Origin of the sequence: Calothrix sp. NIES-2098 (assembly GCF_963875125.1) — a bacterium.
Taxonomy (GTDB): Bacteria; Cyanobacteriota; Cyanobacteriia; order Cyanobacteriales; family Nostocaceae; genus Aulosira.
This window is the reverse complement of record NZ_CAWNKJ010000001.1, coordinates 7865286-7922956: the sequence shown is the minus strand read 5'-3', so window position 1 is coordinate 7922956 and position 57671 is coordinate 7865286. Positions and strand designations below refer to the sequence as shown.

Here is a 57671-nt window from a genome sequence, read left to right as displayed (position 1 = left end):
AAATGAACTTCAATTAGAAGGAATTATTTACACTTATAAAACTGGTGAATCAATTCCAGACGGACAGAAAGGTTTTGATTTAAACGAAGCTACAATTAGTCGCGCCTGCAAACAAAGTGAAGTTTCTTTCGCCACGAGAGTCAAAGATAAAATTAGTGCTTTGTGGGAGAACATAGAGAAAGCTCCTTACAAAACTCTATTTAATAGATCAGTCAATGGCTCTGATCTTTGGAAATTAGTTCAAATATTGAGAATAGTAGATCATAAATTGTCAGAAGAGCAAAAACAAAGAGATGGAAGAGAAAGATTATTTGCAATTCATAGTAATCGTCTCGTCTTACACTTAGTTTACAAAGCTTTACCAAATAGTATCTTTAACATATCATCTGATTTAACCGCAGTACAAATTAATGAAATTCAAGCTCTAACTTCAAAGTTTTTAGAAAGAATTATTAGTGAAACTAGCAACCTATACCCTAACTCTTATCCAGCTAATACCTTTAGAAATGTAACAAAATGCCAAGAAATTGTAGCAAAGATTTTAAGTTGAAGTAAGTTTTAAAAGTCTCAAAACTTTTTATAAAACTTTCACCTAATATTTACGCCTGTAACGTTGCTACGGAATCGTACCATTTCCTCACTTGCATTAAAATGTAGTGCTATTTCTGTCTGTGTCATTTGACGCTGAACAGCCCAAAGTAAACCCCGCCGAGGAATCTGAAGACAACTACCTAAATAAGTAGCTTCATCTTCATCGCTCTGTCGGCGCAAAGGAAGCCCAGTATTTGGATCGAAGCGGACAATTTTATGTCTTAATAACAGGTGTCCAAACTCATGCATCAGGTTCGACTCACGCCGCGCGGGTGTATGGCGTGGATTATGGACAATCCAGAGTGGGCTTTGATTAATAATTCCTGCTGACCATTGGTCGTTATCGAGCAATACCTCTACTACACAAGGATCTAAGTTGGGAATTTCTTCAGGTGTCAAAATTTTGGCATTTAGTTGAACCGCCAGCATATCTGCTGGTAATGGGTCAAATGCCCGTAAGTTTAATAAACTACGTTGCTCAGTGGCAATCCCTTCACACTTTTGCCTAAAATCAGTTGGTAGTGTCTCTGTTAGTGCCATATTCTTGCAATCTGGCTTTTAATTGTCGCTTTGTTGAGCATTATCCCGATACGCTGCTTTGACTAATTCTGCCAGTGCATTGGCTACTGCTGGATCGAGTTTTTTCGATGCTCGCAATTGAATTTCTATTGTGTCTAATGTATTTAAGCCGGAGGAAGCTTCGGATTCTTCTGTTTTCTTAAATAGTTCAGATGGTAACACTTGTAGCCAATTGCAAAGTAGTAAAAAGGTTTCCATATCAGGCATTTTGCCATTTTCTACCCGTGAGAGTGTAGCAGAACTAATATTACCTATTTCTTTAGCTGTATCTCGCAAACCCTTGCTCCCTCGCTTCGTTTTCACCATTGCGCCTAATAAAGCTGTGTCTAAGTTGTATCCCATCGGTTTTTGTTTCTTTTATGAAACGCTTTGCTTTATTGTATCACTAAGCTATAGTTATTATGTATTCTTTGTATATATACGATTAACAGTGTTTCATTTAAGATACGAAATCCATCCAAAGCCGATTTTATACAAAGGAGGTACTCCTTGGATAATAGCGAAATCATCTTATTTGATTTCTTGGTTGTTGGGTTAGCAGAGTTTTTCCGCCTAGATACTCAATATCAAATCCCTAAATACCCGTACCCTGATTTTTTACAGCGTGCCTGCAACACTCTGGCATTGAAGATGACAGGTATTCCTTATCCACGTACTTTAGAAGGTCTTTTTACTCTTTTAGAAAAACCCTTGCAAACATGGTATCCATTGGATATACCGAAAGAGTTTGACTCAGAATATGGCTTTATATACGATAAAGCTCTAAGTGAAGAAGCAAGTCAATATTTCTACGAACAGTTGGTAAAACGAGGGCAACTGCCTGAGTTTGCTTCTGTGAAAATACAGCAAATTGCGCTGGAAAACTTTCTATTTCAGAGGTTGCTGGAGAAACTGCAAGCAGCCAATGAAAAGGATGCTGAACGCGCTCTGCAAGAATATGTTTTGCTGCGGCGATTCTTAATTGAGAATCCTTATACTACTTTAGAGAGCCTACGCAAGACCTTTTCTAAGACACGTTACATATCTATTAATGATGTTGGCGAACTATACGAAGACTGTAAGGAAAATGAATCTTATTGGTGCTGCGATCGCTGCGGCCCTTTAATTAAAAAACATGGGCATTTAGGTGGCATTAAGCCTAGCGTCTGCAACGACCATCGGAAAAACTTGTCCCATGTCCGGCGTATTTATTGGAAGCAAGGTCTGCGTCGTTTGAGATTTGGTATTCATTGGCGTGTCTGTTTGCCTGGAATCCCAGAAATACGTCTGTTCGAGGCTTTAAAAAAGCTGCATCAACAACAGCCAGAATATCTTTGTGAAGTTCAACTTTGGCCTGGTATTGACCGTTACGACTTGCAACTACGTTTTGGTGACGGTTATGTGTGGGCTGTAGATGTCAAAGACTACCGAAATCCTTATGATTTGGCTTTGCAACTGAAGCCGATATTTGGTGAAGGCGATTTGCACTACGACGAAAGTTTTTATGTTATTCCTAACCGTCGCTTACATCAACGCCAAGATTACATTGAGATCTTGCGTGAAGAAGCAACAGGATTGCCAAAAAGCACCCATCTTTTCAGCGATACGGCTTTTGAAGAACGAGTCAGCACCAAGATAATGCACCTGAGTAAAGGGAAATAGCATTATGAGTCAAATGACATTATTTGAGACTCCTGTTATTTTTACAGAACGTATCAAAGAATTGAAAGATAACTCTGAGCTAAATCGAGAGCAAGCCCAATTATTACTTCAGGTAGAACTTGGCTTTGCCTTGATAGAGTGTTTAGGAATCGATGATGAACCAGTCACAGCAGTTTGGGCAATACTCAGTGGTATGCCTTTGCGACATCCACGTTTACAAAACTTAGATGAAAGTCAGAGGCGTGCAGTTGCTAACGCTCGGCAAATTATCCCATTTTCTGCACGTTTCGCCTGGTTGAACGCATTACGTTTTTATATCCGCAATATTCCGCAAAACTGGCGTAATTATGATTTTAATATCCAGGATTTAGATTCTCAGATTATTCATGCGGCGAAATGTCTGCGCCATCAAGTCCACCAAAATTTATATGAAAACTGTCTGAGTGCTGATTTGGAGTTTCGCCAACGCAGGGCTGAACCAGTAAAGGCAGGAGTTCCCTACCAATTCCAGGCGAAGACGGAAAAAGAAACAGTCACAATGCAAGTACAGTTCACACCAGAACATTTAAGTCCTGCACGACAACAACCTTGGTTTCCTACACCAGGCGATCGCAACCCTTTTTCAGTGCGAATTTCAGATTTAGAGCCAGATGCAGAGTTTCTCGATCGCCGCGAACAGTTACTAGCACGCCGATATGGATGGCATGAAACACAAAAGGGACATTGGGTAAGCCGCTTTCGCAAAATCAACTTTCACAAAATTCAGGAAGACGGGACGCTGAGTGAGCCAAATACACAACCACTGGAGTTAGATGGTTTTGTACATATTGCGGGACAGGTTGCTTCTGGAAAGTCTACGAAGTCAACTTTGCTTGCTGTTAATGTTGTGCGAAATCACCCCGATCGCCGCATCACTTTGGTTGTCAGTGATGTACAGTCAGCAATTCGGTTAGCAAATCAAATTAATTGGTGGTTCTGTAACGATCCAGAAAACGATGAGCCAGTTGCAGTACCGTTATTAGGACGCACTAAACGAGACGCACACCTGAAAAGCTTCTATGCCTCGAAAGACTTTCAGGAACACTGGCAACGCGGACAACCACATTGGGGCGATCGCTTTTTGGGAACAGCTTGTGCTTTGCAAGGACTCCTACAAGCTAGCGACATCTTCGACCGTTTGCATGGTAAGCCACTCATACCTGGAAATGAGCCATGTCACGCTTTGAAAAAAGCACCAGAAAGCGAAAGCCAGCGTAAAAAACAAAACAATAACCCTGGCATATCCTACTTATGTCCGTTTTTTGCTACTTGCCCATCACAGCAAGTCTATCGTGATATGCCAAATGCCCGTGTTTGGATTACAACTCCAGGCGCAATGGCAATGGCTGGTTTACCACGTCATCTAGAATTACGTCCCATCAAGATAGGGGAACTCGTTTATCTACATTCCGATATTGTTGTGTTTGATGAAATAGACACAGTTATTAAGTGGTTTGATGACGTATATGCTGAAGAAGTTTTACTGACCAATGGTGGTGTTTTTGATGACATTGGGGTACAAACTGAAGATTACATGAGATTCAACCGTGTCACCCCACCATTGATGCAGCGATGGACAACCGCAGAACGTCATGTACAAAGTGTAGTTACAGCAACTTTAACCCTATTAGATAAGCGTTTAGGACACGAGTTTTTACGTAAATGGATAGAACGTGGCTACTTTACACCTAATTCTCTCCTATATAAATTTGCTCGTCGTCTAGCTGGACTTGAAGAATTAGATCATCCTGATGTCACTGAGCAAGAAATTAAAGCTAATAATAGACGCGTACAGCAGATAATGCGATATTTTGACGCATTAGTTGATGATGACCCTTTACTTGGACAACCTCGACCAAATTCTAAAGTTCAGAGACTAGCACTTTTGATTCAACAGATTAATAGTATTGGTGAAAGTGCCACTGATGATAGTATTTATCGTGCTTGCAAAGCCTGGATAGTTGATTTTTTCCCCAAAACAGGAAAAAGGTTAGCAAGACTGCGAGAACAACTAGAAAAACGTCAAAACAATTCACAGCAGACAGCCAAGAAAAAACGGCGAAAGTCCTCAAAACAGGAGGAAGAATTAGATCCAGTAGACACGCTGGAAACCCTAGCTTATCGTTTACAGTTTGCCCTAACCATCACCCTTTTAGATCGGCACACCCGCATTGTTTTTTATGAATGGCATCATCGACCACCCACTTTAGATGACGAGCCTCCGCATCGTCGTATGCCAACAGCAATGTTAAATATTTTACCTCTACCGCCAACAGGAAGGCAGTTTGGTACTTACTATTCCCGCAAGGATGACAATCACAACCAATCTGAGAATAGCAGCGAAAATGCTTTATCTATATTTGCCTATACCAACATTGGTCGTTACTATGTTTTGAACTTTCATCGCTTGCTGACAGACTTGGATGGTCAACGCGGCCCCAACGTCTTGGCACTATCAGGAACATCTTATCTAAGAGATTCCACTCAGTTTCATGTGGGCAATCCACAAGGTATTTTAATGCCGGAGGCGAGTGCCACAGAAGCAATAGCCCAAAGCCGCTTCAAGTTTTTACCTCAATCGAACCGCAAAGATGAACCTATCCGTATTTCTGGGACACCAGAACGCCAAAAGATGGGAATGTTCAAAGAAATGGCACAAGCATTAGTTGGTAACAACGGTAGTGGCGATTTAGGACAGGAGCTTGAGGAATTGAAACAGCTTGGCCAAAGTAATCCAGATTTTTGGGAGGATAGGGAACGCATACTATTACTCGTCAACTCCTACGATCAGGCGCGATGGGTAGCAGAGGAAATCCGTCAATGTTGTTGGGGTATGCGCGAGCAAGTCTACCATTTACAGCGCGATCGCACAGAAACTTTGACTGAGGATGACATCAACTATCAATCAAGGATGGAAGTTGGTGCGCTTAACCGTGCTGACATCGAAACTTTTGCACTGACTGGCGGTAAAATCCTCGCTGCACCAATAAGTGCAATGGGGCGCGGATTCAACATTTTGAATGCCAATGGTAAAGCGGCTTTCGGTGCGGTTTACTTTCTCACCCGTCCCTATCCTCATCCTCATGATACTCAAGCCATCGCTCAAGAAATCAACCGTCGTGCTTTGGATTGGGTAGAAGATGCGAATTTCGTGGCTTGGGAAAAAGACGGAATTTTAGGGCGTGCGGAAGCTGTGCGCCAATTGGCTGCACGTTACTGGCGATCGGTAGAACATCGTTCTTACTACAAAACACTTTATAAAATTGAAGAATTACGCGCTTTTCCGCGTCAAGATTTAGCTGCGACTACCGCTGGCATAATCATTCAAGCCGTAGGTCGCCTTTTACGTGGAGGTGTTCCTTTTCACGCTTACTTTGTTGATGCTGCTTGGGCACCAAACTATGCCAAAGAGCAACAGCTTGATACACCACGTACCAGCCTATTAGCAGCAATCATCGATTTGCTTTGTGATTATGTTAATGAAGATGTGATAAGTCAAGCTTTATACCAATCAATAGCAGATGTTTTGGTTGATATTGATGGGTTTAACTGGGAAATAGACGCAAGAGATAGATAAAGACTATGACGAGCAGAAATAAACCAACAAATATTTTGCTACCTGCACGTATGAGTTTGGTAAAAGACGCCTTTGCCAACCTAGAGATTGCTGTGCTTTCATTTCCTTTTGTTCAGGTGGTAGCAGACTTCCGCCGTGATATGGAACGAGTACTCTCTCGTGGTAATAAAAAAATAGAGGTTCCGCCACCATATCGACAGTTAAATAATGCTCTACTTGCCTGTGCATCTACACTGACACACGGCTTTGAGTATGTTGGTTACGATCAAGAAAGTAATTCTTCCTTATATCAGGCGTTAGCTGTAGGAACGCCAGAGAACCCATTGAAAACTCCCACACCCCAGCAGATACATGAATTAGTGAGAATTTGGGCGCAGGAGTGGACGAAGAAATATCGTGAAAAAGGTAAACCGGATGAAGTGAATAGCGTGTGCGATCGCTTTCTCGAAAGAATGGGTGTCATACCACCTGATTGGGATTGGCAACGGATTAAACCGGAAACACTTGTGCGCGATATCAACGCAGAGAGAGGATTAGGATTTCAAGCTATTCCTAGTCTTTTAGCAACAATGTTACATGGTAAAAAGTGCATTATTAACTCTGGAAAAAGACAACAGGAAATTCAATGGCGCAAAGTACAGGGAGGTGGTTCGGGTAGAGTAGGACTTTACGTAGTTAGTAAGCCATTTAAGGCGAATTATACAGATAATTATGGTAAGGAAAAAGAAGGTTATTTTGCTTACCGTCTAGACTTTAATGTTGAAACCCAAGCAGGAAGATTCAATGATAATGGCAATCTAGAACCGTGGATTTTCTTACATTTGAGTTGTCAAAGATACCCCCATGAACCACTTTTAGAAGCTAATTATGGACGTGATATCTCTGTTCTCATGGGTATGAATAAGGCACGTTTATCTGATTATGAGGTGGATTCAACTTTAGTACGTCTTGTTATTGAGAACAATGGCAAAGAAGAAGAAAATTTGTGGAGGTTACAACTACCAGAACTACTTGCTGCCTTTAAAGCACGCGCTCTAGAACAGCCTGAAAATATTCTGAATAATCCCGCAGTACTTGGGAGTTTAGATAACTCAAATAACTGGGGTGAAAGGGACGAATATTATATAGTTCATACTGAAGGTTATAAGTATGAGCATGAAAAACATAAACGAGGACATAGTATAAAAACTGGCTTTAGTTTTTTGGAACGGGGCGATATTATTGCACGGGTATTAGAACTACTCAACGGCGTTTTAATCCCAGATAATCCGATGCAATCTGATATTCCTGCACCATCTGGGATAAAAGCACCACTAGCAATGCGGGATTATGAATTTATTTCTAAAACGCGCAAAAAACGCCAACCTTATCAACAAATTGCTACTGATGCTATTTACCGAGCATTGCAGGGTAAAGCAATGCACATTTTTCTGATTTATCGAGAAAAGGACACTTGTGAAGTAGTTTATCAGCAATTACGCGATGTATTTCTTCTGAATGAAAATGAAGATTTTCCACAAGATATAACAGTTTCAAAAATTTTGATTGATGATGCAACGCTTTTACAGCCACTTAATACAGGTGGATTTTTGCCTAAAGCTCGTAGCAAATTCGATGAGGAAATACGCAAGCAGCATCAAGCAAAGCGAGAAGCATGGCGAACTTTTCTCCAAAAAAACGTTATTCCAAAGATAAATTTTGAGACTAATCCCCACTGTTTAGCGATTATCGAAATTAGCCGTATCAAAACAAAGGGAGTTCTTCCCCAACAAAATATTAAAGGAGCTATTCGTGAAGCTTGTGTCAGAGAGGGAATTAGCTCCCAAATGATACAGACAGTTACAGCAAAATTAAGTGACACAGAAGACGATGAGGATAAATCACCATCCTACAGCAAACAAACAAAAGGACGAGTGATGAATGCTGTACTGGATGGAACCTTACGTCAAATTGGGGTGCTATACGGACTACCATCTCAACTCTATGAACAAGCAAATATACCAAAAGAAATTGCCCAAGAATTAGATGTAATTGCTTTTTGTCGTCGCAAAACTAACCAATATCAAGGTGATATTCACTATGTGCTTGCAGTTCGTTTGTGTGCAACGGGTGCGGTAGATGTAATGCTTCCTGATGCTGATGATTGGATTCCTTACTCACAGGCGGGGATTACTGTGGGAAAGATTTTTGCTGAAGCACGTCGCGATCGCCAAGAAAATAAAAAACGCATTCAAAGTAAAATCAAGTTAAGCGGTACAGAATTAGTACAGTTTGCTGCACGCATAGTAACCAAACATTTAGACAGGCCAACCGTTGTTTTAATTGAAGCTGAAGGATGGCGTAACGAACGTGGCGAAGATAATGATGGCTCAGTCTGGTTTCAGTTGAAAAATGAGTACCTACTGGCAAAACGCAACGTTCTAGACTTTCACCATGTTCCTGGTCACACTTGCGAGTACAGCCGTGAGAGTAACCAACTAGAGAACTTGCTAGCAGTAATGAGGATTCGCACTGATAAAGAAACACCACAGTACATCACCAATCGAGAAACTTGGAACAAAGATTGTCCAGCACGAGATTTTCAACATTTGAGCGGTTTTTACGATAACTCAGTACTAGAACTACTGCATTACTTTTCTGTGGGAAAACTCCCAAAAACACAGAAGGCGCAAGATGAAAAGCCAATACCCGAACTTTATAAACTCGGTTATCAAGAGGATAAATTCGGTGCTAACTTTCCATTCAAACATCAACAGCTAGTGGAAATTGTACCGTTCTTTGTACGCCCAGATTTTCAACCAGAAGAAGCTTTAAAAGCACTATGTCGTGTTCCTCACTATTTAAGATGCTCACCAGCTTGGTCTATGGGAAATATCGTTTCGCCATACCCAATGCACTTAGGCCAGGAAGTCATAGAGGATCACTTATGCATACTTGGTGTAAATTTATAAGTAATATGAATTTCACCTTATTTTCTACTCAGCAAACATCTGCACTGCATAAATGCGACCATCCACCCCGGTTGCAATTCCATAACCAAATTTGGTGTATTCAGCAGCGAGGAGGTTTTCTCGATGTCCGTTACTGTACATCCAACCGCGTTGGAATTTTTCGGCTTCGCCGTAAGTTAAACCGAAACCTTGCACATGGCCTTGAAGAATGTTTTCGCCAACGCCAATCCGGCGACTACCACCGACTGCAAGATAGCGATCGCGGGGACGTTTACCTTCGGGAGTAATATGATCGAAATAATGGCGCGCCAGCATATCTTCTGCATGACGTTGAGCTGCTAGGGAAAGTAAAGGATCTGCGCGCAAAGCTGACAAATTATTTAAATTGCGATCGCGATTTACTAGTTCTAGGGCAAAATTTCTCAGTTCTGGTAGAGAACGCAACTGCTGTGCATTCCAAATTGTCGCTTTTGGTTTGCCTATTTTCCAGTCTGCACCGCCATCTCCATTATCCAGACCAGCTGAAAAAACTTTCTTGGGAGAAAGTTCGCTAATAAAATAGTGAATATCAAGAGGGTGTCCGCGTAAAGCTTGGTTAACAAAATGAAAAGTCGGTTGAGAAACTAAAAGCGCCGTAAATAAGAGAACGTATCTCCACCAAATATTAACTTTGCTCTTTGTCTTCATTGTCGTTATCCAAGCTTTGAGGATGCACAAACTTTGACTGCATTCTCCCAGAAAAGAGTGTGACAGTTAATCTCTGCGATCGCAATTTCTCAGTAACTTTATATTTTTTACTAAACTAGGGTAATGTATATGGCGTAACTTCTATTACCACCTGAAATTTAGGTGAGTGCAGCAAAACTGAAATTCTCCGAAATATTTGCTCTGATTGCTGTAAATAACTTTATTCTGGCAATTAATGATTGCTAGCACCTATCTAAGATAAATAGAATACTAGCTTTATGGCCATAGATTTGCTAAATTTCTTTCAAGCTACTGACCCCAGCCGCACTTTGTTTATCAGTAATGCGGTAGATGCAAAGTATTATATAGACTTTTCTGAGGTGCGGGGCGGCGATATTATTAACAAGCTTAAGCAGAAGATTACATTTTTCAAGCCGAATGAGCCTACCTGTACTTTATTTACTGGTCATATTGGGTGTGGAAAATCGACAGAACTATTACGGTTACAAGCAGAACTGGAAAATATCGGCTTTCAAGTAGTGTATTTTGAGTCTAGTGAAGACTTGGAAATGACCGATGTTGATATTGCTGATGTGCTATTAGCGATCGCGCGGCGTGTGAGTCAAAGCCTGGATAAAATTACTCTGGCGGAAACCAGCAAACTTAATGAATTGCTGCAAGGTGCGTGGAAGGTCTTAAACTCTGAGGTGACGGGAGTTAAGCTTAAAGTTCCCAATCTTGGCGATGTCGGTTACTCGGCGGAAAAAGAGAAAGTTTCCTTAGCCTTTGGAATTGGCGAAATTACCACCAAAACCAGGAACGACCCCAACCTCCGGGAAAAACTCAATCAATATTTAGGGCCGCAGAAAACCCAATTACTCGAAGCCATTAACCGCGAACTCTTAGAACCTGCGATCGCTAAACTCAAGCAGCAAGGTAAGAAAGGTTTAGTGGTAATTGTCGATAACCTCGACCGCATCGATAACCGCGTCAAATCTTGGGGTCGTCCGCAACAAGAATATCTGTTTGTGGATCAGGGGGAGTTTCTGACCAAGCTAAATTGTCATTTAGTTTATACAATGCCCCTATCGCTGAAATTTTCCAATGATTATGGCACCTTAACCCAGCGATTCCCCGAAGACCCGAAAGTTTTGCCGATGGTTCCGGTACAGTGGCCTGATGGTCAAGTTCACGAACAGGGGATGACACTCTTGCAGCAGATGGTTTTAGCAAGAGCCTTTCCTGACGTACCAGCGGCAGAACGCCTCGATCGTATTACAGAAATATTTGACAGTGCTAACACCTTAGACCGCTTATGTTACATGAGTGGTGGTCATGTGCGCGACTTGTTGCGGTTGCTGAACACCTTGATTATGGAAGAAATGACTCTTCCTCTTTCCTGCGACACCTTAGAACAAGTAATTCGCGCGCGGCGCAATGAAATGACTATGCCAATTTCTGATGATGAGTGGCAATTATTACGTCACGTCAAGCAAAGAAAGAAAGTCAGCGATGACCAAGGCTATCAAAAACTGATTCGCAGTCGCTTTGTCTTTGAATATCGCGATCGCGGCGAGTCGTGGTTTGATGTTAACCCCATTTTGACCGAAGCCAGAGAATTAAACAGCTAATTGTGACTGAGCATATCTCAGATCCCCGACTTCTTGTAGACACCCGAAGAGTGGCTTCCCGGAAGGTAGAAGTTGGGGATCTAAATCCACCTTTCTCCGTTCCGATTTATGAGTGAACAGCAGATAAATAACGATCGCTCTTTGCAACAATTAGCTTGGGCAATTCAAGCTTCTGTCGGACAGTTTAAGCTGATTTTGGCAAAGTGTAATTATCTGCAACAGCGCGATCGCTTAATTGCCAGATTACAGGAAATCTCTGCTGTCAAGATTAGCGTTTTAGTACTCAAACCATCACAAAGGACACTTTACACCGCCATTCGTGAGGAATGTGGGGATGATATCCAAGCTTTAACGATCCTGGGGTTAGAAAAATTGCAAGATTTGCCCCAAATGTTGATTGCTGCTAATCAGGTGCGGGAGGAGTTTCGTAAAAATCTCCCCTTCCCGATTGTGTTGTGGGTTAACGATGAAATTCACACACAAATGATGCAATTAGCACCGGATTTAGAGAGTTGGGCAACCACCAAAAAATTTGCGATTACTATTAATGAATTAACTAATTTTCTTCAACAGACAGCATCACAATTATTTGACAATATTTTAAATATCAATTTAGAACTTATTGCAGAAATTCAATCAGCTTGGCAAGAATTACAAGTCTGGACACAAGATTTAACACCTGAGTTAAAAGCGAACTGTGATTTTGTCTTAGGCTTAGTTGCATATATCAATAAAAATCTTGATGCGGCGATTGAGCATTACAATCAAAGCTGGGATTATTGGCAGACAAATAATGATTTTGAGCGTCAAGGAAAAATACTTACACAAATTACTATTTGCTATTACGAAAAAGCGAGAGCAGATGACAGAAATCACCCCTATGTTAGAAATCATGAGGCGGTGGATGCAGCGTTTGATAGTATAGCCGCAACCTTTAGAGTGTCGGCGGTGAATCAGGAAACAATTACCAATTATCTTCAGCAAACTATTGCCGCATTTCAAGCCGCCCAACGCCCCGATTTAATTGCCAATTCTCTAGATCAATTCGGCATTATTCTGAGGTATTTAGAAGATTGGCAACAACTCAAAACTTTAGCTCAACAGGCTTTAATTGTTCATGAAGCCGAGAATAATACTCTAAAAATATCTCAGGATTATAGCTTTTTAGCAGAAACAGAATTAGCACAGCAGCACTGGCAACCAGCCCAAAAATTAGCCGAAACAGCATTAAAATTCTTATCTACGACTCATCAGCCCGTACCACTGGAATTATCGCCGATAAATGTCATCGCTCATCAGCAAAAGTTATTATTAATCATCGCCCAAGCACAAGATAATTTAGCACAATGTCAAGCGGCAATTAATAATTTAGAACAAGCTAGAAAATTAAGTATTACAGACAACGACCCTCAGCTTTACTTGAGTATTCTCGCTAATTTACACAGCATATATTTTGAGCAAAAGCAATATCTTAAAGCATTTGATGCCAAACTAGAAGCCCGTTCCATCGAGCAGCAATTTGGTTTGCGGGCGTTTATTGGTGCAGGGAGATTACAAGCGACAAAACAGTTAGATACCCAAGTTTTAGCAGCGTTACAAATTGATAATCAAGATAATATTGCCCCAGAAATCGCCGCATCTGGCCGTCAATTGGATGTAGAACGGGTAATAGAACGCATCGGTCGCCCGGATTATAAATTAATCGTCATTCATGGGCAATCGGGTGTAGGTAAAAGTTCCTTAGTTAATGCGGGACTGATTCCGGCTTTGAAACGGAAAGCGATTGGTGTGCAAGATAATTTAGTCGTTGCTATTCGCGTGTATACCAACTGGGTGGAAGAGTTGGGGCGAGTGTTGCAGGACAGGGAGGACAAGGGAGACAAGGAGAGAAGTCGGAGCGCCGGCTTCCGGCGATCTGAACTTCGGAGGGACAAGGGGGAGTTAAGACGTAGAAATTCGGGTTCTGAAGGCGATAATTCTGGTTTTTTACCTGACAGTTCGAGTTCTGAAGGCGAAAGTTCGAGTTCGGAACACGACACTCCGAGCTTTTTACTCGACAATCCAAGTTCGGAACACGACAATCCAAGCTTTTTACTCGACACTCCGAGTTCGGAACACGACAATCCAAGCTTTTTACTCGACAATCCGAGTTCGGAACATGACAATCCAAGCTTTTTACCCGAAACTCCGAGTTCGGAACATGACAATCCAAGCTTTTTACCCGAAACTCCGAGTTCCGAACCTCAAACTTCCCCTTCTCCCCTGTCTTCCCGAAGTTCTGATCGGAGGTTTCCTCCGTTCAGACTTCTCTCCTTGTCTCCCTTGTCCCCCTTGTCCCCCTCACCACCCGTCCTTCTCGCTCAACTGCGAAACAACGAACAACGCAACCTGCGAACTGTACTAATTTTCGACCAATTTGAAGAATTTTTCTTCGTTTACCCAGAACCAAAACAAAGACGGCAGTTTTTTGAGTTCCTGGGAGAATGTCTTAATATCCTCTCTGTAAAAGTGATTTTGTCACTGCGGGTAGATTACTTGCATTATTTGCTGGAATGCAATCGCCTTGCGAGTCTGAAGATTATTGGCAATGATATTCTCAGCAATAATGTGCTTTATGAGTTGGGGAATTTTTCGCCCGATGATGCTAAGGCAATTATTCAGCGCTTAACCCAGAATACTAGCTTTTATTTAGAACCTGCGTTAATTGATAAGCTAGTTCAAGATTTAGCTGGGGAAGTGGGAGAAGTACGCCCGATTGAATTGCAGGTGATAGGGGCGCAATTGCAAACCGAGAATATTACAACTTTGGCGAAGTATCAAGAATTAGGGGGTAACGCTAAAGAAGAATTAGTGAAGCGCTACTTAGCAGAGGTGGTTGATGACTGCGGTGTAGAGAATCAACAAGCGGCGGAATTGTTGCTGTATTTGCTCACTGATGAAAAAGGGACTCGCCCCCTGAAGACTCGTACTGAACTAGAACGGGATTTACAAGCATTAGTGGCAGATGTCGCCGCAGATAGCAATAAATTAGATTTGATCTTAGAGATTTTTGTCAAATCTGGCTTAGTTGTTTTATTACCAGAAAACCCCGCAGACCGTTATCAATTGGTGCATGATTATTTAGCCGCCTTTATCCGCCAGCAACAGGAACCGAAGTTAAAGCAGGTAATGGCTGAACTGGAAGAAGAAAGAAAACAAAGAAAAATCAGTGAAGATAAGCTCCTCATTTTTGAACAACGGCAACAGGCTAACCAAACACTTTCTATTGCTCAAGCAAGAGCAAAACAAGAAGCTTTACCTCGCAAAATTTTTCCTGATTGGAAAGAAATATTTGGAGCCATAACATTTATCTGCATAATTATAATCTTGCGCTCTTTAGGGTTATTACAGTTGTTAGAATTGGCAGGTTTGGATCAATTGTTTCTTTTACGTCCAAAAGAGCCTGTTGATGAGCGTATTGTTATAGTTGAGATTAATGAACCAGACATCACCAAATTGAAGCAGTGGCCGATCAATGATGAAATACTTTCTAATGTCTTAATTAAGATCAAGCAGCAAAAACCTATAGCAATAGGTCTTGATATTTATCGAGACTTACCTTTGGATCCCGGCCATCAAAAATTAGTAAAAGTATTTGAGACTACGCCCAACTTGATTGGGGTACAAAAGGTATCTGAAAGTTCTAATAGTTTTTCTGTTGGTTCGCCTCCCGAACTCAGGAAAAGAAATCAAGTAGGAGCGAATGATTTTCCCTTAGATAAAGATGCCAAAATCCGTCGAGCATTGCTATACGCAGGTTTGAAAGATGGTAGCAATCTTGAAAGCTTTGGGCTGAAATTAGCATTATTGTATTTGCAACCTCAAGGAATTACTGAAAAACCCGCAGCAAATAATCCCAACTATTTGCAGTTGGGTAAAGGTATTTTTCCTTATTTTGAAACTAATGATGGTGGTTACGTGGGGGCAAATGCGGGTAGTTACCAAATACTCTTAAACTACCGAGGGACAATTAATCGTTTCCCAGTAGTATCTATAAATGATGTGTTAGAGAATCGGATTTCACAAAACTTGATGCGAGGAAAGATTGTTTTAATTGGTGCTACATCTGAAAGTTTGAACGATCTTTTTTGGACACCTTATAGCAGTAAGATATTTGGTACGCCAGAACGTATGCCTGGTGTCGCAATTCATGCGAATTTGATTAGTCAAATTTTGAGTTCGGCTTTGGAGGGTCGTCCACAAATCAAAACTTTATCTGAACCGATAGAGTGGTTGTGGATTTTAGTTTGGTCAATAGTATGGTCAATAGTAGGGTCAACACTAGTTGTTACTTCGTTGTATTGGCAACAAAAATATAGTAGATTGCCTTTAATTCTTTTAATCGCTAATAATACTAGTAGTATCGTCATTGTAGGTGGCTGTGGCTGTTTGCTGGGAGGAAGTTACCTAGCTTTTCTTTCTGGTTGGTGGTTACGATTCGTACCTTCAATTCTTTCGCTAGTGGGTTCTGTAATTATCACAGCAATTATTAATAAAATACTAACCAAGAATAGATTAGAAAAATTTCAATTTCCCCGTACTCTTGAGTTAATTTTTGAGATTTGTTCTACAAATCCTGTTGTCGGTTGTTTATCAATTGAGTACTTGATTACTGCAACTCAAAAGCCAGAAATTACTACTCAATCTCTAAGTAGTATCGCTGTAAGCGCTTTGGCCAGTTGCAAAAATCCAGATGAAATAGCACCTATGGTGTTATTTACCTGTGACAAAGCAGTTACTCAAGCACCAAATAATTGCAAAATTCGTGATAGTCGTGGTATCGCTAGGGCGCTAACAGGCGATTACCAAGGGGCAATTTTAGATTTTGAAGCCTACATCGCCCAGACTAAAGATAAAGATAGCAGAGCTAGACGGCAACGCTGGGTAAAAGACCTCAAAGCAGATAAAAATCCTTTCACAGATGATGAACTGAAACGCTTGCGGAATCAGTAATATTAATTTGTAATTTGTATTGGACTTTACTTATTTGTCGATTGCGTATTAAGTTAAGAATATCCTCGCAAAGGTTTGAGTACATGGGTGCTGAGGGAGATATAAAACGCGATCGCGTTGCTGTATTTCAGCCTGAATTTTTAGAAGACTTGGAATATTGGGTTGACAAAGACCGAAAAACGGCACTGCGTATACTCAAAATGGTCAAGGAAATTCTCCGAGAACCATTTGAAGGCATCGGCAAGCCTGAGCCGCTAAAATATGAGTATTCTGGGTGTTGGTCGCGTCGTATCAATCAAGAACATCGACTTGTATATTTAGTGAGCGATGACCGCATTGACTTTCTAAAAGCTCGCTATCATTACGAATAAAAAACCTCTTTGAGTTAAATAATTATGCCAGTCAAAGTTACATCTGCTGAAGCGAATGGAAATTTAGAGAAACTTTGCAGTCAAGTTTTAGAGACAGGTGAAGCTGTAATTATTAGCCAAGCAGATGGTAAAAATGTTGTCTTAATTGCTGAAGCAGAATTAAATAGTTTATTAGAAACTCTGTATTTACTTCGCTCACCTGCAAATTCCGCACGTTTATTAACTGCTCTCCAACGTGCAAAAGCCGGAATAATTGAGCCACAAAATGTTGATGAACTATACGATCGCTTTGGTTTAAATCAAGATGATACAGACAGCGATATTGCTGCTGCGAGTTAACTGACATCTTGCACTTTTCTAATAAGGGTAAGGTGGGCAGTGCCCAACCCACTTAAGCGTTTGCGGAATCAGTAATATTAATTTGTCATTTGTCATTAAGATTTAAGATTATCTCTTGTAAACATTATTTGATTTGGAATAAATCTATATTTTTTACCCAACTGAGTTAATGTATATGCTGTAACTTCAATTACACAAGAATTGACTGTAAATATGCAGATCGAGAAAATCCTGGTAGCATCTTCCCTAGCCATCGCCAGCTTTGCAATCCCTAACGCCGTTAGTGCCCAAAATCGCGGAACTCCCGGCCAGTTTGATTTTTATGTACTCACATTATCCTGGTCTCCAGATTATTGTGCGACAAATGGCGATCGCGATCGCCAGCAATGCAAATCTGGTAAGAAACTCGGTTTTGTATTACATGGTCTGTGGCCTCAGTACCAAAGTGGCTATCCAGCTAACTGTTCTACAGAAAAATTACCCAAACAATTAAAACAGCAGTTTGCAGGTTTGTACCCCAGCGATAAACTTTTTGACCATGAGTGGGAAAAACATGGTACTTGTTCTGGTAAAACTCCTCAAGAATATTTGGCATTATCTAAACAGTTCAAAGATTCTGTCGCTATTCCTACAGCTTATAATCGCCCCCAAAAACCATTCCGCACCACAATTAAAGACCTAAGAAATACATTTGTCAGTTCTAATAATCAATTCGTTGCTGATGGCATAGCACCTTACTGTTCTGGTTCGGGAAGGTTTTTGCAAGAAGTCTTCTTTTGCTACTCTAAAGATGGCAAACCAGGCGCTTGTAGCGAAGAGATTCTGAAAAGGTCTCAAAAAAGCTGCGGACAACCAAATTTTTTGGTGAGAAATGTTAGATAGTTAATAGTCAAAAGTCAAGAGTCCAGCATTTCTTGACTCTTGACTGATTATGGTATGCTCCAGTGTGAAGGTTAACTATTAGCATTAGCCATGAACCCTGAAGCAGTTTATCGCAGCATTCTCACGCCTTTAACTTTTATTCAACGCAATGCTAAAGTCTATAATCATAAACTGGCGATTATATATAATCAAAAACGCTTCACTTACGGCGAATTTGCAGATAGGATAAATTGTCTAGCCTCAGCGCTGCGTAATGCTGGACTTGAAAAAGGCGATCGCGTCGCTTTTTTTTGTTTCAATACTCCACCAATGCTAGAAGCCCATTTTGCAGTTCCTTTGGCTGGTGGCGTTCTCGTATCTATTAATACCCGATTAGCTCCTCAAGAAGTCGCTTATATATTAAATGATTGCGGTGCTAAATTTCTCTTTGTTGATACAGAGTTAGCAAATATTATTCGACCTATTCAAAATAGCTTAGAAACTGTCAAACATATAATAAATATCAAAGATATAGAAGAATTTGAGCCTCTAGAGGGAGAGGATTATGAAGCATTTCTCCAAACTGGTAATCCTACTCCTTTAAATTGGGTAATTACAGATGAGATGGAGACAATTTCGATTAATTACACTAGCGGCACTTCCGGTAAACCCAAAGGTGTAATGTACTCTCATCGAGGTGCATATCTTAACTCTTTAGGAGAAATAATTGAAACCACATTAACGCCTGATTCCATTTATCTCTGGACTTTGCCCATGTTTCACTGCAATGGTTGGTGTTTTACTTGGGCGGTAACTGCTATTGGCGGTACTCATATTTGTTTGCGTAAGTTTAATCCTGCTAATGTTTGGCAGTTAATTCAACAACAGGGAGTAACTCACTTAAACGCTGCACCTGTGATTTTAATTTCTCTGCTTCACCATCGAGACTGTCCGCAATTATTAGAAAAACCGCTAACTATCACTACAGCAGGCGCACCACCTTCGCCAACATTGATTGCAAAAATTACCGAAATTGGCGCAAAAATCATTCATGTTTATGGTTTGACGGAAGTTTATGGCCCTTACACAGTTTGCGAATATCAATCAGATTGGGATGATTTAATAGTTGCAGAAAAAGCAAAACTCATGGCACGTCAAGGCGTACCTTATATAGGTGCAGATGGTTTGCGAGTGGTAGATCGAGAGATGAATGATGTCCCGGCGGATGGACAAACAATGGGCGAGGTGGTGATGCGAGGAAATATGGTGATGACTGGCTATTATAACGACCCGGAAGTTACCGAAAAGGCATTTAGAGGCGGATGGTTTTATAGCGGCGATTTAGCAGTAATGCACCCGGACGGCTATATTGAAGTGCGCGATCGCATGAAGGATATCATCATTACTAGCGGGGAAAATGTCTCCAGTATCGAAGTGGAACAATGTCTTTACCGCCATGAAGCCGTGTTAGAGTGCGCTGTTATTGCTGTACCTAATCCTAAGCGTGGTGAAGTACCTAAGGCGTTTGTCACCCTAAAAGAGGGAGTACAAGTTACAGAACAAGAATTAATTCAATTTTGTCGTCATCAAATTGCAGCTTTTAAATGTCCGACTACGATTGAATTTACTAATTTGCCCAAAACTAGCACGGGTAAAATTCAAAAATATCTCTTACGCGAGAAAGAATGGATAGGTTATGAAAAGAAAATTTTCGGTGGTTAGTTTTGATAGCTCAAAATTAGTTTGTATGGTGGGCAATGCCCACCATACATATTATTCTCTGTGTTTTAGATAATCACAAAACCGCAAAGACACCAAGAAGAATTAAGCTATCGTCACATCTTTCGATAGATAAACATCTTGAATAGCGTGGAACAGTTTCACGCCTTCCTCAAACGGACGCTGAAACGCTTTGCGCCCAGAAATTAATCCTGTACCGCCAGCACGTTTATTAATTACAGCTGTGCGCACTGCTTCTGCAAAATCATTTTTACCAGAAGCACCACCAGAGTTAATTAATCCTGCACGTCCACAGTAGCAATTGAGTACTTGATAACGAGTTAAATCAATTGGGTGATCTGTTGTTAACTCTGTGTAAACTAGCTCATGGGTTTTACCATAAGACTTACCAGTGGCTTTAGCGACAGCGCCGTAACCATTATTATTTTCTGGTAACTTCTGTTTAATAATGTCAGCTTCAATTGTGACACCCAAATGATTTGCTTGTCCAGTGAGATCGGCTGCAAGATGATAGTCTTTATCTTGTTTAAAGGAGTTGTTCCGCAGATAGCACCAGAGAATAGTTGCTAACCCTAGTTCATGGGCATATTTAAAAGCTTGGCTAATTTCCTGAATTTGTCTGGTAGATTGTTCTGAACCAAAGTAAATTGTCGCGCCTACTGCGGCTGCACCTAAATTCCAAGCTTGTTCGACATCTGCAAACAATACTTGGTCAAATTGATTGGGGAAAGTCAACAATTCGTTATGATTTAATTTGACGATAAAAGGAATTTTGTGGGCATATTTCCGCGAAATACTACCCAATACCCCCAACGTTGTAGCAACAGCATTGCAACCTCCAGCTATTGCTAACCGCACTATATTTTCTGGGTCAAAATAAATCGGATTAGGAGCAAAAGATGCGCCTGCTGAATGCTCAATACCTTGGTCTACTGGGAGAATTGAGAGATAGCCTGTATATGCCAGACGACCAGTAGAATAAAGTTGTTGGAGATTCCGCAAGACTTGAGGATTGCGATCGCTGTTCAGCCAAACTCGATCTATAAAGTCTGGCCCTGGTAAATGTAGTAAATCTTGAGAAACTTTGGCTTTGTATGTCAGCAGGTCTTCTGCTTCATTACCTAAGAAAGACTCGATAGAACTACCTGCTAAGAGTGTTGCAGTCATGGTTTTTACCTCAAAAATTGAGTAAATGACCTTGTTTTTAAGATAACACTCTTACTATTTATAACTTAATTGGAATTCCGTCGTTAGCTTGCGTAAATCTTATTGGAATTATAAAAAATATTGTATTAGCTCAAAGGTATATATGCTCAACTTTTGCTAATAAGGTAATAACTAATGTGTTTCAAGAACTAAAAGCACATAAAATCACCCTATCTTATTAAAATAAATAAAATTTTTCCAGGCAATATATCTTTGGATATAAATTGTAATGATTCACAGAGATTCGCGGGCAATCTTTTTAATGATTTATTTAGATTTAAGCAAAACTTCTACTCAGAACTTTAGCCCTAAATTTTCCAGTGCTACAGTCGTGACTACGAACTTATTGATTCTTCAGAACTGAAGATATGCAGATTAACAACGATCGCACTTTGCAACAGCTAGCTTGGGCGATAGAAGCTTCTGTTGGGCAGTTTAAGCTAATTTTGGCACGGTGCAACTATACTAACTTGCGCGATCGCCTCATCGACCAATTGAAAGCAATCTGTCGGGTAGAAATCAGTATCCTGGCTGTACAGCAAAACAACAAAACGCTTTACAGCGCCATCCGCGAGGAGTTTGGCGAACAGCTACCAGCTTGCTTGATGGTTGTTGGCTTAGACTTAGTGCAAGATTTACCGCAGATGCTAACTTCCGCCAATCAGGTGCGAGAAGAATTTCGCAAGCATTTTCCTTTTCCCTTGGTGTTGTGGATTAACGATGACGTTCACAAGCAACTAATGCAAATTGCGCCAGATTTAGAGAGTTGGGCGATTACGAGAAGCTTTGCTATATCCAAACAAGATTTAGTAACTTTCTTACAACAAACTGCGGATAACTGGTTTAGTAATCGTCTGACATTAAATTTATCGGCTTATCTGCAATTAGAAGCTGAACTCAAAGCCGCCCAAAGAGATTTGCTTGGTGATGAACAATTTAATAGTTTAGAAATTCAGGCTGATATCGCATCATTGCTTGGGTTAATCGCACAAGTTAATCGTCAAATAGATTCTGCTATAGAGCATTATCAAACAGCGCTAGCACTTTGGCAGCAAGCTAAAAATTTAGAACGGCAAGTCAAAATTCTTGGTAATCTAGCTTTGTGTTATTACCTGAAAGCAGCTAAATATATAGATATTAATAATTCAAATTGGCAAAATACCCAGAAGTATTTACAACAATATATAGATTTACTTACGCAAGCACAAAATCCTAATTTAATTGCCGATTCTATAGGACAACTTGGTGAGATTCTCCGCGATATCAGGATTTGGCAACAGTTTCAAAACTTGACAGAACAGCTAAAAAGTTTTGCACAGCAAGCTCTCACAATACATCAGGCTAACAATCAAGCAAGAGAATTAGCAAAAGATTACGGTTTTTTAGCTGAAGTAGCTCTCGTGCAAAAATCTTGGCAGGAAGCTAATAATTTTATTCAGCAAGCATTGCAAATCTGGTCAGCTATTCCGAGTGTGGAATCAGGTTTATTATCTGAGCTACCAGAAAATTTTATTAGTGCAAATGATTTTAGCTTATATCAATTTATTCTGGCACTTTCGCAATACCATTTAGGACAAACTCAAGAGGCGATCGCTAGCTTAGAATCAGCTAAAGATAATGCTAATCCTGCCAAAGACCTGAAGCTTTATCTAAATATACTCAATTATTTACAGCGACTCTATTTTGAACAACAAGAATATCTCCAAGCTTATGAAATGAAACAGCAGCAGCGTTCCGTTGAGCAGCAATTTGGCTTGCGGGCGTTTATTGGTGCTGGACGTTTAGGCTCAACAAAGCAGGTAATAGAAGAAACTGTACAAGCTACATCTCTACAAGAAAACATTGCCCCAGAAATCGCTGCATCTGGTCGGCAACTCGATGTAGAAAGATTACTCGAACGCATTGGTCGTCCCGATTGTAAGTTGATAGTGATTTATGGGCAATCGGGTGTAGGTAAAAGTTCCTTAATTAATGCAGGACTGATTCCAGCTTTGAAACAAAAAGCGATCGGTATTCAAGATAACTTACCTGTAGTGATGCGCTTTTACACCAATTGGGAAGAAGAGTTGGGGCGAGTTTTGCTGGATGAGGGGCAGGGGGCAGGGGGCAGGGAGCAGGGGGAGTTAAGAAGTGATAGTTCTGGTTTTTTACCCGACAGTTTGGGTTCTGAAGGCGACAATTCTAGTTTTTTACCTGACAGTTCGAGTTCTGAAGGCGACAATTCTAGTTCGGAACACGACAGTCCGAGCTTTTTACTCGACACTCCGAGTTCGGAACACGAAAATCCAAGCTTTTTACTCGACATTTCGAGTTCTGAAGGCGATAGTTCGAGCTTTTTACTCGACACTCCGAGTTCCGAACACGACAGTCCGAGCTTTTTACTCGGCACTTCGAGTTCCGAACGCGACAATTCGAGCTTTTTACTCGACACTCCGAGTTCAGAAGGCGATAATCCGAGCTTTTTACTCAACACTCCGAGTTCCGAACCTAATTCACCAAGCTCAGAACCTCCCCTTCTCCCCCTGCGCCCTGCCCCCTACGCCCTGCCTCTCGCCCTTCTCGCTCAACTACGGGACAACGAAGCAAAAAACCTCCGCACTGTGTTAATTTTTGACCAGTTTGAAGAATTTTTCTTCACTTACCCCGAACCCAGCCAAAGGCGACAATTTTTTGAGTTCTTAGGAGAATGTTTTCATGTTCTCTCTGTCAAAGTAATTCTGTCGCTGCGGGTAGATTACTTGCATTATCTGCTAGAGTGCAATGACATAGCCAATATGCAGATTATTGGCAATGACATTCTCAGCAAAAATGTCCTTTATAAATTGGGGAATTTTTCACCCACTGATGCGAAATCAATTATTCAGCGCTTAACCGAGAATACGAGCTTTCGCTTAGAACCTACCTTAGTTGACCAACTAGTGCAAGATTTAGCCAGCGAATTGGGAGAAGTGCGTCCCATTGAGTTACAAGTGGTAGGCGCGCAACTGCAAACTGAGAATATTACAACTCTGGCAGAATATCGACAGCGTGGCACGAAAGAACAACTTGTGAAGCAGTATTTAGATGAAGTTGTTCGTGACTGCGGTGCAGAAAATCAGCAATTAGCAGATTTATTATTGTATTTGCTCACCGATGAGAAAGGAACTCGACCCCTGAGAACTTTGGTTGAATTAGAAAGAGATTTGCAAGCCTTAGTTAAGGAACAAAAGCAGACGCGGAAACAAAGAAATAGAAGAATATGGCGAAGAAGAAGCAAAAAACTCAACAAGGAAACATCTTCTTTCGCTAAAGAATTACCTATAAGTCAAAAACTAGAGTTAGTGTTAGCGATTTTTGTTAAATCTGGCTTGGTAGTTTTATTAAAAGAAAACCCTGCTGAACGCTATCAACTGGTACATGATTATTTAGCCGCCTTTATTCGCCAGCAACAAGAACCCAAGTTAAAAGAGTTAATGGCGGAACTGGAAAAAGAAAGGACGCAACGCAAGTTAGGAGAAGAAAAGCTCAATCGCTTGCTCAAAATCGCTTTGTTTGTTTCCATAGCCGCAGGATTAGGCTTCGCTGGTTTAGCTGCTGTAACATGGCGATGGGCAATAGAAGCCAACAAGCAGAAAAAGCAAGCCGAAATCAGTGATATTAACGCTTTTGCTAATTCATCAGCTACGTTTTCTGCTTCGGGACAAACCAGGAATGCAATTATTGAAGCCTTGAAAGCAGTCGAAAAACTGAACAAGTTAAAACAACCATTAGCCGATACCCAGGTTCACGTTGTCGGTTCATTGAGGGAAGCGGTGTACTTACAACCGAAAGAGAATCAATTTCAAGAACTCAATACTTTATCAGGTCATAACAGTCCCATCTTTAGTATTGCTTTTAGTCCCGATAAGCAAAGGTTGGCTTCTGGCAGTGGTGACAATACTATCAACCTCTGGGATATTACTACCGGAAAATTACTGCAAACTTTTCCTTTAGAACAGTACTCAGATAGCGGTCATAGCAGTACAGTTAATAGTATTGCTTTTAGCCCCGATCGCCAAAAGTTAGCTTCTGGCAGTGATGACAGCACTATCAAACTTTGGGATGTCACTACTGGGAAACTACAGCGAACTATTAATGGACATACACTCCCAGTAAATAGCATCGCTTTTAGTTCTGATGGAAAACTCTTGGCTTCTGGAAGTACTGACAAAACCGTTAGACTTTGGGATGTCACAACTGGAAAACTGCTGCAAACTCTTAGGGGTCATAGCAATAAAGTTAATAGTATCGCTTTCAACCGCGATCGCCAAAGGTTAGCTTCTGGAAGTGATGACAAGACTATCAAACTTTGGGATGTCGAGACTGGGAAGCTGCTGCAAACTATTAAGGGTCATACACTCCCTGTAAATAGCATCGTCTTCAGTCCTGATGGTAAACAGTTGGCTTCTGCGAGTGATGACAACACTATCAAACTTTGGAATGTTAATACTGGCAAACTGCTGCAAACTCTCAGGGGTCATAGCAGTAGATTCAATAGCATCGCCTTCAGTCTTGATGGTAAACAGTTGGCTGCTGGTAGTGATGACAAAACCATCAAACTTTGGGATGTCAGTAGTGGAAAACTGCTACAAATTCTCAGAGGTCATAGCAATACAGTTTCTAGTATCGCCTTCAGTCCTGATGGCAAACAGTTAGCTTCTGGGAGTCGCGACCAGACTATCAAACTCTGGAATATAACTATCGGTCAAAAACTGGAAATTCTCAGTGCGTTGAAAACTCTTAGCAGCCATAGCGATTCTGTGTACAATGTTGCTTTTAGTGCTGATGGGCAAAGGTTAGCTTTTGGAAGCGATCGCAATACTATCAAACTCTGGGATGTCACGAACAGCAAACTGCTACAAACCATTGCTGCGCAACCTTACGTAAATACTAGCTATAGCCCAGAGGTGATTAGCGTTGCTTTCAGCCCAGACGGACAAAAATTGGCTTTTGGGAGTAATGACAATACCATCAAACTCTTGGATGTCGCTACCAAAAAACAATTGCAAAGTATTAGCGGTCATAGAAGTCCAGTCTATAGCCTCGCTTTTAGCCCAGACGGACAAAAGTTAGCTTCTGGAAGTGCGGATAACACCATCAAAATCTGGGATGCAAACACAGGTCAAGAAATGCATACTCTTAGCGGTCATAGTAGTTGGGTCTACAGCATTGCTTTTAGCCCAGATGGACAAAAGTTAGCTTCTGGGAGTGCTGATAACACAATCAAACTTTGGGATGTCAACATCGGTAAAGAACTGCAAACCCTTAGCGGTCATAGCAGTACAGTTTATAGCGTAGCCTTTAGCCCGGATGGGCAAAGGTTGGCTTCTAGCAGTGATGACAACACCATCAAACTCTGGAATGCAGACACGGGTAAAGAACTGCAAACCCTTAGCGGTCATAGCAGTGCAGTTCGTAGCGTAGCCTTTAGCGCTGATGGGCAAAGTTTGATTTCTAAAAGTCTTGATAACACAGTAATTGTTTGGAATTTTAACTTAAAAGATTTAGTAAATGATGGCTGTAATTTAATTAAAAATTACTTGATTGTTCATCCGGAAACATTAGCAGAAATAGAGTCATGCCAAACGCCATCTGTGTTGGTACAAGCAGCGACAGTGTTAGTTCTCCAAGGTGAGAAGTTAGCAAAACTTGGCGATAAAGATGGTGCAGTTGCTAAGTTCCGCCAAGCCAAGCAGTGGGATACAAGTTTAAGATTCAATCCAGTAGCGAAAGCCGAAGAATTGGCAGGTAAGGAAAAATAATAGTATTACGTAGTCAGCGTTTCAGTGTTTATTGGGTTCGTTTAGGGGTATTGCCACCATTGTAAGTACCTAAACAAAAATATTTACAGTCATTGCGAGCGAAGCGAAGCAATCTAAGCCCTTGCGATTGCTTCATTCCGCTTCGCTCTATTCGCAATGACATTGTGTAATTAATTCTGCTTGAGTACTTAATAGCTGTTGCTACAAGCGCGATCGCTGTTATGTGATGGTAAATTATTGTAGTGAGTTAGCTAGCAAGTAAATTGAGAAAGCGATAAGGCTTTTTACTTGCGTAAAATACCTAAATGAGTAAGCGATAGGGCATTTTAAGAACTCCTTGAAGCATTTTAAGTAAGCAAGAAGGCATTTAACTTGCGTAAAATACTTAAATGAGTAAGCGATAGCGCATTTTGAGAACTCCTTGAAGTATTTTGAGTAAGTAATAAGGCTTTTTACTTGCGTAAAATACCTAAATGAGTAAGCAATAGGGTATTTTGAGAACTCCTTGAAGTATTTTGAGTAAGCAATAAGGCATTTTAAGAACCCATTAAAGTATTTTGAGTAAGTAATATGCCATTTTGGGTTATTGAGATTTTATGTATTTTTTGATGTGGCGATCGCCATTTAGTGACGAGATGGCTTTGGCTCAATCTATTTGCCACCGAGTTTGCTGGATAAAATGTGGCTATGAGTCAATGTTAGCTTTCTGTACTCAACGGGCATACTGAAAAAAGAATTTTGAAGTGATTGGCGATCTTCTCCACAATCATACTCTAATAAAAAACTATATCTGTACTTAAAATTTATGACTGAAGAATTTAGTTGTAATCTCAAGTTTTCTCAACAACCTACACAACCAGTCAGAACACTGGAAGCTTTGCTTAAACTTTATGCACAAGGACATCGTAACTTTTCTGGTTCCGACTTGCGTGGCGTAACAGTAAATATCCTTGATAAAGAGATTAAATATCTAGATTTACGCGAAATTATTCTTAAGGAATCTAATCTTACAAGTATTGTACTTAATAGAGCAGCAGAATTAAAAGTAGATTTAACTGGTGCAGATTTTAGTAATTGTAATCTACAAGGAGCCGATTTATCTAGTTGTAGGCTTGATCAATGTAATTTTAATAATTCAGATTTAAGAAGAGCAAATTTATCCCGTTCCTCTTGTCGAGGTTCAGACTTTATACAAGCTAATTTTCAAAATATCATTATTAGTGAAAGCCACTTAAATGATTTTACGGCATCAAATTTTATGGATGCTAATTTTCGTTCATCATATATAACTGGTCAATTTTCTCATGCTAGTTTTCGTGGCTGCAATTTTCACAAAGCAACTTTTAAGAGTTTTTACTCGCAGGGAGCAGATTTTTCGGATGCTGACTTACGAGATACACAATTACCTGCTCCAACTACTGTAGATCTGCGATATTCTTACTACAATACTCAAACAAAATTTAGTAAGAATATCGATCCAATAGCAATGGGAATGGAACTTATTGAAGATGAAAGTGATTCCAAGGATTGAAGATTGTGCTGAGAAAAACTGAACAAGGTTGGATGTTTAAAGAAGAACATCTACTAGAAAATTTTATTTGGGATTCCTTAGAAAGTACTTTAGATTTGATTCCCTTGAAACGCCAATTTAGCATTAAGGGAGAATATTGCGATATTCTTGCCAAGACAAAAAATAATCAACTTGTTGTCTTAGAACTCAAAAATTGTGAGGATCGCTACCTTATCCATCAATTGACTCGGTATTATCACAGTCTTCAATTAGAGCAACCTTTAGAAGACTCGATAGACTACAGCCAGCCAATTCGTCTCATGGCCATTGCTCCAGATTTCCATAAACATAATTATATTGACCGTCGCTACAGTCTATTAAAAATTGAGTTTATTCGATTTGCTATTTTCAATCAATTAGATAAATTTTATTTACATTTATATCTTGAAGGTCGTCAAGAAATTACTATACAGAGACCAATTCCTTTCATTGAGGTTAAAGACAATCAAGAAGTATTGATATTAGAAAACCAGGTTGATAAACCACCACGAATGTTACTTAATTTTTTAGATACACTTTCTCCTTTGACCAAAATAGAGGTGCTGAGGCTTAGAGAAACGATATTAGGCTACGATAAAAGTATCCGAGAAATCAAAGACGGTAGAAGTATATTTTATGGACGAGGGAAAACAAAGCCTTTATGTCAGTTAAAGTTGATTTCGAGAACTCAGCCTGCGCAAATTAATTATTTACAGTGTTATCTATGGCTACCCATCCCCAAAAGGCTGCTACGCTTCAACAAAACAACTGGTATAGGTAGAATGTATTTGAATTGCGATCCAGACTTTCAGACTATAAAATCTATTACTTACTGGACACAAAAAAGTCGTTACGCCAATGCATTACCAATGCCTATTGACTGCTATCTCGATGAAGTCGGCTTAGATCAAGCTAATCAACGCATTGATAGATTATTTGACTTGGCAGTTAAACTTAATCTAGAAAAAAATTGACCTTTTGGTGCGTTGCGCAGGACGACAAAACGCCCTAATAGTAGCAATTTAATATTATTAATAAACTGAGCGATCGGCTACAATCCAACTTTCGCGATCGCAAAACCCAAAAATTATACAACTCTCTCAGCGCTGCTTTAGTTTCACACAAACTCGACACGTCCCATCATCTCTTCGGGTTTTTCTTGGAGACGTGAGGGATGATTTTGCTTTAATACTTCAACTAACTCATCTTCTTCTACTGTGCGGCGATCGATCTCGTCGCGGCGATCGAAGTAATAAGCCATTGCTGCATAAACAGATGCTAGTGACAGGTCATACTTACCAGCAATCTCTACCAAAGAATATCCTAGCTTTAGATGCATGATCGCCACATCTTCTACAGCAATGCGAGTACCGACAATACAGGGCTTTCCACTCCGAACATCAGAAGCGATCGCGATATGCTCCCGACTGACTAATTGCATTAGTAAATCTTCCTAGACTGTTCAATAATTTAATAATATACAGTTGTCCTGGCTATGACAAAGTTATATATAGAACCAGAGCAGCAGAATCCCAGGCCAGTATGTATTTTTACAGAAAGCGATCGCCAAATTATAGCAACTTTCATTTTGAAGCTAGCGATCGCTTATTGGCGAGACGCAACCCATAGGGATGAACTTAAGATGTTGCGACTCTAGGCACTATTTATATTTAACTTTTTATTAACTGTATCTTTTGCTCTGGATAGGGAAATAATTTTTTGTTTAAAATATTACAATTATAGATTTTCTCAAAATAAAATTAAATCTCTGATTTTCATTTTTATTTGAGGATAAAAATGTTTTTATTTCTCTATGATTTGAACTTAGTTTACTTGTTGGCTCAGACTGACCAAAGTGCTGGCAGTCCTTTAGGAGGATTGATTGGTTTAATTTTTGGGCTTGTTTCCTATGTTTTTGGTTCTTATTGCTTCTACAACATATTTCAGAAGCTAGGAGAGCCAAACGCCTGGTTTGCCTGGGTTCCTATTCTCAATACCTGGATTACTTATAAAGCTGGCGATCAATCTCCTTGGTGGATTATTGGCCTATTCATACCTTTTGTGAACTTTGTTGCTTTAGTTTTCTTAATTATTGCGTTTGTCAACATTGTGAAAAAGCTAGGTAAGAATCCTTGGCTAATCTGGTTAATGATTATTCCCATAGTTAATTTTGTAGTTTTATATAATTTTGCTTTCGGTTAAATCACAACAAATTTACCTGAGGTAATTTCTGAGATTTGCGATCGCAAAAACAGCAGGCTCATATCCCCGACTTCCTCAAGAAGTCGGGGATATAAATCTACGTTATTACTTGCAATTTATACTATTGATCGACTGAGCGATCGCTCAAATTTGTACAGTGCGTAAGTTATAAAATTATCTCGATCAACTTGCAACAGCCTTGATATATAAGGATTTGATATTCATTAATCAGTCTTTAGATACTAGTTAATGCAGCTCAAATGCTTGTTAATGAGTATTTGACATCCCTAAAGATCTGGCTATACTAGCAAAACCTGCCGAGTCAGGCTTCATTCAAAAGAGGTAGACAAATGAAAAAATGGCTGAAATATCTTAGTTTAGGTATATTGTCTACGATTTTGACTGCAAGACCTGGGCTGGGGGCAGAACGCATTAGTTTTTTTTACCCTCCGTTTGGAGAATTTTCTTTATCGGCTGAATCTTTAGAAAAGTATGCCAAAGAGGGAAAAATCAATAGTGAATTAGCCTTTTATGCCAAGCGTGCTACCCCCGAACAACTAGCGCAACTACGGCAAATACTGCAACAGAAATTTGATATTACTCCTGTTTTAGTCTCTCAATTTACCTACTCGCCTTTAGGCGAAGCAGTATTGCGACGTTTAGGAGAATTGCTGCTGACTGACTCGCGCCAAAATGGTTTTTATGCAATACGTGCAGCTTTAATTTTATCTGCGGCAGATCCAGAAGGTTTAACTGTTGTAAATTTGTTGCGCAAGTATCCTAGCGACAGTTTGCGATTGAATTTTTCTGAGGGTTTACAGATAGTTAATAGCTTATTAGAGTTGGGTAGAGCGAAGGATCAAATTGTTGCATTTATCAAACAACAAACGATCGCTCAAACTAATAATGCCACAGTTGACTTTGCCCAACAACCAGATTTGCGATCGCCTGGAAACTACAGATGGCAAATCGCTAGCTTCAAACTTAACGACAGTTCCCGCAATCGCAGTCTACCTGTCGATGTTTATGTACCGCAAACATCATCGTCAACCACAGGAAACGATCCTAAACCTCCTTTTCCTCTAGTTGTGATTTCTCATGGTGTCGCTTCCGACCGTTATGCTTTCATCTACCTAGCTGAACATTTAGCATCTCATGGTTTTGCCGTTGCTGTATTAGAACACCCTGGTAGTAATGCTGAACGCTTTCAGCTATATTTTTCTGGCTTGGCTGGCCCCCCAGAAGCACAAGAATTTATTAACCGACCTTTAGATGTGAAGTTTGTACTCGATCAACTCCAGCAGTTAAATCAAACCGATCCCAACCTGCGAGGTAAACTAAATTTTCAACAAGTTGGCGCGATCGGTCATTCCTTTGGTGGTTATACTGTTTTAGCTCTAGCGGGAGCGAAAATAAACTTTGACAAACTGCGCCGCGATTGTAATCCGAATAGAACTTTAAATTTATCAGTATTTTTACAGTGTCGTGCTTACGAGTTACCTATAGCCAATTATGCCCTTCAAGATAGTCGCATTAAGGCTGTGATGGCGATTAATCCGATTGATAGTTCGGTCTTAGGCGAAAGTGGAATAAATCAAGTTCAACTCCCAACAATGCTAGTTGCAGGTAGTGAAGATATTTTTGCTCCCCCAATAGCTGAACAGATTTATCCTTTTACTTGGCTGCCAAATCCCAATAAATACTTAGTTTTAATCGAAAATGGTACACATTTTACAGCTATATCGGAAACAACTGCTGACAATAATGTCTTACCCGTACCAGAAGCTTTACTAGGGCCAAACCGTGCGCCTGCTTATTCTTATATCAAAGCCTTAAGTCTTGCTTTCTTAGACACTCATCTTTTAAATCGTTCTGAATACCGTTCTTATTTGCAGCCTGCTTACGCTCAATATATTAGTCAGGCTCCTCTCAATCTCAATATTTTACAGTCCTTGACAACAGAGCAGTTAAAACAAGCATTGAATGGCTTAGATCCTCAACCAACAGTACCACCACCAAAACCACAGCCACAACCAACGCCTACTCCATCGCCATGAAGAAGGCAGAAGGCAGGAGGCAGAGGGCAGAAGGAAAGAGAATTTATATTATGCCTAGTGTGTACAGATAGATTATGACGGCTAATTATAGAATCTATTTAAAAAGATACTGGAGTTGAAACTAGTTCAATCAGTGCAACGATCGTCTCGAAAAGTGCCATCTGGCATAAGCGTGTTGCAAAAGATAGTTCTACTCAAATCAACTCCGTGAATGTTGGCGTATGTGAGATTAGCACTTTGTAGCCTAGTTTGTCTCAAGTTAGCTCCTCTCAAATCAGCACCAGTCAAATTGGCACCTCCAAAAAAGGTATCTACTAATTTAGCTCCTCTCAAGTCAGCACCAGTCAAGTTGGAACCATCAAAACTGGCTTCATAAAGGGTTGCTTCTCTTAAATCGGCTCCACTCAAATTAGCTTCCGTGAAATCACATTCGGAAAGTTCAGATCCAGTTAAATTAGCGTTGCTGAGATCGGAGCGCTCAAAGTTAGTACCGAGTAAGTAAGCTCGACTTAAATTAATTCCCTGAAGGTTAACACCAATGAGTTCACCTTCCATAAGAACACCGGAGAAATCTCTCTCGCCAGCAGCATACCGTTGGAGCAGATCAACAGCAGCGAGCCTCATCTATTTATCCTCCTATTTATGACCTCCCAGATAAAACCGGAAATATGCGCCCCAATAAAATAGATTGACTGCTAATAATAGTCCTTTACTCCAGTATGAGCGCATGGTGGGAAATAGATAAATACTTGCGATTAACACCAACGATATCTCTACAAAAGCGACGATTCCGCCGTAATGGTTGCGATCCCAGTAAGAAATGGGGCTAATAAAACGGTAATCGCTAAAGGGGAAAAAGTGTCGGTGAGCATCGTTGTGATGCACTGGTAAATCTAAAAGTGAGTGCAGCACCATACTGATAAACCCAACTTCTATAACTTTCCAGTTCAAAAAATGGGCAATTATTACCCCCATCAGTGCTAGTGGAATAGAGTGAAAAGTACTGATAATGGCTTGCCAAAAGGGCTGATAGTAAACTTCTGACCAAATCTGATGTGATGGTAGACGATAAACAAACTTCATCAAGAAGTAGAACACAAATATGGGCACATCCGGCAAGATTGCACCGATAAAAATTGCATGACTTGCTTGATTTCGCAATTGTTTGCTGAAAACAACCAGATTGAGAATCGCATGGCTAGGAGTATTCATCAACTGTATTTCGTAAATTTGCTGACGGCGATCGCTATTATGATGTTTCCAAAAGTGTATGTACGGATAATGTCTAAGCAATGACGAAAGCTGTCACAAGTTAGCTCAAAATGCTGATTTTATGGAATTTATGCCAGTAATTTGCCCTAATTGTCAAGAAATTTCTATATTGTTTGAGCAGTATTTATAAAAACTTATCCCCAAAATTTTGCGCATATATATACTAGTTGTAAATAAGTGTTAAGAAATGCTTATTAAAAATTGTTGCCACGCCTTGATTAAATTGTTAACGTGTGTATGGCAACTAGCTGGTGAACGCTCTGATGAAGGAGAAGTAAAAACCTATGAGCTATATCCAATCAGCCAATTGAAGAAGTGTTGATTCTTGAAAAGAAAGTGAGAAATTTCTGATGTCTATCGGCTATGAGGGATTGCTATTTAACTCAGAAATTACTCCTTGTTACAGGCTTAGTTTTGATTTCAATGACGATTGCTAATTTGTCTTACCCAAAGGATGCGAGAACGCGGTGAGACTGAGATTTTGGAGGTAAAAACTCATGAAGATTCAAGGTAAAGTTGCCTTAATTACTGGGGCTTCCCGTGGAATTGGGCGGGCGATCGCTCTCGAACTAGCACAACAAGGCATCAAGCGCGCGATCTTATTGTCACGCGATCGCCAAAAGTTAGCAGAAGTAGCCCAAGAAATCGAGGCACTGGGAACATCTGCCACCATCGTACCGATAGATTTAACTCAAGCAGTTGAGGTAAATATTGCTGTTGCGCAACTGTGGCGCGATTGCGGCCCCATACATCTACTGGTTAATTGTGCGGGAGTCGCATACCAAAGTCCATTTTTACAATCGAAACTTCCCCAAGTTCAAGAAGAAATCTCCCTCAATTTATTGGGAATGTACAACTTAACTAGTCTGATAGCTCGACGCATGGCTAACCACAGACAAGGGACAATTGTGAATGTGTCCAGCTTAATGGGGAAAATAGCTGCACCCACAATGGCGACTTATTCAGCCACCAAATTTGCCATTTTAGGATTTACTCAAGCCTTACGTCAGGAACTAGCACCCTACAATATCAAAGTGCAAGCCTTACTACCTTCCCTCACAGACACAGACATGGTACGAGGCTTTCAATTATTTCGTTGGGTAATCCCGATGACTCCGCAACAAGTCGCGCAAACGTTTGTCGCAGGCTTGCAGAGAGATGCACCAGAAATTTTAGTAGGATGGCAAAGTCATTTAGCCGTTTGGTGTCAGCGTCTTGCACCTTGGTTGCTAGAACCGATTCTACAAATAGCCACTCCGTCAGCTTTTAGAAGCAAACAGCCTAACCTACTGAGTACACTTACTCAAAAACTCAGCCTGATAACACGAGATTTGCTCTTATCGAGAAACATGGTTTCTTTCGTATCTGCACGTAAGTAACATACACTAGGGGCACAACTATTGTTGTGCCCTCTTGTTGTGCCTTGACAGATAATTAAGATACACCTCGTTTCGGAGCAACCAGAAATGCTGACATTACCTCATACTCTCCCTGTTTTGCCCGAAATCATCGATGGCTTACCGAATATTTCTGGTTGGGAAACAGAGGTTCTCTCGGTAGTAAACCATGATGCACCTGTATTCTTACAAAATACAAACCTTCGTTTAGAAGATATTAACGCCGGATTTGCGATCGCCTTACATATGCACCAGCCAACCATACCTGCTGGATATAATGGCGGACTAATTAGCAATCTGCAATATATGTTTGAACATCAAGGCGAAGGTGATAACCATAATGCCGGGCCTTTTGCCTGGTGTTACAGTCGCATGGGAGATTTTATTCCCGAACTCGTCAGTCAAGGTTGCAATCCCCGCGTCATGTTGGATTACTCCGGTAATCTTTTTTGGGGACTCAGGCAAATGGGACGCAGTGATATTATCGATAACCTCAAACGGATAACTTGCGATCGCACTTATCAGCCTTATGTAGAGTGGTTGGGTACAATGTGGAGTCATGCAGTAATTCCCTCCACCCCCATAGCAGATATTAAATTGCAAATCGTAGCATGGCAACAGCATTTTGCCGCAATTTTTGGTTGGGAAGCATTAGCGCGAGTTAAAGGATTTTCTCCACCAGAAATGCACCTGCCAAATCATCCTGATACTCTCTTTGCATTTGTCAAAGCACTCAAAGAATGTGGATATCGTTGGCTATTAGTTCAAGAACATTCTGTAGAAACAATTAGCGGACAACCTCTGAGCTATAAACATTTACCACATCGTTTAATTGCTCGTAATTCTCAAGGCGAAACAATTAGTATTACTGTCTTAATTAAAACCCAAGGTTCTGATACTAAATTAGTTGCTCAGATGCAACCTTACTATGAAGCCAAAACACTATCCAAACAACAATTAGGCAGTGTCTTAGTACCTCCAATTGTTAGCCAAATAGGAGATGGCGAAAATGGTGGTGTGATGATGAATGAATTTCCCAGCGCTTTCAAACAAGCTTGGTGGGATATGGTAAATCATGGTGGCGGAAAAGCAGGTGTAGTTGGATTTTGCGGGACAGAATATTTAGAATTAATAGAAGCGGCTGGGTGTAAACCTGAAGATTATCCTACTTGTCAGTCAACAGGACAACATTATATTTGGGAGCAAGTTGCACCCGATAATTGCCAACCTGAAGCTGTAGAAAATGCCATCCTAGAATTAAAGCAAACCAATCCCAATTTCCACCTAGATGGAGCTTCATGGACTAACCATATTAGTTGGGTAAAAGGATATGAAAATGTTCTATCTCCCATGTATCAATTAAGCAGTTCATTCCATGAAAAGGTGGATAAATTATTAGTTAATTCAACAGCAGAATCTATAACTAAAAAATCTAGTTATTGCAATCTTCTCCTACATAATTTATTGCTACAAACTAGCTGTTTTCGTTATTGGGGACATGGTACTTGGACTGACTATGCCAGAGAAATTTACCAACGTGGTAAAAATTTACTAATAGCAACATTGTAAATAATGTAATTTTGATGAAATTTAGAAGACCGCCAGAAGTATAGCTAACAAGTTTTTTAGCTTGATATGCCAAAAATATATTTTGTTTGAATATATATAAGCAAACTGTGCAGCTAAAAAATTCGGTGGTCTTCTAGAATCTAAATATAGAGGCATATTTAAGCAGTCAGCTTATATAAATCTGCAATTTGAGCAAAATTGCAGATTATGGCATACAATTAAAGATAGATAAAAAGCGATAACGCTACAAATTGCGAGGCAACCAATATGGATGCCAAGGAAGTCTAAACCTATATGCAGCCAGTGAAAGAAGAAATTTTAGGCAGGCAAATCTGAGAGAAATAAGCCTAATTTAAAGCCAATTTCAGCAAAGTAAATTTTACTGGAGCAAATTTGAAAAACTCAAAATCAGGTATTGCCACTTTAAGTTGGCTAAACCTGAAGGGAAAAAATATCAGCAGGCTTAATCGTCAGTGGGAAAAAACTTGGCGATGGCAGAATGTACAATGATAATTTAATTTCAGCAAATTACTTTAGTTAAAAGATGAAAAAATTTACTTGTCGGTTGAAATGTAGATTATTTGTTTACGACCACAAGTGCTATTTTAGCGTCTAAACTTTTAAGTTTTAATCGAAAGCAACTGAAACTTTCATTAGTAGCTTTTTCTCAGCCTACTAGTGAAGCAGGTTTATAGAATCCTGAAAGAGCAAATATAATTTCATTTTTTTGTAGGAGACTGTTAATGAGTCCGATCATGAAGTCAATTTTAAACGCAGACTCTGAAGCTCGCTATCTCACCCCTGGTGAGATAGAACAAATTAAGATTTTTACAGCAAATGCTGATCGTCGTCTGCGCTTAGTTAAAGCCATCACAGAGAACCGACAGAACATTATTAAGCAATCTGGAAATCAACTATTTCAAAAGCGTCCAGATATTATCTCACCTGGTGGCAACGCCTACGGACAAGAAATGACTGCGACTTGTCTGCGGGACATGGATTACTATCTGCGCTTGGTAACTTACAGTATCGTAGCTGGTGATTCTACACCGATTCAAGAGATTGGTGTTGTTGGTGTCCGCCAAATGTACAGATCTCTCGGTACTCCGATTGAAGCTGTCGCTGAAAGTATCCGTATGATGAAGAACGTTGTCACTTCCATGATAGCTGCTGAAGATGTTAGTGAAGTTAATGGTTACTTCAACTCCATAATCGCTGCTATGCAGTAGGGTAATCATCTTTTGCGGCTATAGCTTTCTATTACTAGCCTCAAAAAATTGTTGATTTATTCGAGACTAAAGCTTAAAAGAAATTGAAAAATTTAGAGCCATCTTTATGCCAAACACGACAAAAGTTAAAGAGTTGAGTTCAAATCAACGCAATGCTTGGTTTGGGGGTTTTACTCCTCAATCAGAAATTTTGAATGGTCGTCTAGCAATGATAGGCTTTGTAGCCGTCATAGTGATTGAAGTAGTTTCCGGTCACGGCTTTCTGCACTTTTGGAACATTCTGTAATTTGTTGATTAGCTCATATAGCTAAATTTTACTCATTATTACATTTGGAGAGAAATAATGTCTAAAGAAAAAAAGGGTAACAGAGAAGCTAAGAAACCCAAAAAAGATCCTGATAAAAAAAAGGAGAAAAAAGACCCAAATAGATATGATGGTTTAAGCGGATAAATTTGATGAGATTTTGCAGCTTGCGCCAAAAGGTGCCAAAAATCTAACCCGAAAATACTCAAGCGATCGCCCATAGTGTATCAAAGCAGCGTGAGATAGTGAACTTATCGCTCGTCTAGGGTGCGATCGCTAATTCTATATTTATAAAGCAATATTTTTACCATTTTAATCATAGCAAAGGTAATAAAATTTCAAATTCCGTACCTTTACCAAGTTGCGATCGCAAATTTAACTTACCTCCATGTCTTGCTGTAATAATTCGATAACTAACAGCTAAACTAGTTGTTTTATCAGCACGTTTCTCCATAGTGTAGGATTCAATAATTTGCTGTTGTAACTCTAAAGACATACCCGGCCCGTTATCAGCAATGCAAATAGAAACCCAGCGAGAATCGGGCGCTCCTGGTTTGATTGCTTCGCGAGGAATAATTTTTGTAGTGATTTCAATTCGCGGTTTTTCAATACTATTTGTAGTCTCTGGATGGAATTGATGGCGGACAATTTCATTCAGTAAGCTATCTATTGATTCAGTAAAAATATTCATTAATACTTGACTTAATTGCCCCATGAAGCAATATACTGGTGGCAAGTGACCGTAGTTTTTAACTATTTCAATTTCTCCTTGAATCCGGCTATTAATTAATAAAACAATACTATCTAGACAAGCGTGTAAATCTCCTGGCTTGGGATAGACATCATCGATATGACAGAAGTTTTGCAAACTAGTGACGAGTTTTTTTAATCTTTCTGCCCCAGTGCGGATACTAGCTAATGCTTTGGATAAATCTTCTTCTAGAAAATCAAATTCAATCTCTTCTTTAAGATAATTAATGTAATTGGAACCACCAGGTGATTCTTGGTCATAAGCTGCTATAAGTTTGAGCAAGTCCTGGCTATAGTTAGAAACATAAGTTAAGTTACCCCAGATAAAACTTACGGGGTCTAAAATTTCGTGTGCCACCCCATCTACCAAACGTCCCAAACTAGCCATTTTGTCATTTTGAATCATTTGGGTTTGGCTGCGTTCATAGCGCACTTGAGTTTCTATCCCGCGAATTTGCCAGGAAGCAAGATTTAGTTCATATACATCTAATAACTTATAAGTATCAGGTGCAGTTTGTACCACCACAGGTTCTGCTACCAGTTCAGGCGATCGCCTTAAAGTAAGTTGCATTGCTGACAAAATTGGTGTCGTCTCCGGAAGCTGCAAAATCGCTATTCGTGCATAGCTGTAGAGCATACTCAGTGGTTCCCGGAAAAACAACTCTTTTCCGTAAGGACGAATCCAAAATTCTAAAAGTCGTCGCCGCGAAATCATCCCGACGAACTTACCCTGTTCGCGTAAGATTGCGCCTGGTAGCAAAGGGTACTTTTCAAACATTCGTGCAACTTCTATAGCGGTACAGCTAAGTTCCACTTGGAAGTTGTACATTGACAGTTCTTGGAGAGTTGACTCTAAACCGAGATCGCGATCGCTACCCTGAGATAAAAATGGTGGTGATATTTGAAAACTGAAATCTTGTGCCACTTGAGACTCTTAACTTTGTATAAAAACTAGCAATCAATAAGCTAACATTTTAGCCTTTGCTCGTCTTTGTTCCATCCCTAGCTTGACCTATTGCCATTCAGCACTACGGAACTTATGATGTTAAATCTTTGTCGCGCTGTTTGCTTGATAATGAAATTTTGCCAAAAATTAAAAAAATTCTCAGATGCAGCTAATAACATTGCTCCTAAATTGTTTAAAAACTGTGAACCCTTTATAAAAATCCGTGGAAGCTAACACACTTACTAGCAAAATTACAGTAAGTATAAACATAGGGAATTAAATATAGTACATTAAGTGATTACCCTCTATAATTGGAACCATTTATCAGGATAAATATTCTTCAGAATGGTAATTGTCAGTAAATCCACCCAAATTAACATAATTAACTGTCAGTAACTGAGGCTTTGTAATTCTCAAGCGTTAGTATAAACACCAGATCAACTCTTGACTGAAATGAGCTTAAATTATCCCCATCTGCATTTGATCCCCATTCCGATAAAATGACAAAGCATACCCTCAAAACTCCAAACCGCTTTTGACTGCGACACCCATGAATCAACTGAACAATGGTTTCACCCTATTTCTGAGTTTGCTAGTCGAGGCGATACCTTTTTTGCTTCTGGGAGTTTTATTCTCCAGCGTGCTGCTATTTTTTGTAGATGAGCGCAAACTGGTAGAAAAAATGCCCAAAAATCCAATACTGGGCGCTTTAGTTGGTAGCACAATCGGCTTTTTATTTCCGGTGTGTGAGTGCGGTAACGTGCCGGTAGCGCGGCGCTTGCTGATGCAGGGAGTACCCACACCAGTAGCAATAGGTTTTTTGCTAGCAGCACCGACAATTAACCCCATAGTAATTTGGTCAACTTGGACAGCGTTTCGAGATCAGCCAGAAATAGTGGTGTTACGCATCGTATTGTCTTTAACGATCGCGACAATTATTGGCTTTGTTTTTAGTTTTCAAAAAGACTTAATTCCCATTGCCCAACCGGCGTTAGCTCGTTACCTCAAATTTAATCCCCCAGCCCCACCAGAAGCAACACGCCGGGGGCGACGTTATCAAACACAACAGAATACAACAGGTTCTACTTTGTTGAAGTCTGGAACTTATATCCTAGGAGGAAAAGGTAGCTTAACTGCGCGCATAGATGATAATTTAATTGACGCAAACAGCCCATCATCTCCTAGCTCTAAACCCCTTGCAGATAAACTGCGTTTAGTAGTAGATAATATCGTTCAAGAACTACGAGAATTAGGCGGAGTAATGGTTCTCGGAAGTGCGATCGCTGCTGCTATTCAAGTATTAGCACCTAGGGAATTAATACTCAGCCTAGGTGCGGGGCCGATTAGCTCAATTGTGGCCATGCTGATATTAGCCGCAGTTGTATCCATCTGTTCTACAGTAGATTCATTTTTCGCCCTATCTTTTGCTTCCACTTTTACCAGTGGTTCTCTGTTAGCTTTTCTGGTATTCGGCCCCATGATTGACATCAAAGGCGTAGGTTTGATGTTATCAATTTTCAAAGCGAAGGCTCTATTTTATTTATTTGCTTTAGCAGGATTATTAACGTTTTTGTTTACTTTGTTTTTGAATTTGCACGTCATGTAAATTAATTAGTCAAGAGTCCAAAGTCCAAAGCCAATAGTTTTATGCTCTTTGACTCTTGACTGTTGAACGCCAGTACTCTGCGAGAAGCCGCCCTTCGGGCGTCTACACTTAACGGAGGGAACCTCCCTTCGGGTACTCTGCGAGAACCCCTACGGGGAACGCCAGTCGCCTACGGAGGGAAACCCTCCCGCAGCGCTGGTCTCACCGCACGTGACTGGCTCCTCTTGACTATTGACCCTTTCCCATGAATCCCAAACCAAAATCTATATCTAAACTGCGAAATCTGTTAATACCTTGGCTGGATGTTTTAGCAATTACAGCTTGGGGAATTTTAATCTTAAAATACTGGATTACAGGCAAGTTAAACTTGTTAATTCACCCTGATTATTTTGGGTTAGCAATTGCTGGTGCTATTGGCTTGTTAGTTATTAGTTTGTTTAAATCCATACAACTCTGGCGACGGCGTCGGCGGGATGACGTACCCAACCCCATGCATATCAATATGTTTCCGCCTGGTTGGGGTGCTAGTTTGCTTTTAACAACAGCGATTTTGGGTTTTATCATTACACCGCAAGTCTTTGCTAGTGATAAAGCACTTCAACGGGGTGTGACAATTGATTCATTGGGAACCTCACGAGTCAGACCCCAATCATTTCGGGCTAGCGTTCGTCCCGAAGAGCGATCGCTTGTAGACTGGGTACGCACGCTTAATGTATATCCCGAACCAGACTCATATACAGGGCAAAAAGTTAAGGTAGAGGGATTTGTCATCCAACCACCAAATTTAGGTAAAGAATACATTTTCTTAGCCAGATTTGTCCTCAGTTGTTGTGCCGCAGATGCTTACCCTGTAGGATTGCCTGTCAAACTTCAAGAGGATCGCGATCGCTATCCAGCTGATACTTGGCTAGAAGTAGAAGGGCAAATGCTAACAGAAAATCTCTCTGGAAAACGCCAACTCACCATCGCCGCTACTTCGCTGAAAAAGATTCCTCAACCCAAGAATCCTTATGTGTATTAGTCAAAAGTCCCCAGTCCAATGACAAATGACAAATGACCAATGGCTAAATCCAAAGAATTTATTCAACCACTCGATCGTGTAGCGATCGCATTCATGTTAGTGCTAAGTTTGTTAATTGGGTTGCTCATCTGGCAAGGTGATGGTGTCAAGCCTAGCATCCGGAGTTTCAACTGGCAGAACCAACAAATTGGCGCAGAAGATACATCTTTTACTCTCACCTTTAGCCGTCCAATGGATGGGAAAAGTGTAGAAGATAACTTGAAAATTGAGCCGCCTCTAGCTGGGAAAATAAGTTGGGCAGGACGGCGGATGGTGTATACACTTTTGACACCAGCACCCTATGGCACGAATTATAAAGTCCAGTTGCAAGGAGCTAAAGATCAATTTTCCCGCAAAGAGGGCAAAAATACTGTAATTCAGCCTTTTACAGGCACTTTTCGCACACGCGATCGCGCAATTCTTTATATAGGTGTCGATCCACAAGAACAGGGACAGTTAATTCTCTACAACTTAACTCAAGAGCAAAAAAAGATTCTTACCCCTAAAGATTTAATTGTCATGGATTTTGAGCCATTTCCAGATGGGGAGAAAATTTTATTTTCGGCTCGTACTAGTAAAAACCAAGACTTACTTTCGGCGCAACTATACACAGTTACAACAGGTATTTCTAGCAAAGCTGGCGAACAAGCACAAGCACCAGGTAGAGTTGACCTAATTTTAGATAGTAAAGACTATCAAAACCTCAAATTTGACTTATCGCCAGATGGGCAAACAATTGTCATCCAGCGCGGAAATAAATCGAATCCTGGCGAGTTTGGGCTGTGGGTGATGCCAACCACTAGCGATAAACCAACAGAAAAACCCACTGCTAAACCCCTGAAAAGCCAACCAGGGGGAGACTTTATGATTACACCTGATAGCAAAGCTGTAGCGGTTGCGCAAGGTCAAGGAGCAGCAATTTTACCTCTTGTGGGGGATGCTAGCAAACCTTTGGATTTTCTACCCCAGTTTGGGTTAGTCCAGGCTTTCTCTAAAGATGGCTCGCAAGCAGCAATGGTCAAGTTTAATACAGATTACACGCGAGATTTATTCTTGGTGACTAACCAAGGAATCCAAAAACCATTGTTGAAAACAACTGGCTCAATTCTCAATTGCCAGTTCGATCCAGCTTCTCCTACTCTTTACTGTTTGCTAACCCAGTTAGTATCCAAAGAACAATACATAGAACAGCCTTATTTAGTAGCCATCGATCTGAAAACAGCACAACAGAAACCACTGCTAGTACTGCCCGTCGACCAGCGAAATGTGCAAATGAGCCTATCACCAGATGGTTTAGGCTTATTATTTGACCAAGTAGTAGCACAAGAAGTTACTGCACCAGTATCTAACAGTCCGTTAAAAACCGATGATGGAGAAGCGATCGCAACTAGTAGTCTTTGGTTAATGCCTCTCATGCCCATCGCCGACACTACTACCGCCGAAATCAAGCCAGAGAAGCTTCCCCTAGATGGATTCGCGCCTCATTGGCTACCGTGAATAAGGATGAGGGGGCAGGAGAATAGGCAGGGGGCAGGAGAATAGGCAGGGGGCAGGAAGCAGGGGGAAAAAGAAACAACTTTTGACCCTTGACTCTGGACTCTCGACTCTTGACCAATGCCACATTTCTTAGATTAATTGCATCTGATGGCAGGCTGTTTGCTAAATTAGATACAGTGCTAACGCTTCCCTAGTGATGAATTCGTGCCAACAAGTTATTACTAAATAACTGTTGATTAAGATCTTGCAAGATCGCATCTGTAATTAGCATCTGAAAAAATTTTCCTGTCATTCTTAAGTTGGCGGGAAATAACTTTGTAATGTTATAACGTCATCAGTTATGGATGCAAAATGGGGAACACTGAAATCAATGATTAATTACTCATGCTGGAGGAGGGCTACACTTGGCTTCTAGAGTAACTCTCCCCACGGCTACAGCCAGGGACTTCTCCGGTTTCCCCCAGCTACTTGCGTCAACCCCAATTCGGACACAATCGATAAGCAATGCTAACGCCAGCACTGCTGAACAATTTTAAGCAGGTGGGTCAAGAGTGATGAATGAAGCTGAACCCTCAAATAATGGGGCTTTTAGTGAATCCTTAAATTCTGCTAATTCGCCACAAATCGAGTCGGCGAGTTGTCCGTTTTATGCTGTTGTGCCTACTGAAAATATGGCAATTTCAAAATTACCACTTCTTCAGCCAGCAAAAGACGAACAGTACGAAGCTCAAATTTCTTCTATCCCTGTAGATGCAGCCAAGCAAGACTGGGTTGCTGAACCTGACATCCAAAAACAAACCACGATCGATTCTGAATTTCAGAAACTGCTGACATTGAATGAAGAATTGCGTTCTGCTAACGATGGTTTGTACGAGCAGGTAGAAAAACTCAAAGGTGAATTAGTTGACTCAGAAAAGGCTATGCAGTGGCAAAAAAGACGCCATAGCGTTACTGAGTCAATGCTGAATCAACAAACTCAGGAACTAGCCGCAGCGCAAGAACAAATAAAATCTCTATTCCAACAATTAGAAACTGCCGTACAAAACGTTCAGCGTCAAGAAATCTTCATAGAAACTTATAAAGCACAGTTACAAATTAGCCAGCAACGCCTTGCCCAACTAGAACGTGAATGTTCGCTGCTGCAAACTAACTATAGCGAACAATCTCAGCAGCTATTACAGTCAGAAAATTCCTGTCGAGAGTTACGTACTAGGCTAATGCGTCAACAACGCCAGACCCTACAATTTAAAGCGGCTCTGGAAAAATGTTTGGAGACACCAGTTCCTGGTGATGATTCTCTAGAAGATACTGCAAGCCATACCCGCGAGAAAAATACTAAACAATCAAGATTTGCGAAAAAAGCTCGGTCTTTGTTTCCTAATGCACAGCCAATTAAGCCTTGGTCAGCAGAACCAGAATCTTTAACTGATAATTTAGATACTTCCTGGAAAGAATCTTCCGCCACACCTCCACATCACAAGAGTGAACCTTTTAACCCTCCATCTTCCCCTTGGGATTGGTCAAACCGAGAAGAACAGCCCATACCAGCACAACCAGAAACTTCACCAGAAACAATTCCGCTTTTGGAAGCATCTAAGATTATTGACGATTTTTCTACTCAGCCAGAAATAGTTTCGCCTTCGGGTTCATCGAACATTGATGAGCAAATTGATAGCCTGATCCAAATGTTTTTTGCTGCGCAGCCTGCACATACATCTTCATTTTCTACTATTGAAACTATTGAAACAGATGTAGACAGCAATCCAGCTGATGATGTATCAGTTTGGGAAACAATGGCAACTACAGTTACGGATGATGAGCAAGCAGAAACTGTGAAAGAACAGAATTCTACCAAAGATAGTAACCCTATCAGTTGGGTAGTCAATAACGCCTCTTCATCAGCTAAAAACTCACCAGTATCGCCCACTGCACCGATCGCTCAAACAAGCGATACCGGAGAAGATGAAGACTATTGGGCGGAAATTTCACAATTGAATCAGGTAGACTTGCCTTTGCCGGATGCAGGCCAAGACTCATTGGGTAGCTCTACTACAGACGATAATTCACCCTCCCCCGTGGTTTATCCCAAACGTCCACCCAAGGGGCGCAAGTCTTTGGCATCTGTTGAGTTACCAAATTTTCATAAGAAAAATCAGTAGTCAAGAGTCAAGAGTCAAAAGTCAAGAGTCTAATGACAAATGACTAATGACTAATGACTAATTTAAAATTCTCGCTTCCGATTTTTGAATAGTGTCTGCTTGATTGATTTTTGCTACTTGACTGGGCGATCGCGGTTTACCTGTGCTGATAGCGTAGTTAATAGCTAATAGCTGTAACCACAGTGATGGGTGGCGAGGTTCTACCCAAGGTGCTATTTGCTGTAGAAAGCGGGGAAACCAGCCACTCAGCACGGCACTGACGAAGGCATGACGACCAAAGTTAAAATAATTTCCCAGCCATCTGAATAAATCTCTAGGGCCAGCCAGTTCCCAAATCCACAATAGCAGCGCTGGGTTTTTGCGTGCTGCTTTGATTGCTAGGCGGTTAAAGGTTAACCAATCGCATCGATCCTTAATGAAATTGTCTGCTACTTCTGGAGGTTCATCTGCCAACAGCCCAAAGAAGGTATTTAGCATGGAGTTGATTCTTTGGGGCGGTAAGAATTTACCTGTGGGCACCATCATACCTTTAGAAAATAGCCAAGTCACAGAAACGTTACTTTGATAGGCGCGAATTTTATTTAAGTGACGGAAACTCAGCAAGTTATGTTTAAGGGCAATATCCAAAAGTTTTGTCAGCCGTTCTAAATTGCGTACTAGGGAACCAAAGCCAGTAAATACCAGCGGAGACTGGAGAGATGCGGCGTCACCAATCGCAATTAATCTATCAAAAGCAACTGTGCGATCGCGACTGCCAACACTAAAATGCCCTGGTATATATCCAAAGGTAGGTTTCTTCCATACCAGCTTGTCTACGTCGCACCGTCGATACTCAGGCAAAATCGCGAAAAAGTCCTCATACATCTCTAACAGAGAACCAGGATTTTGCGGATTGACTTCGTGGTAATGAAACAAATAAATTGTGAGTTCTTCGCCAATACCCGGAAACAATTCCCAAATTAATTGTCTCCCACGAGAAATATCCCCGTGACTGTAGAGAACATCGCCATATTGGGAATCCCAAACTTGCGGCTCAAATCCCTTGTCAATTACCGCCCCAACTGTCGGACAAACACTATCAAAAGCCCGACCACCATTTAATTGCCAAGCAATAGGAGAGGCTGTACCCATCGCATCTACTAGCAGCCTTCCGCTGACTTGCTTCTCTTCTTGAGTGGGTAAATGCTTGACTGTAATTACAACTTGAGATTTGTCAATATCTGCACGCAGAAACTCTGTCTCATCCCAAATTTCACCACCTGCGGCGCGCAGCTTTTGACCGCACATTTGCAGCCATTTATCTGAGTCGAGGGCGATATTTAATACTGTCGGGGTGTGCAAAACAGGCGATCGCAATTTAGGTGGATTATTACCATCAAAAAACTTATTAAATCCGTCTTTATACTCGCGTGCAATGACAGTTTCTAGCTCGCTATTAGTTACCAAACCTAAATTAACTAAGCTTTGAAGTTCATCGCGAGAAATATTCCATTCGCGGTTCATCCGCCCAAAAGGCATTCGTTCTACCAGTAGGACTTTATATCCTAATTTAGCCATTACTGCTGCATGGATAGCCCCTAAAGCGCCGCCAATGTAGATAATGTCATAGGTAGGCGATGAGGCAGAATCTCCCCTGCTCCCTGGCTCCCTGGCTCCCCTGCTATTTGAGAACACCACCTGACGGGGCTGTTGTGGATTCCTTACACCCTCACGCCATCGTTGCTCCCACCAATAGGCACGTTTCAAATCGTATTCCCCATTGGGCATTTTCTGAAAATATTTGACTGTCAGGGGGTAATAGGGCGCTAAGGCTGCAAATATCGATTGTTGAGATAAGTCAATTGCTGGAGGTTCAGGATAGTTATGCGGAAAGCGGCTTCTGATGTCAGCAATCAAGCGTTGTAAAATTTGTGCTTCTTGGGGAAAGGGTTTGTCTGCCCAACGAAACACTTTTAGATAGGTAGTTCGCTGCACCGACCATACAAATATGGAAAGTTCTCTAGGTAAATTTTCGGGAATAGCGACCCCAACATTTGTAGTTTCAGCAGTTACTCTGAGGCGCAATCCGTCAGGAGTGATTATTTTTTCACAAGTCCCCGGTTGAAAATCTGCTTGCAGCCAACCGCATACCGCAACTGTATCTGGAGTCGGAATTTCTAAATAAAGTAGCTCTTTCATTTTTTTTCTGACATCTCCGCTAAATCTACTCACTAAGACAGATTTCAAGTAGGCATGAAATACGCTAAACTCCGCCCTATCAGTTGCATAAAGATTTGGTGAAGAAATTTTAATAATTTGTCAAACATATTGTTCATTCTGAATTTCTGTAAACCCACGCCATGAATTATCCCATCCCAGACAGCCCCCAAGACATTGTTGCCCTGCAACACAGACCTGTAGATGAAGAACTGGTTGCATCTGCGATCGCTGGAGTGATTAAAATTGTGCGGGCGCAGGGTCAATCCTTAGAAGAGTTAACTGCCCAGGTGTTAGCCGACGATTCTATGCTCGATAAGCAGCAACGACGCTGGCTGAGTAAGTTGGTAGCTCAAGCTTGGGAAAGTTTCTCGTAACAACTTGTTGGTGTTTGCCCAGATTGCCAATCGTATTTTTGGTGTGGGAAGAAAAATAAGTAAGGTTTGAGATTGGCAATTAGCTGCGATTAATTAAAATATTTCTGGGCAGTTAACACCTGTTGAGAAAATATAAATTTAAGATTCAGAAATAGTCGTGTTCTCAGCTTTCGACTTGCGGGTAGAGAGAAATACAGGTTCTTTTTGGGAGTACAGCAACAAACCATACTCCAAACCTTCTACAACAGCTTGATAGGAAGCTTCCAAAATATTTGTTGAAACACCTACGGTAGTCCAGCGTTGATGGCCGTTACCCGATTCTACAAGTGCCCGCGTTTTTGCTGCTGTACCTGTGTGTCCGTTAAGAATCCGGACTTTATAATCTGTTAACTCAAACTCTGCAATTTGGGGGTAGAAGTTTAACAGAGCCTTGCGTAAAGCAGCATCCAAAGCAGCCACAGGGCCATTACCCTCCGCAGCTTCTAAAATATTCTGACCATTAACAGCTACTTTAATTGTCGCTAAAGCGCTGCTTGCTTCTTTGCCTTCAATTAAATCGCAGTGGACTTGAAAACCTTTAACTTCAAAGAACTGCTGGCGATTCCCCAAAGCTTCGTACATCAACAGGGCGAAACTTGCTTCGGCGGCTTCAAATTGATATCCTTCTCTTTCTAATTCTTTCATCCGCTGGAGAATTTGCCGTGCTTCTGGTTGATTTTGATCTAATTCAATCCCAAAAGTCCGGGCTTTTGCTAACACATTACTCAAACCAGATTGTTCGGAAATCACGATGCGGCGACGATTTCCCACTTGTTCTGGCTGAATGTGTTCGTAAGTTAAGGGATTGCGTTCGACTGCGGAGACATGAATACCACCTTTGTGAGCAAATGCTGACCTACCAACAAAAGGCGCGTGTTCGTCCGGAGCTAGGTTGACTACTTCGCTCACAAAACGGCTAGCTTCTGTAAGTTGCGCTAGCTCGTCTTCACCGATACAGCTATAACCCAACTTCAATTGTAAATTGGGAATTAACGAACAGAGGTTAGCATTACCACAACGTTCCCCGTAGCCATTGATTGTACCTTGTACCATCTTTGCCCCAGCCATAACAGCAGCTAAAGCATTAGCAACTGCTAGCTCGGAGTCATTATGAGTGTGAATGCCAATTTGAGGGATTGTCCTTATTTCTTGACAAATGACTGTTGATAAATGACTATTGACTGCCTGGACAATTTGGCTCACTTCATGGGGTAAAGTCCCGCCATTGGTATCACACAGAACTAGCCATTCTGCACCAGCTGCGATCGCCGCATCTAATGTCTGTAAAGCATAATCAGGGTTGTGCTTGTAGCCATCAAACCAATGTTCGGCATCATAGATTACCCGCCGCCCTTGAGCAAAAAGGTACTCAATCGTATCGCGGATCATCGCCAAATTTTCTTCTAAAGTTGTTTTTAGACCTGTTGTGACGTGTAAATCCCAAGACTTACCAAAAACTGTCACCCAACGCGTACCCGCCGCGAGAATGGCTTGCAGCATCGATTCTGATGACGCAGTGGTGTTAGGGCGACGTGTGGAGCAAAAAGCCACAATTTCGGAGTGTTTCAGTGGATCTTCCTGTAATTGCCAGAAAAATTGTACATCCTTGGGATTGGCACCAGGCCAACCACCTTCAATGAAGGGAATTCCTAATCGATCGAGTCTTCTAGCAATGCGTAGCTTATCTTCTATGGACACCGATAGTCCTTCACGTTGAGTACCATCCCGTAGCGTTGTGTCATAGAGCCAAAGTTGAGGTGAGGAATTTGGGGTCATAAGACTGGAACTTGCGAGACAACTTTCAAGGCAATGTGCCAATATACAACAAAAAGCCAGTTTGCTAATTTAAACCAATGAGTGGATGCGATCGCCAAAGTCGGTTGCGTTACCCAAAGACTCAGACAAAATACTGTCCATTGTGAAGCTAACTAAAGAAGAACTTTGCTGCAAAATAGTATTGACCTCTACAATGGCGGTGTTAATGTAATAAACTATCGCCGGGTTGGCGATCTGGTAACTGTACAGTTAAGGTAGAAGGCGAAGTATCAGCAGCGAATCGCGTAATTAAACGCAGCGTTCGCTTCCTCCCCATTCTCCTACAACAGACCTGCGTTTAGCCTGACGTACTGACTGGTGTTTTATGAAAATCGATCGTCAGAAAACCAAGATTTGACAGATTTTGGCAATTTCTCGCATAAAGTAAACAACTAAAGGTTAAAAAGGAGCAAAACAACATGGGTAGATGGACACCGTTAATTCTGATGGCTGGAGGCTTGGCAATATTGTTGGGTACATTGCTAGGCATCAACTTTCCAATGGGCGTACAGAGTGCTAGCGTTCCTCCTGGTGGTAGAACCTCAAAAGTTCTCCCAGCTAATATTAATGTTAATAGTACAGCTGCGGGCAGAAATAACGCTTCGACAACTGAAAGTGGGAGCAGCGTTGCTCAAAATAATACCTCGACTAACGACTCAACATCAGATACAGAAAACTCTTCAGACACAAGCGCTACAGATACTCAATCTACAGAGGCTCAATCTACAGATACCCAATCGAGTGATAGCAATCAAAACTCGCAACCGATTCGTGCCTTATGGTAGAGGTTGCTCGTCATTGGTTGCGAGTTATAAGTTATAAGTTATGAGTGATGAGTTATTAGTTATGAGTTGTTAGTTATGTACTAATGATAAATGGCTAATAATGTATGACTAATGACTAATGACTAGTGACATTTTAATTATTGGCGGCGGCGTTATTGGCTTGGCGATCGCTGTAGAACTGAAACTGCGCGGGGCAAATGTCACCGTGCTTTGCCGTGATTTTAACGCCGCTGCTAGCCATGCGGCGGCTGGGATGTTAGCACCAGATGCGGAAAAATTGACAAACGAAGCAATGTATGCTTTGTGTTGGCGATCGCGTGCTTTATATCCAGACTGGACGCGCAAACTTGAAGAACTCGCTGGTTTACCCACACATTACTGGCCTTGTGGCATCTTAGCACCTGTTTACGAGCAGCAAGACCAAAAAAATGCTGCTTTGTTACCATCCGCCCGTGAATCACCAGCTTACTGGTTAGATAAAACAGCCATTGAGCAATATCAGCCAGGTTTATCAGCCGAAGTAGTTGGGGGCTGGTGGTATCCCGAAGACGCACAAGTAGATAATCGCGCCTTAGCACGTGTTCTGTGGACGGCGGCTGAGTCCCTTGGTGTAGAACTCAAAGATGGCGTCAGCGTTGAAGGATTTTTGCAGCAACAGGGCAAAGTGCTGGGCGTGCAAACCAGTATAGGCGTAATTCACGCCGATCGTTATGTTTTAGCCACTGGTGCTTGGTCAAATGAATTATTACCCTTACCCGTGCGTCCGCGCAAAGGACAAATGCTGCGGGTGCGAGTGCCAGAATCTCTACCAGAATTGCCCCTGACACGAGTTTTGTATGGGCAAGAGACTTACATTGTTCCGAGAAGAAATCGCTCGATTATCATTGGCGCGACTAGCGAAGATGTTGGTTTTACTCCTCACAACACCCCCGCAGGTATTCAAAGCCTACTACAAAAAGCTATCCGCCTCTATCCACAATTACAGGATTATCCCATAGAGGAATTTTGGTGGGGATTTCGCCCAGCTACCCCAGATGAATTACCAATTCTGGGTACTAGCCCCTGTAAAAATCTAACTTTGGCTGTTGGTCATTATCGCAATGGTATTCTGCTAGCACCGATAACCGCCGCCTTAATTGCCGATTTGATTTCCGAACACAAATCAGACCCTTTACTTTCTCATTTCCACTATTCGCGCTTCCTCCCCAAAACATCTACCTCCATGCTCACTCACTCTGCGAATTTCTCTAATGGGCATCATTCTCTTGTTGCTTTAGATAACTCACAACTCAGCACCCAAGACTCACCACTGACTATCGCTGGCAAAACCTTCCAATCTCGCTTAATGACTGGTACTGGAAAGTATCGCAGCATTGAAGAAATGCAGCAAAGTATTGTCGCAAGTGATTGTCAAATCGTTACCGTAGCAGTGCGGCGGGTACAAACCAAAGCTGCGGGACATGAAGGTTTAGCCGAAGCACTCGATTGGCAGAAAATTTGGATGTTACCTAATACCGCAGGCTGTCAAACCGCAGAAGAAGCGATTCGGGTAGCGCGTTTAGGGCGAGAAATGGCAAAACTTTTGGGACAGGAAGATAATAATTTCGTCAAGCTAGAAGTCATCCCAGATCCGAAATATTTACTCCCAGACCCGATTGGGACGCTGCAAGCCGCAGAACAATTGGTAAAAGAAGGCTTTGCTGTATTACCCTACATCAACGCTGACCCGATGTTAGCCAAGCGCTTAGAAGAAGTCGGTTGTGCTACAGTCATGCCTTTAGCATCGCCTATCGGTTCGGGACAAGGATTGAAGACAACCGCTAACATCCAGATAATCATTGAAAACGCTGGTATACCTGTGGTAGTAGATGCTGGTATTGGTGCGCCATCAGAAGCAGCCCAGGCGATGGAATTAGGTGCAGATGCCTTATTAATTAATAGTGCGATCGCTTTGGCTAAAAATCCACCCGCAATGGCACGCGCCATGAATTTAGCCACAGTCGCCGGTCGTTTGGCATACATAGCTGGCAGAATGCCTATTAAAGACTACGCCAGCGCTAGTTCACCACTCACAGGCACCATTACTAAATAGTTATTGGTCATGGGTCATTGGTCAAAAAAGTTTAGACAATGGACTCTTGACTCTATACCAATGTAAAGATTTTTTACTTTTCGTGAAAACATAATATGAAGTTTATGCAACAATTAAACAAAAGATAAGAACAAGGAATTTAGTTCATGCCCTATACAACTGAAGAAGGCGGTCGTCTGAATAATTTTGCTCGCGAACCTAAGGTCTATGCGGCAGAACCTCCCAATGCAGGGCAACAGCGAACCTATATTTTTCTAGGAATCGCCGGTACAGTTTTGGTTGGTGGCTTGATTTTCGTCGCCTTCTCTGTTTCGTAACCGAAGCTGAACAGAAAGTTTTTTAATAAAATTTAATTTCTCTCAGATTTCAGGTTTCCATTTGCTAGGAGCCTGATTTTTTATGAAAGCAAGAGGACTAAGTATAGGATTTCACAAGTCCGGAGCGAATTAAATTCAGAAAAACTTAGGTGGCGTATGTTGATATGATTTCTCCGTAAGCGTCTGATATTCTCGAACTCTCACAGATAATCTTTCAACGGTCGGTGTACATGGGCCTTGCTAGACCGTACCTCGCCGCGCGGATTAGCTTAAATTACTCACTAATTGTAGACAAAAACCTGTTCTGCTTTATCCAACCTACACTTGGCGACTACGCTCAAACACGTTCTGAGCATCGGTCAGAAATCATCTCAGTAAGGCTATTCCAAACTATTCTAATCTTAAAGTTTTTAACGGACAGATCCTCTTCGTGGAAGCGAAAAACAGGAGAAGTAGGTTGCTGAGTCTCACTTCCAGCGATCGCCCAAATTCCGACTTCTGCTTGTATCAGTGGAAATATATTTGGCTCCACTTTGGCTCGGTATCTGTCAAAACTATTAAGAAGATTGTAAAAGCTCATTGCCCCACCAAGTGAAAACAAACAAATCTCTGGGTCGGGAAAATAAAAGTAGTTGTAATAGCAATCCCAATCTTTATCTCCTAACCCAATGGGTAAGACTCCATTGCCTCGCTGATATAGGTCATAAAATTCAACTGGAAGCTTGTAGGGATAATCTGAGAGGATGGCATCTATCTCATCAACAGTTAGCCTGGGTGAGGGTAAGTGTTGTCTCAGAATAATTTCCTGGTTGAGTTCGCTAATACGCTCTGGAGAGAGTCCATTTTTAATCTCTTCTGGCTTCAACAAATTATATGCGTATGGGTCACAGTAATATTCGACAACGTTGTCACTAGGATTTTGCTCTGCCTCGATCGCAATTCGATCGATTACATCATTCATTGACATTGGCATCATAGAACAAACTCCCAAGTTCGGATAATTACTGCTTATTCAACTCTCTTTGCGGGAAGTATCTTTGCTGTAAGAGTCGGCAGGTGCGGATCTCTGTAAACTGGAATGTAGAGGCAGAGTCAAAATTGACTATTGCTGAATCAATCCTTAGACAACAGAAGTTTGTTCAGCCACAAGATTATCAATTTTTGTTACAATAATGATGTTTATTGAAGTATAATTATACACTTTATTGTTCTTTCAAACCAGAAAGCCAAATTAGTACTGAGCAGCACAGCAACTAGATGAAGACCATAGTTATGGTTCGATTTTTGACTGCTTAAATGATCCTCTGAAGAGAATGTAAACTGTGTTTTGGCTTTGTAGCCACTATGAGCGTGAATGATACTGCACACACAGACAATTTTGCTTGGAATCGGCAAGTATATCACCGCCTAAAACTTGCCTTGAGTCTGAATTTACGAAGACAACTATTTTTCGCAGTTTGTGACGATTTACACTTAAGAAACCAAGTAGCAGCCCGTTTGCATTCTACCTTGGCTTATCCCGTTGGGCAAGTACTCTATCAACCAGAAGATAGCCTGGAAAGTAGCACCCCAGCCTATCCACGCCTAGCAACTTTGCGTTTAAATTTAAGCGACCCCAATCCCATAGCGCAGATAAATCAATGGCTAAATAATTATCCACCGCCGATTGTCGGAGCATCAAAAGACACCCCAGGACGACCTTTACCGATACCTGCATTTCAAATTGTGGGTGTAGAGCTATTAACCAGACAACCAGTTGCAGTACAGCGTTTATTTTTACACTATCTCCGCTTAAGCGAGGAGTATTTATCTACCCAAGAATCCAGCCGCTTCCTAGAATCTAGCTTGCTTTTATGGGTTCCACGTCCTTGGTTATCTGCCATTCAGCAGTCAGCACCACAGTTTTGGCATTGGCGTACTGGTGTATTTTTCTTTGCAGGCGAACCGACACCAACTACTCATAATGGAGGCTATCCAGAAAGGTTTGTAGGTTCTAGAAGTCTGGATTTTGACAATTTTGAACCATCGATTTTGGAGCAAGCAGTCGCTCAGGCAGAATTAAAAGCAGCAGAAGAAAGCGAACTGAAGTTTGAGGATGATTTCGATTTTCAACCAGAGACACCAGTAAATAATGGACAGCAACCACAAGCAGTTTCTCTACCAACGGAGCTATTGAAAGTTGATATTAAGCAGGAAAAAGCTCCGCTTAGACTCAGCGAAAAGAAACTTCCAGCACTGCCATCTTTAGCTCATATTAGTAAGGAATTAACTGATTTAGTATTAACAACAATTAATACTAAGGTTACTCAAGATGATGATGACATTTCCCAAGCGCAGCACATACTTGAAGAAATTGAACGATTACACTCACAGAATGCTTCAGGAGAAGTACTAGCCGCTGCTTATCATCGTTTAGGAAACTTCTATCGCCTGCGGATTGAACAAGGGCAAGTAACATTAGAGAATCTGATGGTAGCAATTATTGCTTATCAGGAGGCAGTCACCTTTGATGATACCTCACCACAACTGCCAGATATCTTAAATGACTTGGGTACACTTTACTGGATGTTATACCGCACGCCACCCAATTCTGAAGAAGGACAAACTTATATAGAGCAAGGTATTGAATTTTATAAGTTGGCTTTAAAGCTGATATCGCCACAGACGCACCCAGAAACTTACGCGCGCGTACAAAATAATTTAGGTACAGCTTACGGAGATTTAGCGCGTTTTGCTAACCCATCTGAGAGTTGGCAGCAAGCAATTGTCGCTTATAACGAAGCATTGCGCTACCGAACAGTGGCAATGGAGCCATTAAAGTATGCAGCTTGTCAGAATAATTTGGGTACTGCTTACTGGCATTTAGGGCAATATAATCAACCTGTAGTGAATTTAAAGAAAGCGATCGCAGCTTATAACTTAGCACTTGCTCACTACAGCGCTGATGATGAACCGCTAAAGTATGGCATGATTCAAAACAACATCGGTACAGCCTACTGGAATTTGGCACAATACGAGCAACCAGCCCACAATCTTCAGATGGCTATTGATGTGTATTGTGATGCTCTGAAATATCGCACCCCAGCGGCTGTTCCTAGCGGCTGTGCAGCTACTCAAAACAACCTGGGCACAGCCTACTGGCATTTAGCAAATCTATCACAGACAAATCAAGAAAATAAGCATAAATACTTGCAATTGTGTATCGCTGCTTACAATGAAGCATTGGCGATCGCGCGCTCGCTTCATGCTTCGGTTTTAAGTTTTGATTTGCTAGCTACACACAATAATTTAGGGCTAGCCCATTATCAGATTGCTACAGATAAATATTTCACTGGCGATAAAACACAACGTTCTCAACATTTAGAAGCAGCATTAGATAATCATTTGCAAGCTTTAAATGGATTGAGTAAACAACCGGAAGCTTATCAAACAACCTTTTCGTATGTGGTGAAAACAATTCGTGCTTTC

The 57671-nt window shown here is 41.1% G+C and carries 41 protein-coding genes and 1 pseudogene (2 of these 42 cut by a window edge); 31 read left to right on the top strand and 11 right to left on the bottom strand.

The annotated features are described in order from the left end of the window. A protein-coding gene (locus AACU33_RS33350) for an AIPR family protein (protein ID WP_096594538.1) crosses the window boundary here: on the top strand, positions 1-550 show its end. The gene continues 1124 nt to the left of window position 1, outside the view; 550 of the gene's 1674 nt are visible here — the last part of the coding sequence; its start codon lies off the left edge, out of view; it ends in the stop codon at positions 548-550. 38 nt (positions 551-588) lie between these two features. On the opposite strand, the gene AACU33_RS33345 is transcribed toward AACU33_RS33350, so the two are convergent. Continuing rightward, positions 589-1131 (bottom strand): ImmA/IrrE family metallo-endopeptidase, encoded by a 543-nt coding sequence (locus tag AACU33_RS33345; protein WP_096594537.1) that lies wholly within the window; start codon positions 1129-1131, stop codon positions 589-591. An 18-nt stretch (positions 1132-1149) separates the two neighbouring features. Then, complete coding sequence (locus tag AACU33_RS33340) at positions 1150-1512, bottom strand: helix-turn-helix domain-containing protein (RefSeq protein WP_096594536.1); 363 nt, start codon at positions 1510-1512, stop codon at positions 1150-1152. A gap of 147 nt (positions 1513-1659) precedes the next feature. On the opposite strand from AACU33_RS33340, the gene AACU33_RS33335 reads away from it, so the two are divergent. Genes AACU33_RS33335 through AACU33_RS33325 form a run of 3 tightly spaced genes read left to right on the top strand, consistent with a single transcriptional unit; the run spans position 1660 to position 9378 of the window. Further along, positions 1660-2811, top strand: a complete 1152-nt coding sequence (locus AACU33_RS33335) for a restriction endonuclease-related protein (RefSeq protein WP_096594535.1) — start codon at positions 1660-1662, stop codon at positions 2809-2811. Positions 2812-2815: 4 nt separating this feature from the next. Beyond that, positions 2816-6427 (top strand): pPIWI_RE_Z domain-containing protein, encoded by a 3612-nt coding sequence (locus AACU33_RS33330; protein WP_096594534.1) that lies wholly within the window; start codon positions 2816-2818, stop codon positions 6425-6427. A gap of 5 nt (positions 6428-6432) precedes the next feature. After that, complete coding sequence (locus AACU33_RS33325; protein WP_339376431.1) at positions 6433-9378, top strand: RNaseH domain-containing protein; 2946 nt, start codon at positions 6433-6435, stop codon at positions 9376-9378. A gap of 24 nt (positions 9379-9402) precedes the next feature. Here the strand turns inward: AACU33_RS33325 and AACU33_RS33320 are convergent, their stop codons facing one another. Next, the gene (locus AACU33_RS33320; protein ID WP_096594533.1) at positions 9403-10065 is read right to left on the bottom strand and encodes a CAP domain-containing protein; all 663 of its coding nucleotides are present in this window, start codon (positions 10063-10065) and stop codon (positions 9403-9405) included. A 278-nt stretch (positions 10066-10343) separates the two neighbouring features. On the opposite strand from AACU33_RS33320, the gene AACU33_RS33315 reads away from it, so the two are divergent. From AACU33_RS33315 to AACU33_RS33290, 6 genes are all read left to right on the top strand, one after another. Beyond that, on the top strand, positions 10344-11696 hold the full coding sequence (locus tag AACU33_RS33315; RefSeq protein WP_096594532.1) for an AAA family ATPase: 1353 nt from the start codon (positions 10344-10346) through the stop codon (positions 11694-11696). A gap of 108 nt (positions 11697-11804) precedes the next feature. Next, entirely contained in the window at positions 11805-16688 is a 4884-nt protein-coding gene (locus tag AACU33_RS33310) for a CHASE2 domain-containing protein (RefSeq protein WP_096594531.1), read from the top strand. An 83-nt stretch (positions 16689-16771) separates the two neighbouring features. Beyond that, positions 16772-17059 carry a Txe/YoeB family addiction module toxin gene (locus tag AACU33_RS33305; RefSeq protein ID WP_096594530.1) on the top strand — a complete coding sequence of 96 codons (288 nt, stop codon included), beginning with the start codon at positions 16772-16774 and terminating at the stop codon, positions 17057-17059. 24 nt (positions 17060-17083) lie between these two features. Then, positions 17084-17398 (top strand): type II toxin-antitoxin system Phd/YefM family antitoxin, encoded by a 315-nt coding sequence (locus AACU33_RS33300; protein ID WP_096594529.1) that lies wholly within the window; start codon positions 17084-17086, stop codon positions 17396-17398. Between the two features lie 213 nt (positions 17399-17611). After that, positions 17612-18280 carry a ribonuclease T2 family protein gene (locus tag AACU33_RS33295; protein ID WP_096594528.1) on the top strand — a complete coding sequence of 223 codons (669 nt, stop codon included), beginning with the start codon at positions 17612-17614 and terminating at the stop codon, positions 18278-18280. A gap of 90 nt (positions 18281-18370) precedes the next feature. Next, entirely contained in the window at positions 18371-19981 is a 1611-nt protein-coding gene (locus AACU33_RS33290; protein WP_096594527.1) for an acyl--CoA ligase family protein, read from the top strand. Positions 19982-20083: 102 nt separating this feature from the next. On the opposite strand, the gene AACU33_RS33285 is transcribed toward AACU33_RS33290, so the two are convergent. Then, the gene (locus AACU33_RS33285; RefSeq protein WP_096594526.1) at positions 20084-21166 is read right to left on the bottom strand and encodes a class I fructose-bisphosphate aldolase; all 1083 of its coding nucleotides are present in this window, start codon (positions 21164-21166) and stop codon (positions 20084-20086) included. A gap of 407 nt (positions 21167-21573) precedes the next feature. On the opposite strand from AACU33_RS33285, the gene AACU33_RS33280 reads away from it, so the two are divergent. The 3 genes from AACU33_RS33280 (at position 21574) to AACU33_RS33270 (ending at position 29508) form a co-directional block, all read left to right on the top strand. Continuing rightward, a complete protein-coding gene (locus AACU33_RS33280; RefSeq protein ID WP_339376430.1) occupies positions 21574-26985 on the top strand; it encodes an nSTAND1 domain-containing NTPase in 5412 nt (1803 codons plus the stop codon). A gap of 805 nt (positions 26986-27790) precedes the next feature. Further along, positions 27791-28516 (top strand): pentapeptide repeat-containing protein, encoded by a 726-nt coding sequence (locus AACU33_RS33275; RefSeq protein WP_096594525.1) that lies wholly within the window; start codon positions 27791-27793, stop codon positions 28514-28516. 5 nt (positions 28517-28521) lie between these two features. Next, positions 28522-29508 (top strand): recombinase RecB, encoded by a 987-nt coding sequence (locus tag AACU33_RS33270; protein WP_339376429.1) that lies wholly within the window; start codon positions 28522-28524, stop codon positions 29506-29508. 143 nt (positions 29509-29651) lie between these two features. Here the strand turns inward: AACU33_RS33270 and AACU33_RS33265 are convergent, their stop codons facing one another. Beyond that, the gene (locus tag AACU33_RS33265; RefSeq protein ID WP_096594523.1) at positions 29652-29975 is read right to left on the bottom strand and encodes a DUF433 domain-containing protein; all 324 of its coding nucleotides are present in this window, start codon (positions 29973-29975) and stop codon (positions 29652-29654) included. 54 nt (positions 29976-30029) lie between these two features. On the opposite strand from AACU33_RS33265, the gene AACU33_RS33260 reads away from it, so the two are divergent. The 3 genes from AACU33_RS33260 to AACU33_RS33250 all read left to right on the top strand — a co-directional run bounded on the left by AACU33_RS33260 (position 30030) and on the right by AACU33_RS33250 (position 32793). Then, positions 30030-30191 (top strand): hypothetical protein, encoded by a 162-nt coding sequence (locus tag AACU33_RS33260; RefSeq protein WP_339376428.1) that lies wholly within the window; start codon positions 30030-30032, stop codon positions 30189-30191. Between the two features lie 140 nt (positions 30192-30331). Further along, positions 30332-30736, top strand: a complete 405-nt coding sequence (locus AACU33_RS33255) for a DUF5684 domain-containing protein (protein ID WP_096594522.1) — start codon at positions 30332-30334, stop codon at positions 30734-30736. Between the two features lie 350 nt (positions 30737-31086). After that, positions 31087-32793: an alpha/beta hydrolase gene (locus AACU33_RS33250; protein ID WP_096594521.1), complete on the top strand. Its 1707-nt coding sequence runs from the start codon at positions 31087-31089 to the stop codon at positions 32791-32793. Between the two features lie 126 nt (positions 32794-32919). Here AACU33_RS33250 and AACU33_RS33245 read toward each other — a convergent pair whose 3' ends face one another. After that, complete coding sequence (locus tag AACU33_RS33245; protein ID WP_096594520.1) at positions 32920-33417, bottom strand: pentapeptide repeat-containing protein; 498 nt, start codon at positions 33415-33417, stop codon at positions 32920-32922. Between the two features lie 12 nt (positions 33418-33429). Next, positions 33430-34086 (bottom strand): hypothetical protein, encoded by a 657-nt coding sequence (locus AACU33_RS33240; RefSeq protein WP_339376427.1) that lies wholly within the window; start codon positions 34084-34086, stop codon positions 33430-33432. A 476-nt stretch (positions 34087-34562) separates the two neighbouring features. On the opposite strand from AACU33_RS33240, the gene AACU33_RS33235 reads away from it, so the two are divergent. From AACU33_RS33235 to AACU33_RS33220, 5 genes and pseudogenes are all read left to right on the top strand, one after another. Continuing rightward, a complete protein-coding gene (locus AACU33_RS33235; RefSeq protein ID WP_096594518.1) occupies positions 34563-35444 on the top strand; it encodes an SDR family NAD(P)-dependent oxidoreductase in 882 nt (293 codons plus the stop codon). 87 nt (positions 35445-35531) lie between these two features. Further along, on the top strand, positions 35532-37031 hold the full coding sequence (locus AACU33_RS33230; RefSeq protein WP_096594517.1) for a glycosyl hydrolase family 57: 1500 nt from the start codon (positions 35532-35534) through the stop codon (positions 37029-37031). A gap of 375 nt (positions 37032-37406) precedes the next feature. Then, positions 37407-37541, top strand: a pseudogene (locus AACU33_RS37690) (hypothetical protein); the annotation flags it as partial. 233 nt (positions 37542-37774) lie between these two features. After that, a complete protein-coding gene (locus tag AACU33_RS33225) occupies positions 37775-38260 on the top strand; it encodes an allophycocyanin (RefSeq protein WP_096594516.1) in 486 nt (161 codons plus the stop codon). A 106-nt stretch (positions 38261-38366) separates the two neighbouring features. Further along, on the top strand, positions 38367-38546 hold the full coding sequence (locus AACU33_RS33220; protein WP_096594515.1) for a chlorophyll a/b-binding protein: 180 nt from the start codon (positions 38367-38369) through the stop codon (positions 38544-38546). Between the two features lie 334 nt (positions 38547-38880). Here the strand turns inward: AACU33_RS33220 and AACU33_RS33215 are convergent, their stop codons facing one another. Further along, a complete protein-coding gene (locus tag AACU33_RS33215) occupies positions 38881-40239 on the bottom strand; it encodes a sensor histidine kinase (RefSeq protein ID WP_096594514.1) in 1359 nt (452 codons plus the stop codon). A 571-nt stretch (positions 40240-40810) separates the two neighbouring features. Here AACU33_RS33215 and AACU33_RS33210 point away from each other — a divergent pair. From AACU33_RS33210 to AACU33_RS33190, 5 genes are all read left to right on the top strand, one after another. Then, on the top strand, positions 40811-41866 hold the full coding sequence (locus tag AACU33_RS33210; protein WP_096594513.1) for a permease: 1056 nt from the start codon (positions 40811-40813) through the stop codon (positions 41864-41866). Between the two features lie 62 nt (positions 41867-41928). Next, a complete protein-coding gene (locus AACU33_RS33205; protein WP_339376426.1) occupies positions 41929-42114 on the top strand; it encodes a hypothetical protein in 186 nt (61 codons plus the stop codon). Further along, positions 42111-42887 carry a TIGR03943 family putative permease subunit gene (locus AACU33_RS33200; protein WP_096594512.1) on the top strand — a complete coding sequence of 259 codons (777 nt, stop codon included), beginning with the start codon at positions 42111-42113 and terminating at the stop codon, positions 42885-42887. Before AACU33_RS33205 ends, AACU33_RS33200 begins: the two co-directional genes overlap by 4 nt. 39 nt (positions 42888-42926) lie before the next feature. Beyond that, positions 42927-44423 (top strand): Ig-like domain-containing protein, encoded by a 1497-nt coding sequence (locus tag AACU33_RS33195; protein ID WP_096594511.1) that lies wholly within the window; start codon positions 42927-42929, stop codon positions 44421-44423. Positions 44424-44977: 554 nt separating this feature from the next. Further along, positions 44978-46582: a hypothetical protein gene (locus AACU33_RS33190; RefSeq protein WP_096594510.1), complete on the top strand. Its 1605-nt coding sequence runs from the start codon at positions 44978-44980 to the stop codon at positions 46580-46582. A gap of 57 nt (positions 46583-46639) precedes the next feature. On the opposite strand, the gene AACU33_RS33185 is transcribed toward AACU33_RS33190, so the two are convergent. Continuing rightward, on the bottom strand, positions 46640-48760 hold the full coding sequence (locus tag AACU33_RS33185) for an NAD(P)/FAD-dependent oxidoreductase (RefSeq protein ID WP_096594509.1): 2121 nt from the start codon (positions 48758-48760) through the stop codon (positions 46640-46642). 161 nt (positions 48761-48921) lie between these two features. On the opposite strand from AACU33_RS33185, the gene AACU33_RS33180 reads away from it, so the two are divergent. Then, on the top strand, positions 48922-49155 hold the full coding sequence (locus AACU33_RS33180) for a hypothetical protein (protein WP_096594508.1): 234 nt from the start codon (positions 48922-48924) through the stop codon (positions 49153-49155). A gap of 138 nt (positions 49156-49293) precedes the next feature. Here the strand turns inward: AACU33_RS33180 and cimA are convergent, their stop codons facing one another. Beyond that, positions 49294-50970, bottom strand: a complete 1677-nt coding sequence (cimA, locus tag AACU33_RS33175; RefSeq protein WP_096594507.1) for a citramalate synthase — start codon at positions 50968-50970, stop codon at positions 49294-49296. Positions 50971-51428: 458 nt separating this feature from the next. Here cimA and AACU33_RS33170 point away from each other — a divergent pair, with 458 nt between their 5' ends. From AACU33_RS33170 to psb34, 3 genes are all read left to right on the top strand, one after another. Then, positions 51429-51794, top strand: coding sequence for a hypothetical protein (locus tag AACU33_RS33170; RefSeq protein ID WP_096594506.1), 366 nt, complete (start codon positions 51429-51431; stop codon positions 51792-51794). 118 nt (positions 51795-51912) lie between these two features. Next, entirely contained in the window at positions 51913-53886 is a 1974-nt protein-coding gene (thiO, locus tag AACU33_RS33165) for a glycine oxidase ThiO (protein WP_096594505.1), read from the top strand. Between the two features lie 146 nt (positions 53887-54032). Beyond that, on the top strand, positions 54033-54203 hold the full coding sequence (psb34, locus tag AACU33_RS33160; protein ID WP_339376425.1) for a photosystem II assembly protein Psb34: 171 nt from the start codon (positions 54033-54035) through the stop codon (positions 54201-54203). A 337-nt stretch (positions 54204-54540) separates the two neighbouring features. Here the strand turns inward: psb34 and AACU33_RS33155 are convergent, their stop codons facing one another. Beyond that, on the bottom strand, positions 54541-55179 hold the full coding sequence (locus tag AACU33_RS33155) for an SMI1/KNR4 family protein (RefSeq protein WP_096594504.1): 639 nt from the start codon (positions 55177-55179) through the stop codon (positions 54541-54543). 368 nt (positions 55180-55547) lie between these two features. Here AACU33_RS33155 and AACU33_RS33150 point away from each other — a divergent pair, with 368 nt between their 5' ends. Then, positions 55548-57671 carry the 5' portion of a tetratricopeptide repeat protein gene (locus tag AACU33_RS33150; RefSeq protein WP_096594503.1) on the top strand. Its footprint extends 87 nt past the window's final position, so 2124 of the gene's 2211 nt are visible here — the first part of the coding sequence; it begins with the start codon at positions 55548-55550; the stop codon falls past the right edge of the window.

What these genes read in the sequence shown, in the direction of transcription:
- AACU33_RS33345 (WP_096594537.1), bottom strand. Translation starts at nt 1,131, where the DNA reads ATGGCACTAACAGAGACACTACCAACTGATTTTAGGCAAAAGTGTGAA.
- AACU33_RS33340 (WP_096594536.1), bottom strand. Translation starts at nt 1,512, where the DNA reads ATGGGATACAACTTAGACACAGCTTTATTAGGCGCAATGGTGAAAACG.
- AACU33_RS33330 (WP_096594534.1), top strand. Translation starts at nt 2,816, where the DNA reads ATGAGTCAAATGACATTATTTGAGACTCCTGTTATTTTTACAGAACGT.
- AACU33_RS33325 (WP_339376431.1), top strand. Translation starts at nt 6,433, where the DNA reads ATGACGAGCAGAAATAAACCAACAAATATTTTGCTACCTGCACGTATG.
- AACU33_RS33320 (WP_096594533.1), bottom strand. Translation starts at nt 10,065, where the DNA reads ATGAAGACAAAGAGCAAAGTTAATATTTGGTGGAGATACGTTCTCTTA.
- AACU33_RS33315 (WP_096594532.1), top strand. Translation starts at nt 10,344, where the DNA reads ATGGCCATAGATTTGCTAAATTTCTTTCAAGCTACTGACCCCAGCCGC.
- AACU33_RS33310 (WP_096594531.1), top strand. Translation starts at nt 11,805, where the DNA reads ATGAGTGAACAGCAGATAAATAACGATCGCTCTTTGCAACAATTAGCT.
- AACU33_RS33305 (WP_096594530.1), top strand. Translation starts at nt 16,772, where the DNA reads ATGGGTGCTGAGGGAGATATAAAACGCGATCGCGTTGCTGTATTTCAG.
- AACU33_RS33300 (WP_096594529.1), top strand. Translation starts at nt 17,084, where the DNA reads ATGCCAGTCAAAGTTACATCTGCTGAAGCGAATGGAAATTTAGAGAAA.
- AACU33_RS33295 (WP_096594528.1), top strand. Translation starts at nt 17,612, where the DNA reads ATGCAGATCGAGAAAATCCTGGTAGCATCTTCCCTAGCCATCGCCAGC.
- AACU33_RS33290 (WP_096594527.1), top strand. Translation starts at nt 18,371, where the DNA reads ATGAACCCTGAAGCAGTTTATCGCAGCATTCTCACGCCTTTAACTTTT.
- AACU33_RS33285 (WP_096594526.1), bottom strand. Translation starts at nt 21,166, where the DNA reads ATGACTGCAACACTCTTAGCAGGTAGTTCTATCGAGTCTTTCTTAGGT.
- AACU33_RS33280 (WP_339376430.1), top strand. Translation starts at nt 21,574, where the DNA reads ATGCAGATTAACAACGATCGCACTTTGCAACAGCTAGCTTGGGCGATA.
- AACU33_RS33275 (WP_096594525.1), top strand. Translation starts at nt 27,791, where the DNA reads ATGACTGAAGAATTTAGTTGTAATCTCAAGTTTTCTCAACAACCTACA.
- AACU33_RS33265 (WP_096594523.1), bottom strand. Translation starts at nt 29,975, where the DNA reads ATGCAATTAGTCAGTCGGGAGCATATCGCGATCGCTTCTGATGTTCGG.
- AACU33_RS33260 (WP_339376428.1), top strand. Translation starts at nt 30,030, where the DNA reads ATGACAAAGTTATATATAGAACCAGAGCAGCAGAATCCCAGGCCAGTA.
- AACU33_RS33255 (WP_096594522.1), top strand. Translation starts at nt 30,332, where the DNA reads ATGTTTTTATTTCTCTATGATTTGAACTTAGTTTACTTGTTGGCTCAG.
- AACU33_RS33250 (WP_096594521.1), top strand. Translation starts at nt 31,087, where the DNA reads ATGAAAAAATGGCTGAAATATCTTAGTTTAGGTATATTGTCTACGATT.
- AACU33_RS33245 (WP_096594520.1), bottom strand. Translation starts at nt 33,417, where the DNA reads ATGAGGCTCGCTGCTGTTGATCTGCTCCAACGGTATGCTGCTGGCGAG.
- AACU33_RS33235 (WP_096594518.1), top strand. Translation starts at nt 34,563, where the DNA reads ATGAAGATTCAAGGTAAAGTTGCCTTAATTACTGGGGCTTCCCGTGGA.
- AACU33_RS33230 (WP_096594517.1), top strand. Translation starts at nt 35,532, where the DNA reads ATGCTGACATTACCTCATACTCTCCCTGTTTTGCCCGAAATCATCGAT.
- AACU33_RS33225 (WP_096594516.1), top strand. Translation starts at nt 37,775, where the DNA reads ATGAGTCCGATCATGAAGTCAATTTTAAACGCAGACTCTGAAGCTCGC.
- AACU33_RS33220 (WP_096594515.1), top strand. Translation starts at nt 38,367, where the DNA reads ATGCCAAACACGACAAAAGTTAAAGAGTTGAGTTCAAATCAACGCAAT.
- AACU33_RS33210 (WP_096594513.1), top strand. Translation starts at nt 40,811, where the DNA reads ATGAATCAACTGAACAATGGTTTCACCCTATTTCTGAGTTTGCTAGTC.
- AACU33_RS33200 (WP_096594512.1), top strand. Translation starts at nt 42,111, where the DNA reads ATGAATCCCAAACCAAAATCTATATCTAAACTGCGAAATCTGTTAATA.
- AACU33_RS33195 (WP_096594511.1), top strand. Translation starts at nt 42,927, where the DNA reads ATGGCTAAATCCAAAGAATTTATTCAACCACTCGATCGTGTAGCGATC.
- AACU33_RS33190 (WP_096594510.1), top strand. Translation starts at nt 44,978, where the DNA reads ATGAATGAAGCTGAACCCTCAAATAATGGGGCTTTTAGTGAATCCTTA.
- AACU33_RS33185 (WP_096594509.1), bottom strand. Translation starts at nt 48,760, where the DNA reads ATGAAAGAGCTACTTTATTTAGAAATTCCGACTCCAGATACAGTTGCG.
- AACU33_RS33180 (WP_096594508.1), top strand. Translation starts at nt 48,922, where the DNA reads ATGAATTATCCCATCCCAGACAGCCCCCAAGACATTGTTGCCCTGCAA.
- cimA (WP_096594507.1), bottom strand. Translation starts at nt 50,970, where the DNA reads ATGACCCCAAATTCCTCACCTCAACTTTGGCTCTATGACACAACGCTA.
- AACU33_RS33170 (WP_096594506.1), top strand. Translation starts at nt 51,429, where the DNA reads ATGGGTAGATGGACACCGTTAATTCTGATGGCTGGAGGCTTGGCAATA.
- thiO (WP_096594505.1), top strand. Translation starts at nt 51,913, where the DNA reads ATGACTAGTGACATTTTAATTATTGGCGGCGGCGTTATTGGCTTGGCG.
- psb34 (WP_339376425.1), top strand. Translation starts at nt 54,033, where the DNA reads ATGCCCTATACAACTGAAGAAGGCGGTCGTCTGAATAATTTTGCTCGC.
- AACU33_RS33155 (WP_096594504.1), bottom strand. Translation starts at nt 55,179, where the DNA reads ATGATGCCAATGTCAATGAATGATGTAATCGATCGAATTGCGATCGAG.